The sequence below is a fragment of the Geodermatophilus sp. SYSU D00697 genome (assembly GCF_054050175.1).
Genome location: NZ_JBJGYV010000036.1, coordinates 1 through 49641 on the forward strand (window position 1 = coordinate 1; position 49641 = coordinate 49641).

The 49641-nt window shown below is 74.6% G+C and carries 47 protein-coding genes and 1 riboswitch; of the genes, 13 read left to right on the plus strand and 34 right to left on the minus strand.

Features of this window, described 5'->3' with window-relative positions; translation table 11 throughout:
• Nucleotides 1–131: 131 nt before the first annotated feature.
• The 15 genes from ACI79C_RS21970 to ACI79C_RS22040 form a co-directional block, all read right to left on the minus strand.
• Nucleotides 132–560, minus strand: coding sequence for a VOC family protein (locus ACI79C_RS21970; RefSeq protein WP_456947813.1), 429 nt, complete (start codon nucleotides 558–560; stop codon nucleotides 132–134).
• A 15-nt stretch (nucleotides 561–575) separates the two neighbouring features.
• Nucleotides 576–1268: a TcmI family type II polyketide cyclase gene (locus ACI79C_RS21975; protein WP_456947814.1), complete on the minus strand. Its 693-nt coding sequence runs from the start codon at nucleotides 1266–1268 to the stop codon at nucleotides 576–578.
• Nucleotides 1269–1369: 101 nt separating this feature from the next.
• Nucleotides 1370–1624, minus strand: a complete 255-nt coding sequence (locus ACI79C_RS21980; protein WP_456947815.1) for a hypothetical protein — start codon at nucleotides 1622–1624, stop codon at nucleotides 1370–1372.
• Nucleotides 1624–3906 carry an oxidoreductase gene (locus ACI79C_RS21985; RefSeq protein ID WP_456947816.1) on the minus strand — a complete coding sequence of 761 codons (2283 nt, stop codon included), beginning with the start codon at nucleotides 3904–3906 and terminating at the stop codon, nucleotides 1624–1626. Before ACI79C_RS21985 ends, ACI79C_RS21980 begins: the two co-directional genes overlap by 1 nt.
• Before the next feature lie 55 nt (nucleotides 3907–3961).
• Nucleotides 3962–6532 carry an FAD-dependent monooxygenase gene (locus ACI79C_RS21990; RefSeq protein WP_456947817.1) on the minus strand — a complete coding sequence of 857 codons (2571 nt, stop codon included), beginning with the start codon at nucleotides 6530–6532 and terminating at the stop codon, nucleotides 3962–3964.
• The gene (locus tag ACI79C_RS21995; RefSeq protein ID WP_456947818.1) at nucleotides 6529–7776 is read right to left on the minus strand and encodes a beta-ketoacyl synthase N-terminal-like domain-containing protein; all 1248 of its coding nucleotides are present in this window, start codon (nucleotides 7774–7776) and stop codon (nucleotides 6529–6531) included. The genes ACI79C_RS21990 and ACI79C_RS21995 overlap by 4 nt, the downstream gene beginning before the upstream one ends.
• A complete protein-coding gene (locus tag ACI79C_RS22000) occupies nucleotides 7773–9065 on the minus strand; it encodes a beta-ketoacyl-[acyl-carrier-protein] synthase family protein (RefSeq protein WP_456947819.1) in 1293 nt (430 codons plus the stop codon). Before ACI79C_RS22000 ends, ACI79C_RS21995 begins: the two co-directional genes overlap by 4 nt.
• A gap of 79 nt (nucleotides 9066–9144) precedes the next feature.
• On the minus strand, nucleotides 9145–9576 hold the full coding sequence (locus tag ACI79C_RS22005; protein WP_456947820.1) for a cupin domain-containing protein: 432 nt from the start codon (nucleotides 9574–9576) through the stop codon (nucleotides 9145–9147).
• On the minus strand, nucleotides 9573–10538 hold the full coding sequence (locus ACI79C_RS22010) for an ACP S-malonyltransferase (protein ID WP_456947821.1): 966 nt from the start codon (nucleotides 10536–10538) through the stop codon (nucleotides 9573–9575). Before ACI79C_RS22010 ends, ACI79C_RS22005 begins: the two co-directional genes overlap by 4 nt.
• Entirely contained in the window at nucleotides 10535–11056 is a 522-nt protein-coding gene (locus ACI79C_RS22015; RefSeq protein WP_456947822.1) for an SRPBCC family protein, read from the minus strand. Before ACI79C_RS22015 ends, ACI79C_RS22010 begins: the two co-directional genes overlap by 4 nt.
• Nucleotides 11057–11107: 51 nt before the next feature.
• On the minus strand, nucleotides 11108–11371 hold the full coding sequence (locus tag ACI79C_RS22020) for an acyl carrier protein (RefSeq protein ID WP_456947823.1): 264 nt from the start codon (nucleotides 11369–11371) through the stop codon (nucleotides 11108–11110).
• Nucleotides 11372–11384: 13 nt separating this feature from the next.
• A complete protein-coding gene (locus ACI79C_RS22025; RefSeq protein ID WP_456947824.1) occupies nucleotides 11385–12857 on the minus strand; it encodes an acetyl-CoA carboxylase biotin carboxylase subunit in 1473 nt (490 codons plus the stop codon).
• A gap of 31 nt (nucleotides 12858–12888) precedes the next feature.
• On the minus strand, nucleotides 12889–13422 hold the full coding sequence (gene accB, locus ACI79C_RS22030; RefSeq protein WP_456947825.1) for an acetyl-CoA carboxylase biotin carboxyl carrier protein: 534 nt from the start codon (nucleotides 13420–13422) through the stop codon (nucleotides 12889–12891).
• The gene (locus tag ACI79C_RS22035) at nucleotides 13419–15152 is read right to left on the minus strand and encodes an acetyl-CoA carboxylase carboxyltransferase subunit alpha (protein ID WP_456947826.1); all 1734 of its coding nucleotides are present in this window, start codon (nucleotides 15150–15152) and stop codon (nucleotides 13419–13421) included. Before ACI79C_RS22035 ends, accB begins: the two co-directional genes overlap by 4 nt.
• Before the next feature lie 28 nt (nucleotides 15153–15180).
• Nucleotides 15181–15528: a TcmI family type II polyketide cyclase gene (locus ACI79C_RS22040; protein WP_456947827.1), complete on the minus strand. Its 348-nt coding sequence runs from the start codon at nucleotides 15526–15528 to the stop codon at nucleotides 15181–15183.
• 374 nt (nucleotides 15529–15902) lie between these two features.
• On the opposite strand from ACI79C_RS22040, the gene ACI79C_RS22045 reads away from it, so the two are divergent.
• Together ACI79C_RS22045 and ACI79C_RS22050 are read left to right on the plus strand one after the other, a co-directional pair.
• Nucleotides 15903–16622 (plus strand): LuxR C-terminal-related transcriptional regulator, encoded by a 720-nt coding sequence (locus tag ACI79C_RS22045; protein ID WP_456947828.1) that lies wholly within the window; start codon nucleotides 15903–15905, stop codon nucleotides 16620–16622.
• Nucleotides 16623–16966: 344 nt separating this feature from the next.
• Complete coding sequence (locus ACI79C_RS22050) at nucleotides 16967–17623, plus strand: LuxR C-terminal-related transcriptional regulator (protein WP_456947829.1); 657 nt, start codon at nucleotides 16967–16969, stop codon at nucleotides 17621–17623.
• A gap of 63 nt (nucleotides 17624–17686) precedes the next feature.
• On the opposite strand, the gene ACI79C_RS22055 is transcribed toward ACI79C_RS22050, so the two are convergent.
• On the minus strand, nucleotides 17687–18127 hold the full coding sequence (locus ACI79C_RS22055) for an aggregation-promoting factor C-terminal-like domain-containing protein (RefSeq protein WP_456947830.1): 441 nt from the start codon (nucleotides 18125–18127) through the stop codon (nucleotides 17687–17689).
• A 261-nt stretch (nucleotides 18128–18388) separates the two neighbouring features.
• A riboswitch (cyclic di-AMP (ydaO/yuaA leader) is annotated at nucleotides 18389–18523 on the minus strand.
• Between the two features lie 200 nt (nucleotides 18524–18723).
• Between ACI79C_RS22055 and ACI79C_RS22060 the strand changes: the two genes are divergently transcribed.
• Entirely contained in the window at nucleotides 18724–19800 is a 1077-nt protein-coding gene (locus tag ACI79C_RS22060; RefSeq protein WP_456947831.1) for an alkene reductase, read from the plus strand.
• A gap of 89 nt (nucleotides 19801–19889) precedes the next feature.
• Nucleotides 19890–20444 (plus strand): hypothetical protein, encoded by a 555-nt coding sequence (locus tag ACI79C_RS22065; protein WP_456947832.1) that lies wholly within the window; start codon nucleotides 19890–19892, stop codon nucleotides 20442–20444.
• Between the two features lie 20 nt (nucleotides 20445–20464).
• Here the strand turns inward: ACI79C_RS22065 and ACI79C_RS22070 are convergent, their stop codons facing one another.
• The 5 genes from ACI79C_RS22070 to ACI79C_RS22090 form a co-directional block, all read right to left on the minus strand.
• The gene (locus ACI79C_RS22070; protein WP_456947833.1) at nucleotides 20465–21124 is read right to left on the minus strand and encodes an SRPBCC family protein; all 660 of its coding nucleotides are present in this window, start codon (nucleotides 21122–21124) and stop codon (nucleotides 20465–20467) included.
• Nucleotides 21121–23544, minus strand: a complete 2424-nt coding sequence (gene cutA / locus ACI79C_RS22075; protein WP_456947834.1) for an aerobic carbon-monoxide dehydrogenase large subunit — start codon at nucleotides 23542–23544, stop codon at nucleotides 21121–21123. The genes ACI79C_RS22070 and cutA overlap by 4 nt, the downstream gene beginning before the upstream one ends.
• On the minus strand, nucleotides 23541–24059 hold the full coding sequence (locus tag ACI79C_RS22080) for a (2Fe-2S)-binding protein (RefSeq protein WP_456947835.1): 519 nt from the start codon (nucleotides 24057–24059) through the stop codon (nucleotides 23541–23543). Before ACI79C_RS22080 ends, cutA begins: the two co-directional genes overlap by 4 nt.
• 76 nt (nucleotides 24060–24135) lie before the next feature.
• Nucleotides 24136–25014: an FAD binding domain-containing protein gene (locus tag ACI79C_RS22085; protein ID WP_456947836.1), complete on the minus strand. Its 879-nt coding sequence runs from the start codon at nucleotides 25012–25014 to the stop codon at nucleotides 24136–24138.
• 364 nt (nucleotides 25015–25378) lie between these two features.
• Nucleotides 25379–26857 (minus strand): uracil-xanthine permease family protein, encoded by a 1479-nt coding sequence (locus ACI79C_RS22090; RefSeq protein WP_456947837.1) that lies wholly within the window; start codon nucleotides 26855–26857, stop codon nucleotides 25379–25381.
• A gap of 163 nt (nucleotides 26858–27020) precedes the next feature.
• On the opposite strand from ACI79C_RS22090, the gene ACI79C_RS22095 reads away from it, so the two are divergent.
• The gene (locus ACI79C_RS22095) at nucleotides 27021–28535 is read left to right on the plus strand and encodes an FdrA family protein (RefSeq protein ID WP_456947838.1); all 1515 of its coding nucleotides are present in this window, start codon (nucleotides 27021–27023) and stop codon (nucleotides 28533–28535) included.
• Nucleotides 28532–29941, plus strand: a complete 1410-nt coding sequence (locus ACI79C_RS22100) for a DUF1116 domain-containing protein (protein WP_456947839.1) — start codon at nucleotides 28532–28534, stop codon at nucleotides 29939–29941. The genes ACI79C_RS22095 and ACI79C_RS22100 overlap by 4 nt, the downstream gene beginning before the upstream one ends.
• Nucleotides 29942–30191: 250 nt before the next feature.
• Here ACI79C_RS22100 and ACI79C_RS22105 read toward each other — a convergent pair whose 3' ends face one another.
• Nucleotides 30192–30839, minus strand: coding sequence for a DUF998 domain-containing protein (locus ACI79C_RS22105; RefSeq protein ID WP_456947840.1), 648 nt, complete (start codon nucleotides 30837–30839; stop codon nucleotides 30192–30194).
• 149 nt (nucleotides 30840–30988) lie between these two features.
• On the opposite strand from ACI79C_RS22105, the gene ACI79C_RS22110 reads away from it, so the two are divergent.
• Complete coding sequence (locus tag ACI79C_RS22110) at nucleotides 30989–31675, plus strand: TetR/AcrR family transcriptional regulator (protein WP_456947841.1); 687 nt, start codon at nucleotides 30989–30991, stop codon at nucleotides 31673–31675.
• Between the two features lie 131 nt (nucleotides 31676–31806).
• Here the strand turns inward: ACI79C_RS22110 and ACI79C_RS22115 are convergent, their stop codons facing one another.
• Nucleotides 31807–32571: a DUF2470 domain-containing protein gene (locus ACI79C_RS22115; protein WP_456947842.1), complete on the minus strand. Its 765-nt coding sequence runs from the start codon at nucleotides 32569–32571 to the stop codon at nucleotides 31807–31809.
• Nucleotides 32572–32641: 70 nt separating this feature from the next.
• Between ACI79C_RS22115 and rpsD the strand changes: the two genes are divergently transcribed.
• Nucleotides 32642–33244: a 30S ribosomal protein S4 gene (rpsD, locus tag ACI79C_RS22120; protein ID WP_456947843.1), complete on the plus strand. Its 603-nt coding sequence runs from the start codon at nucleotides 32642–32644 to the stop codon at nucleotides 33242–33244.
• A gap of 107 nt (nucleotides 33245–33351) precedes the next feature.
• Here rpsD and pcaD read toward each other — a convergent pair whose 3' ends face one another.
• The 7 genes from pcaD to ACI79C_RS22155 form a co-directional block, all read right to left on the minus strand.
• Nucleotides 33352–34110, minus strand: a complete 759-nt coding sequence (gene pcaD, locus ACI79C_RS22125; protein ID WP_456947844.1) for a 3-oxoadipate enol-lactonase — start codon at nucleotides 34108–34110, stop codon at nucleotides 33352–33354.
• On the minus strand, nucleotides 34111–34599 hold the full coding sequence (locus tag ACI79C_RS22130; RefSeq protein WP_456947845.1) for a nuclear transport factor 2 family protein: 489 nt from the start codon (nucleotides 34597–34599) through the stop codon (nucleotides 34111–34113). It lies immediately after the preceding gene.
• Nucleotides 34596–34883 (minus strand): muconolactone Delta-isomerase, encoded by a 288-nt coding sequence (gene catC, locus ACI79C_RS22135; protein WP_456947846.1) that lies wholly within the window; start codon nucleotides 34881–34883, stop codon nucleotides 34596–34598. Before catC ends, ACI79C_RS22130 begins: the two co-directional genes overlap by 4 nt.
• 2 nt (nucleotides 34884–34885) lie before the next feature.
• A complete protein-coding gene (locus ACI79C_RS22140; protein ID WP_456947847.1) occupies nucleotides 34886–36007 on the minus strand; it encodes a muconate/chloromuconate family cycloisomerase in 1122 nt (373 codons plus the stop codon).
• 72 nt (nucleotides 36008–36079) lie between these two features.
• Nucleotides 36080–36937: a catechol 1,2-dioxygenase gene (gene catA / locus ACI79C_RS22145; protein ID WP_456947848.1), complete on the minus strand. Its 858-nt coding sequence runs from the start codon at nucleotides 36935–36937 to the stop codon at nucleotides 36080–36082.
• A 66-nt stretch (nucleotides 36938–37003) separates the two neighbouring features.
• The gene (locus ACI79C_RS22150; protein WP_456947849.1) at nucleotides 37004–38596 is read right to left on the minus strand and encodes a 4-hydroxyphenylacetate 3-hydroxylase N-terminal domain-containing protein; all 1593 of its coding nucleotides are present in this window, start codon (nucleotides 38594–38596) and stop codon (nucleotides 37004–37006) included.
• A gap of 95 nt (nucleotides 38597–38691) precedes the next feature.
• Nucleotides 38692–39264, minus strand: coding sequence for a flavin reductase family protein (locus ACI79C_RS22155; RefSeq protein WP_456947850.1), 573 nt, complete (start codon nucleotides 39262–39264; stop codon nucleotides 38692–38694).
• A gap of 117 nt (nucleotides 39265–39381) precedes the next feature.
• Here ACI79C_RS22155 and ACI79C_RS22160 point away from each other — a divergent pair, with 117 nt between their 5' ends.
• Both ACI79C_RS22160 and ACI79C_RS22165 read left to right on the plus strand, forming a co-directional pair.
• The gene (locus tag ACI79C_RS22160) at nucleotides 39382–40173 is read left to right on the plus strand and encodes an IclR family transcriptional regulator domain-containing protein (protein ID WP_456947859.1); all 792 of its coding nucleotides are present in this window, start codon (nucleotides 39382–39384) and stop codon (nucleotides 40171–40173) included.
• Nucleotides 40174–40177: 4 nt separating this feature from the next.
• Nucleotides 40178–40714 (plus strand): RNA 2'-phosphotransferase, encoded by a 537-nt coding sequence (locus tag ACI79C_RS22165; protein WP_456947851.1) that lies wholly within the window; start codon nucleotides 40178–40180, stop codon nucleotides 40712–40714.
• Here ACI79C_RS22165 and ACI79C_RS22170 read toward each other — a convergent pair.
• Nucleotides 40690–41790, minus strand: coding sequence for a PP2C family protein-serine/threonine phosphatase (locus ACI79C_RS22170; RefSeq protein ID WP_456947852.1), 1101 nt, complete (start codon nucleotides 41788–41790; stop codon nucleotides 40690–40692). The genes ACI79C_RS22165 and ACI79C_RS22170 overlap by 25 nt on opposite strands.
• A gap of 138 nt (nucleotides 41791–41928) precedes the next feature.
• On the opposite strand from ACI79C_RS22170, the gene ACI79C_RS22175 reads away from it, so the two are divergent.
• A complete protein-coding gene (locus tag ACI79C_RS22175; RefSeq protein ID WP_456947853.1) occupies nucleotides 41929–42720 on the plus strand; it encodes an SDR family NAD(P)-dependent oxidoreductase in 792 nt (263 codons plus the stop codon).
• A gap of 287 nt (nucleotides 42721–43007) precedes the next feature.
• On the opposite strand, the gene bar is transcribed toward ACI79C_RS22175, so the two are convergent.
• From bar to ACI79C_RS22190, 3 genes are read right to left on the minus strand one after another with little or no spacing between them, the layout of a single operon-like run.
• Nucleotides 43008–44111 carry a barbiturase gene (gene bar, locus ACI79C_RS22180; RefSeq protein ID WP_456947854.1) on the minus strand — a complete coding sequence of 368 codons (1104 nt, stop codon included), beginning with the start codon at nucleotides 44109–44111 and terminating at the stop codon, nucleotides 43008–43010.
• 4 nt (nucleotides 44112–44115) lie between these two features.
• Nucleotides 44116–45087: a carbamate kinase gene (locus ACI79C_RS22185; protein WP_456947855.1), complete on the minus strand. Its 972-nt coding sequence runs from the start codon at nucleotides 45085–45087 to the stop codon at nucleotides 44116–44118.
• Between the two features lie 59 nt (nucleotides 45088–45146).
• Nucleotides 45147–45986: a PHP domain-containing protein gene (locus tag ACI79C_RS22190; protein WP_456947856.1), complete on the minus strand. Its 840-nt coding sequence runs from the start codon at nucleotides 45984–45986 to the stop codon at nucleotides 45147–45149.
• A 60-nt stretch (nucleotides 45987–46046) separates the two neighbouring features.
• Between ACI79C_RS22190 and ACI79C_RS22195 the strand changes: the two genes are divergently transcribed.
• Together ACI79C_RS22195 and ACI79C_RS22200 are read left to right on the plus strand one after the other, a co-directional pair.
• The gene (locus ACI79C_RS22195; RefSeq protein ID WP_456947857.1) at nucleotides 46047–48266 is read left to right on the plus strand and encodes a DEAD/DEAH box helicase; all 2220 of its coding nucleotides are present in this window, start codon (nucleotides 46047–46049) and stop codon (nucleotides 48264–48266) included.
• Between the two features lie 73 nt (nucleotides 48267–48339).
• Nucleotides 48340–48963, plus strand: a complete 624-nt coding sequence (locus ACI79C_RS22200) for an alpha-ketoglutarate-dependent dioxygenase AlkB (protein WP_456947858.1) — start codon at nucleotides 48340–48342, stop codon at nucleotides 48961–48963.
• Nucleotides 48964–49641: the final 678 nt, after the last annotated feature.

The following is a 49641-nucleotide window of genomic DNA, read 5'->3' on the forward strand; positions in this document are numbered from 1 at the left end:
CCTGTTCCCGGGCACGGAGGGCGGGGTGCGGTGGGTCGTGATCTCCGCCGTGGCGATGCTGACCGACCGCGCCTGACCCGCCCGGGCCCGGGGCCCCCCCCCCGCGGGGCGGACCCCGGGGACCCCGCCGGTCAGGTCGCCAGGGCGCAGGCGAGGTCCTCGGCGGGGTCCGGGGCGTCCACGACGCCCTGGAGCCCGACCAGGTTGCCGAAGGGGTCGGCCACGACGGCGGTGACGAACGGTCCGTGCACCGTGGCCGGGTGGTGCACCGTCGCGTCCATCGACCGCAGCCGCGCCAGCGTGGCCGCCAGGTCGTCGACCCGCCAGTGCATGACCCCGCCTCCCGGCCCCGCCGCCGTGCCGGGCGGGTCCTCGGTGCGGTCGGTGATCGTCAGCTCGTCGTAGTGCTCACCGACGCCGAACACGGCGTGGACGAGGCGCCCGTCGGGCCCGGCCCGGGTGTGGAAGGGCCCCACCCCGAGCAGCCGGGTGTACCAGGCCACGGCCGCGGCCACGTCGTCGGCGCGGTAGATGAGCGTGGAGAAGCCCTGCAGGCTCACGCCGGCCTCCCGTCGTCAGTCCTCGGGCCGCCAGTCGTCGGCCTGCCAGCGGTAGAAGACGTGCGCCACCGAGTCCCGCGGGCTCTGCCAGGTGTCCGGGCGGTAGGGGCTCACGTACGGGCTGAGCTCGTGCATGATCCGGGCGAACGCCGGCCGGTGCGACTCGTGGTTGGCCCGCACCGCCGCCGCCTTCTCGACGTCCTGCTCCAGCAGGTGCACGAAGACGTCCTCCATCGAGAACAGCCAGCGGCCGGTCACACCGGTCACGGTCGGCAGGTCGCCGGCGTCGGAGTCGCCGAAGACGCGGGCGATGTCGGGCTCGGCGCCGGGCTTCATCCGCTGGACGATCACGGTCAGCTCCCGGTCCGCCGGCACGTCACCCTCCGGCACCCAGGCGTAGAACGGCTTGGCCACGGAGTGCGACGGGTTCTCCCAGTAGCTCGGGTACGGCGTCACGTAGGGCGCGATCTTCTCCGCGATCGCCTGGAAGGCGGGCAGGCCGCGGCGCTGCCCCGAGACGGCCGGGTCCTCCTTGCGCTCGATGACGTGGATGTAGAGGTCGTCGTGCGAGAGCAGGTACCGCCCGATGACGCCGAGGTCCTGCGGCCGGGTGGTCCGGTCGTAGTAGGCGAAGACGGGGCCGACCTCCTTCTCGCTCCCCGGCACCATGCGGCAGACGATCACGTTGCGGAACGGTCGGAAGGTCACGGGTTCCTCCTGGGTGGGTCGGGTCGGTGCGGGGTGTGCCGGCCGGGGCCTGTCCTCCCGGCCGGGTCCAGGGGTCGGGTCGTGGAGCGAGGGCGCCGCCCTCACCACGCGGCGAGGTCGTCGGGGAGGTCCGGGGCGGGCCGGGCGGTGGGGTCCCACAAGCCGTCCCACCCGCCTGCCCAGCACTCGTCCCACGGGACGGGGCCGCGCCACCAGCCGGGGACGGCCGACGAGCCGGCGAGCACCAGCCCGGCCATCAGCCGGTGGCCGACGGTCGCGCCGACGGCGGCCCAGCGCCGGCGCGGCAGGGGCGGCAGCGCGGACCGCTGGTCGCCGAACGGGTCGAGCACGTCCATCACGGGCCTCCTGCCTTCCCGGTCCAGGCCGGCGGCGGGCCGTGCGGGGCGGCGGCGGGCGGCGGGGCCATGCCCGCGATGCGGTCGAGCTCCGCGGTGTCCAGCGGGTCGAGCGCCAGCGCGGCCGCCGCGACGTTCTCCTCCAGCTGGGCCACCGTCGTCGCCCCCGGGATGACCAGCAGGTTGGGTGAGCGCGCCAGCAGCCACGCCAGGGCCACCTGCGTCCGGGTGCCGCCCACGCGCCGCGCCACCGTGTCGAGGACCGCGGCCTGCTCGGGTGCGAGGTCGCGGACCGGGAAGAACGACGTGTACGAGAGGCCCTCCATCGACAGGAAGGCGGTGCCCTCGGCGGCGAGGGCGTCGACGAGGTCGTCGTCGGCCCGGTGGACGAGGTTGTAGTGGTCCTGCACGCAGGCCAGCGGCGCGATCGCGCGGGCCTCGGCCACCTGCTCGGCGGTCACGTGGCTCACCCCGATGGAGCGGACCAGGCCCTCCTGCTGCAGCTGCGCCAGGGCCTCGAACGGCTCGACGATCGCGCTGGCGACCGGCTCGCCCACCCCCGGCATCCGCAGCAGGGCCACGTCGAGCACGTCCTGGCCGAGCGTGTCGAGGTCCTCCTGCACGGCCAGGCGGAGCTCGTCGGCCTGCAGGGCGGGGATCCACCCGCCGTCCGGCGTCCGGCGGGCACCGACCTTGGTGACGACGACGAGCTGCTCCGGGTACGGGTGCAGCGCCTCGCGGACCAGCTCGTTGACGATGCGGGGGCCGTAGTGGTCGCTGGTCTCGAGGTGCTCGACGCCCAGCTCGACGGCGCGGCGCAGCACGGCGAGTGCGGCCGCACGGTCGGCCGGCGGTCCCATCAGCCGCTGCCCGGTGAACTTCATGCACCCCAGGCCCAGGCGCGCCACCGGCCGGTCGCCGAGGAGGAACCGTCCCGACCGTTCGGCGCGAACCGGCCCCGCGGGGGTCGGGGCCCCGGGGACCGGGCTCGCCGTGGCCGGGGCCGGCCGCGCGCCGCGCGCCGGGGTGGGCGTGAAGCGCAGCGGGAGTTCCAGCAGCCCCCGGAACGCCGACGCGGCCGGCAGCCACTGCAGCTCCTCGACGGGGACGTCGAGCCGCAGGTCGGGCAGCCGGACGAGGATCCGCCGCAGCGCCGTCGTCGCCTCCAGCCGGGCGAGGGCGGTGCCCAGGCAGTAGTGGACGCCGTGGCCGAACGACATGTGCTGGGTGGGGCCCCGGCGCAGGTCGAGCGCGTCGGGGTCGGGGACCAGGTCCGGGTCGTGGTTGGCCGCGCTGAGGACGATCGTGACGATCGAGCCCGCCGGGATCGGCACGCCGCCGATCTCGAGGTCCTCGGTGGCGAACCGGAAGCTCGACACCGGGACCGAGCCGTCGAAGCGCAGCAGTTCCTCCACCGCGGCCGGGACGAGGTCCGGGTCCTCGAGCAGCCGCGCCATCTCCTCGGGGTGGGTCAGCAGCGCCACGACGGCGTTGCCGAGGAAGTCCGAGGTGGTCTGGTAGCCGGCGAACAGCAGCAGGAAGGCCGTGGACACCAGCTCGGCCTCCGACAGCCGGCCGTCCCCGTCGCGGGCGGCGATCAGCGCGCTCACCAGGTCGTCGCCGGGCTCGCGGCGCTTGGCGGCGACCAGGCCGGTGAAGTACGCGTGCAGCCGCTCCTGGGCCTGCCCGATCGCCGCCCGGTCCTCCTGCGGGCTGCGCCCGCCGGTGCCCACCGTCCGGATGACCTGGGTCCCGGCCAGGATCTCCTCGTGGTCCTCGGCGGGGATCCCGAGCAGGTCGCCGATCACCGCCAGCGGCAGCCGGAGGGCGAACTCGTCGACGAAGTCGGTCCGGCCGCGCGGCGCCATCCGGTCGAGCAGGCCCTCGACGATCTCCTCGACCCGGGGACGCATGGCCTCGATGCGCCGGGGGGTGAACGCCTGCGTCACCAGGCGGCGCAGCCGGCTGTGCTCCGGTGGGTCGGAGTTGAGCATGTTGGTGTTGATCTGGCGCGCCTTCTCGCCGAACACCGCCAGGTAGGTGTCCCCCGCGCGGTACAGGTCCTTGGACAGCCGCGGGTCCGACAGCGCCTGCCGGGCGTCCTCGTAGCGGGTGACCAGGAACGAGTCGAAGCGTGGCGTGCGCACCTTGACCACCGGCCGCTCGGCGCGCAGCCGGGCGTAGACGGGATAGGGGTCGGCGCGGAACTCGGGCGTGTAGATCTCCGCGCCGGGCACGACGTCGTCGGTCGCCTCTGGTGCCGGCCGCACGGTCTGGGTCATGTCGTCTCCTCGTGGTCGGCGTCGTCTCGGTGGCGGTGCGGTTGCGGTGGCGGGGTCACTGCGCGAAGACCCCGGCCAGGTGGTCGCCGATGGCGGCCTCGTCCACCGGGCGGGTCCGGAAGCCGACGTGACCGTCGGGCCGGACGAGGTAGGCCGCCGTCCCCGCGCCCTCCACGCCGTAGGCGGCCGCGAAGGCCCGGTCGGCGTCGCGCACCACCGGGAGGTCGACCAGCAGCGGCACGGAGGCGTCCGGAGCGGCCACCAGGTAGGCGTCGACCTGGCCGTGGCCCTGCTGCCGCACGGCGCCGGCCAGCTTCTCCAGGCCCAGCAGCTGCTCCTCCGACGCACCGGCGCCGGCGTGGAGCAGCAGCGTCGACCGCGTGCCCCGGGTCAGGTCGAACAGGCGCAGCGGGTGGGCCACGCCGAAGCGCCGGAGGCCCTGCACGTCCGGCGCCCGGTGCCCGGGCTCGGGACCGGCCGGGAAGCCCTCCCCACCGGGGAACTCGCCGACCAGCGGGCTGCCGGCGTAGTTCATCGTCATCTGCATCTCGAGCAGGAACTGGGCCTTCTCGTCGGCCATGTCCATCTCGTCGGTGAACGCGATCGCCACGGCGCGGTCGACGATGGCCTTGCCGGCCGGCCGGCGCTCGGCCTCGTAGCTGTCCAGCAGCCCCGGCGCGGCCTGCCCGCGGACGGCGAGGGCGAGCTTCCAGCCGAGGTTCCAGGCGTCCTGGATGCCGGTGTTCATGCCCTGCCCGCCCGCCGGGGGGTGCAGGTGCGCCGCGTCGCCGGCGACGAACACCCGGCCGCGCCGGTAGGCGTCGACGATCCCGTGCTTGATCCGGAAGATCGACGACCAGCGCAGGTTGCTCGCCGTCGTGCCCGCGGGGCCCAGGTCGTCGATGGCGGCCTGGATGTCGGCCAGCGTCGGCGGGGTGTACTCCTGCCAGAAGCCCGGCGGCACGACGCCGGAGCCCACCGTCTTCTGCAGCTCCTGCGGGGCGAGGGTGGCGATCCGGTAGCGGCTGCGGCCCTTGAGCGGGACGCAGACCAGCATCCCGGTGAAGTCGCCGTCGTCCTCGATGCGCACGAACCGCACCAGGTGGCCGGCGGGCAGGTCCCAGTCGACGTCGACGTCGCCGAGCATGAACAGCTGCGGGAACATCGACAGGCCGCCCTCGAAGACCAGCCCCAGCTGGGACCGGACGGCGCTGTGGGCGCCGTCGCAGCCGACCAGGTACTGCGCGCGGGCGGTCTCGACCTCGCCCGAGGCGTGCCGCAGCGTGGCGGTGACGCCCTCGTCGTCCTGGGTGAGGGCGACCAGCTCCACCCCCCGCTCCACCGTCACGCCCAGCGAGGTCAGCCGGTCGGCCAGCAGCCGCTCGGTCTCGTACTGCGGCAGCCCGAGGTGGGCGTAGGGCAGCTCGTCGAGGCCGGCCCAGTCGACCTGGTGGGTCTGCTCCCCGTTGACGAAGACCGTCTGGCCGTACAGCCAGATCCCGGCGTCCATCGCCTCGGTGACGATGCCCTGGTCCTCCCAGATCTCCATGGTCCGGCAGTGGATGCCGATGGCCTTGTCGGCCTGGGTCGCCGCCTGCGCCCGCTTGTCCACGACGCGGACGGCGATGCCGCGCCGCGCGAGCTCGATGGCGTGCGTCATGCCGGCGGGCCCGGCGCCGACCACGAGCACCTCGGTCGCCCGGCCGGCAGCGGGCGCGCTCACCGGCGCCGGGGGCACCCCGGCGGCGACGTGCGCGTCGTCCGGTCGCTCGACGAACTCCTGCACGCTCGCGCTGGGCACCGGGAGGGGCTCGGCCCGGGGAACCGACGGCGGGACCTCGGGCACGGCCGCGGGTTCCGGCGCCGCGGGTTCCGGCGCCGCGGCCACCGGTGCCCGGAACGCCGGGTCGGGCTGCGCGGTCGAGGTGACCCCGTGCGTCGTCGCCTCCGGCCGGCCGCTCGCCGACGGTGCGCTCCAGCCACCGCCCCCGGGCTCCTCCGGCCGGAACCGGATCTCGTAGAGCCGCCGGTCGAAGTCGACCGACAGCCACCGGATCAGCGGGCCGGTCTGGTCGGCGTGCGAGGGGTCGTCGACCCAGTTGGTGAAGTCCTGCTCGGACTCCCACTCGGCGAAGATGTGGTAGGTCCGCGAGCCCGGCTCCCGGAGCAGCTCCTCCCGGACCAGGCCGGGGGTGCCGCGCAGCCGCTCGGTGACCTTCGCGTAGCCACGCTCGAAGGCCTCCTCCTCACCCGGGCCCACCGTCGTGGTGATGTCGACCCGCACGTGCAGGCCCTTGTCGCCGGGAACGGTGGCCAGCACCTCGTAGGTGGCGCGCGCGGCGTCCTCGCGGAGGTCCCGCAGCGCCGCGGTGAGCGTCTCCCGGGCGCTGCTGCGGCCGAAGGCGTCGACCGCGGCGCGGTCGGTCCAGTCGCTGGTGATCAGGAACGTGCGCGGGTCGTCGGCGTCGCGGACCAGCTCCTGCCGCAGGTTCCCGGGTACCCGGGCGATCTCGGCCGCCGCCCGGCGCCAGGCCGCCTCGAAGGCGGTCTCGCAGCCCTCCCGGGCCCGCATCCGGAGCATCGTCCGGACGCCGGGGAGGTCGCCGTCCGCCGGGCCCGCCGTCATGCCCCGTCCTCCGCGGACCCCCGGTGCCGGCGCAGCACCAGGCTGCTGTTGAACCCGCCGGAGCCGCGGGCCAGGACGACCACGGTCGACAGCTCCCGCACCCGGCTGCCCTGCACCAGGTCGACGCCGGGTGCGTCGACCGGCTGGGCGAGGAAGGCGGTCCCCGGCACGATCCCGTCCCGCATCGCCAGCAGGGCGGTGGCGACGGCGAGCGCCGAGCCGCCGGCCATCAGCCGCCCGGTCCACGACGACGGCGCGGTCACCGGCACCGGCGTCGACCGCTCCCCGAAGACGGTGGCGAGGGCGGCGAGCTCCAGCGCGTCCAGCTCCGGCGTCCCGGCGCCGTCGGCGACCACGAGGTCCACCTCGTCGGGTGTCACGCCGGCGTCGGCCAGGGAGAGCCGGATCGCCCGCGCGTACTGGGTGGCGTCGGGGGCGGGGGACTCGTGGTGGTGGGCGTCGTGCGTGGCGCCGTAGCCGGCGACCTCGCCCCACACCCGGGTCGCTCCCCGGGCCCGCGCGGCCGCGGGCTCCTCGACCAGCAGGATCGCGCCGCCCTCGCCGACGACGTGGCCGTTGGCCCGCCGGTCGAAGGGCAGGTAGGCCTCCTCGGGGCGGGTGGCCGTCGACAGCCGGCCGCTGGTCGCCTGGCAGAGCAGGGCGTACGGGCACATCCCGGCCTCGGTGCCGCCCACCAGCACCGCGGGGGTGCCCCGGCGGGTGACGCGGCGCGCCCACCCGATGCTGTCCAAGCCGCCGGCGCCCTCGCTGACGACGACGCCGGAGGGACCCTTGTAGCCGTCGCGGATGGAGATCTGGCCGGTGCTGGCGGCGTAGAACCAGGCGATCGACTGGTAGGCGCCAACTGACTTGGGCCCCTTGGCCCACAGGCCCTGGATCTCGTGCTGGCTGAACTCGTTGCCGCCCGACCCGGAGGCGAGGAACACCGAGGTCGCGTAGACGTCCTCGGGCGCCTCGTACCCGGCGTCCTGGGCCGCCATGGTGGCCGCGGCCAGCGACATCCACGTCCACCGGTCGGTCTGCACCTTCAGCTGCGGGGCGACGTGGTCCTCGGGCACGAAGTCCCGCACCTGGCCGGCCAGCGAGATGCCGTACCGCGTGGGGTCGAAGCCCTCGATCGGCCGGATCGCCGGCTCGCCACGGACCAGCGAGGCCCAGTGCTCCTCGGCGCCCACCCCGGTCGGGGCCACGACCCCGATGCCGGTGACCAGCAGGTTGCTCATGCCGTCCTCCGCGTGGGGCTGGCCAGCACGATGGCCGACTGGAAGCCGCCGAACCCGCTGCCGACCGACACCGCGACGTCGACCTTCTGCTCGCGGGCGACGTTGGGGACGTAGTCGAGGTCGCACTCGGGGTCGGGCACCTCGTAGTTGGCCGTGGGGGGCAGGATGCCGCGGTGGACGGCGAGGGCGGTCGCGGCGATCTCGATCGACCCGATGGCGCCGAGCGAGTGCCCGACCATCGACTTGATCGAGCTCATCGCCACCCGCTCGGCGGCCGGGCCGAGGCTCCGGTGCACCGCCGCGGTCTCGTGCCGGTCGTTCTGCTTGGTCCCGGAGCCGTGCGCGTTGACGTAGCCGACCTCGTCGGGGTCGATGCGGCCCTGGTCGAGCGCCTGACGGATCGCCTCGGCCATCTCGGTGCCGTCGGGCTTGAGCCCGGTCATGTGGAAGGCGTTGCAGCGGTTGGCGTAGCCGCTGACCTCGCAGTACACCGTCGCGTCCCGCCGCCGGGCGTGCTCGAGCTCCTCGAGGACCAGCACCGCGGCGCCCTCACCCATGACGAAGCCGTCCCGGCGGGCGTCGAAGGGCCGGGCGGCGTGCTCGGGGTCGGCGTTGTTGCCGGTCGTCGCCCGGATGGTGTCGAAGCAGGCCATCGAGATCGGGGAGATCGGGGCGTCGCTGGCACCCGCGAGGACGACGTCGGCGTCGCCGTCCTCGATGAGCTGGCTGCCGTAGCCGACGGCGTCGATCCCCGAGGTGCAGCCGGTCGAGACCACCGTGGCCGGCCCGTGGGCACCGAAGCGCACCGCCAGCTCGGTCGCGCCGCAGCTCGGGACCAGCGCGTGGGAGAGGAAGTGCGAGGCGTAGCGGGGGTCGACCAGCCAGTGGGTGCCGGCGTCGCTGACCGCCACGTACTCCTGCTCCAGCCGCATGGTCGCGCCCACGGCGCTGCCCAGTGTGATCCCGACCCGCTCGGGGTCGGGGGCGTCGTCGGCGCCGCCGCTGCCGAAGGTCAGCCCGCTGTCGGCGACCGCCTCGTCCGCGGCCACGAGGGCCATCTGCACGAACCGGTCGTTGCGGTGCACCTCGTGTGCGGTCAGCCCGAGCTGCCGCCCGTCGAAGTCGACCTCCGCGGCCACCTGCGACCGGAACCGGCTGGGGTCGAAGAAGGTGATCCGCCGGGTCGCCGTCCGCCCGGCGGTGATCATGTCCCAGAAGCCCTCCCGGCCCATCGACCCGGGAGCGACCACGCCGATCCCGGTGACGACGACCCGGCGCCGCTGGCTCACTGCTCGACTCCGCGGTCGTTCCGCTCCTCGGTCGCCGCCGCTCCCTGCGATGCTCGCTCCCGCGTCGTCATCGCGGCGCTCACCGGAGGCCGGCCGAGCCGGGCGAGGGCTCGCTGTCGACGTGGCCGAGCTCCGGACGCGGGGCCAGCGGGCCGCAGAGGAACACGAAGGACGCGGTCGCCGACGAGTCGTTGACGATGCGGTGCCGCACGCCGATCGGGATGTGGACGGCGGACTCGGCGGTCAGCCGCCGCTCCTCGCCGTCGAGGGTGACCAGCACGTCCCCGCTCTGGCAGTAGAGGAACTCCTCCGAGTAGGGGTGCCAGTGCTCGGTCACGACCTCCCCGGGCTCCAGGGTCAAGGTGCCCATGAACCCGGCGGTGGAGCCCACGCTCGCCGGCGAGAGCAGGACACGGATGTCGCCGCCCCGCCGACGGTTGGGGGGCGTGTCCGACCGGTGCACCGTCGGGCCGCAGCGCACGGCCGTCGGCGCGTGCTGGATGGTGGTCATGTCTCTCCTCCGGTCGGGGCCAGGCCCGCGAGCGCGGGCTCGGGCTGGTCGGTCGGGAACGGCGTCCCCGGTGCCGAGGCGAGGTGCACCGGGAGGTCGGGGTGGACCTGGCGGACCAGCGGGCCCAGCAGGGGGGTGGCGCCGACCTCGACGACCGAGGTGGCGCCGGCGTCGACCAGCGCGGCGGACGTCGCCTCCCACAGCACCGGCGAGGTCAGATGGGCCCGCAGGCAGGCGGCGAGGCGCTCGGGGTCCCGGGTGGGCCGGCCGTCGGCGTTGGGGACCACGGGGATCCCGGGCTCCGACCAGTCCAGGTCGGCCAGGGCCGGGGCGAGGTGCGCGGCCACCGGCGCCATCAGCGGGCCGTGACACGGCGCGCGGCCGGGCAGCCGCACCAGGTCGAGGCCGGCCGCGTGCACGACCGCGCCCGCCGCGGCCAGGTCCGCGCAGCTGCCGGAGAGCACCACCTGGCCGGGGGCGTCGCAGGAGGCGACGGCCAGCGTGCCCCCGACCCGCTCGACCGCGGTCCGGGCCACCCCACCCGCGCCCGGCCCGACCAGCGCGGCCATGCCGGCGCAGGAGGGGCGCGGTGCCAATGCCAGCAGCTCCGCGCGCCAGTGCACGAGCTCCACCACCTGCGCGAGCCCGAGCGCACCGGCGGCCACGAGGGCGGCGTACTCACCCACCCCGTGCCCGGCGACGACCACGGGGGTCACGCCTGCCGCGGCCAGGCTCCGGCAGCCGGCGACCCCGGTGACGACGACCTCGAGGTGCGTCGCGACCGCGTCGGGGGCGTTGGCCGGCTCCCGCCACCACTCGGCGACGTCGCGGCCCACCACGTCGCTGACCTCGGCGACCACGTCCCGGGCCGGCGCGTCGGCCAGCCAGGCGTCGACCATGCCCGGCCGGGCGCCGCTCTCGCCCGGGAGGACGACGGCGACCCCCCGGGACGTGCCGATCATGCCGTGGGCTCCGGCGTCCCGGCGGCGCCCTCCACCTCGTCCCGGGCGGCGGTTGCCTCCACCTTGTCCCGGATCACGGCCATCTGGGTCTTGGTGTTGGTGTCGATCCGCCGGGTCATGCCCTCGGTGTCGATCGGGGCCTCGGGGCGCATCCGGAAGTCCTGCACCCAGCGCATCCGGGTGCCCCTGCCCTCGGGGGCGTAGGTCCAGCGGATGTCCATGAACTCGAAGGGCCCCGGCTCGACCCGCCGGGCCCGCACCTCGTGGGCCGCCGGGTCCAGCGTGCGCTCGGACACCCAGCTCCACACCCGCCCGGACTCGTCCGGGTGCATCTTGAGCCGGAAGCGGACGTAGGTCTCGCTCTGCTCGAGGATCTCCACCGAGGCGTACTCGGTGAACAGGTCGGGCCAGGTCTGCACGTCGTTGGTCGCGCGCCAGACGTGGTCGATGTCCGCGTCGATGTAGATCGAGTTGTCCGTGTGCCCGGCGGTGCGGGTCTGCGGCTCCAGGATGCTCACGGGGGTCCCTCCTCGGGATGTCGGCAGGTGGTGGGGCAGGGAGGTCCTTCGTCAGGCCATGCCGGCCGACCGCTGGAGCGCGCCGTTGACCGTCTCGACGATCTCGCCGAGCGTGTAGCGGCCGGGGCTGTCGTCGGGCATCTCGGTGCCGTAGCGGTCCTGCAGCTCGGTCTGCATGGACAGGAAGGCCAGCGAGTCCAGGCCCAGGTCCTCGAAGTGCGCATCCGGGTCGGTCGTGTGCGACGTGGCGGGGAGGCCCGCCTTCTCCGTGAGCAGGGCCATGAGGTCGTCGAGGGTGAAGGTCGTTCCGGGCATGGCGTCGGTCCTCTCAGTGGGGGGTGGGGGCCGGCCGGGCGTCGCCGGCCGGGGTCTGGACGAGCTGCAGGGACGGGCGGGTGGGGGACGGGATGCCGAGGGCGGGGTCCTCGGCGAGGGACGCCGCGCGGGCGACGAGCTCGGGCAGCTGCCGGTCGACGAACTGGACGTCGTGCCGGTCGGCGCAGACCTCGGGGTCGCGCAGCAGCGCCCGGTGGAGGGCGATCGTCGTGCGCACGCCGGGTCCCTCGACCCGCGTCTCGGCCAGCGCCCGGTCCATCCGGCGGATCGCCTGCTCCCGGTCGGGCGCCCAGACGACGAGCTTGCCCAGCAGGGAGTCGTAGTCGGGGCTGACCACGTCGCCCTGCCGGTAGCCGGTGTCGAACCGGGTCCACGGCCCGTCCGGGACCCGCAGCACGTCGAGCCGGCCGGGCGCGGGGGCGAAGCCCCGGGTGGGGTCCTCCGCGTTGATCCGGCACTCGATCGCGGTGCCGCGCGGGACGACGTCCTCCTGCCGGAGCTGCAGCCGGCGCCCGGAGGCGACGAGGATCTGCTCGCGGACGAGGTCCACCCCGGTGAGCAGTTCGGTGACCGGGTGCTCGACCTGGATCCGGGCGTTCATCTCCATGAAGTACGCGGCCCCGGAGCCGTCGACCAGGAACTCCATCGTGCCCGCGCCGGTGTAGCCGACCGAGAGGGCGCCGTGCACCGCCAGCCGACCGATCTCGGCGCGCTGCGCGGGGCTCAGGTGCGCGGCCGGGCCCTCCTCCAGCAGCTTCTGGTGCCGCCGCTGCAGCGAGCAGTCCCGCTCGCCGAGGTGCACCCCGTTGCCGTGCGCGTCGCAGAGGACCTGCACCTCGACGTGCCGGGCGCGGGGGAGGTAGCGCTCGACGTAGACCGTCGGGTCGCCGAACACCGCACGGGCGGTCGCGCGGGTGGCGGTGAAGGCGGCGGCGAAGTCGGCGGGGTCGTGCACGACGGTCATGCCGCGCCCGCCGCCGCCCGCCGCGGCCTTGATGATCACCGGGTAGCCGATCCCCGCGGCGATCTCCCGGCCCTCGTCCACGGTCCGGACCGGCTCCACGACGCCGGGCAGCAGCGGCAGGCCGGCGTCGGCCATGAGCCGGCGCGCCGTCGCCTTGTTGCCCATCTGCTGCATGACCTCGGGCGGGGGGCCGACGAAGGTCAGCCCCTCGGCGGCGCAGATCTCGGCGAAGTCCGGGTCCTCGGAGAGGAACCCGTAGCCGGGGTGGACGGCGTCCGCGCCGGTGCGCAGCGCCGCCTCCACGATGTTGGGGACGTACAGGTAGCTGCGCCGGGGGGCCGGCGGCCCGATGTGCACGGCCTCGTCGGCGAGGTCGACGACGGCGGAGTCCCGGTCGGCGGTCGAGTACACGGCCACGACCTCGATGCCCAGCTCCCGGCACGCCCGGGCGACCCGGACGGCGATCTCGCCGCGGTTGGCGATGAGCAGGCGGCTGATCACGACGCGCTCCCGGAGCGCGCGCCCGGCCCGGTCACCGGGTCCGTCCCGCGGGCCGCAGGACCATGAGGACCTGGTCGTACTCGACCGACTCGGCGTCGCTGACGAGGACCTCGGCCACCACCCCCGGCTCGTCGACGACGATCGGGTTCATCAGCTTCATCGCCTCGACGATCCCGACGGTCTGCCCCGGCTCGACCTCGTCACCGACCCGGACGAAGGGGTCGGCGTCCGGGGACGGCGCCGCGTAGAAGGTGCCGACGAGGGGCGCCCGGACGGCGGTGCTCCCCTCCGGGACCTCCGCCGCGTCGGGAGGCGCGGCCGGGGCCGGCGGGCCGGCGACGACCGCGGGTGCGCCGGGGACGGGGACGGCCGGGGCCGTGCCCGGGGCCGTCTCGGAGGCCCACTCGACCTCGATGACGCGGTCGCCGCTGCGCACGGTCAGCCGGCGCAGCTCGCCGGGGAGGGCCGCGGCCAGGGCCACGACCTCCTCGCGCAGGTCCCGGGTCCCGTCGTCGGGCACCGGCACCGGGCCGGACGGCCTCGGGGTGCGCTCGCTGGTGGTCATGGTCGGTCCCCCGCCGGGAGGACGGGTTGCAGCGCGCGGCCGTCGTCGCCGCCGATGCGCGAGAGCCGCCGGGACCGGGCGTCCAGCAGGGCGGCGGGGTCCAGCCGGGACACGTCGGCGAGCTCGCGGAGCAGGGCCTGCCGCAGGAGCTGGGCGGCCGCCAGCGGGTCGGTGTGGGCGCCGCCCGGCGGCTCCGGGACGACGGAGGTGGCGATGCCGGACCTCAGCAGGTGTGCCGCGCCCAGCCGCATCGCGCGGGCGGCGGTGGGCGCGGCCACCGCGGTCCGCCACAGGATCGCGGCGCAGCCCTCGGGGCTGATGACCGACAGGTAGGCGTTCTCCAGGACGAGCAGCCGGTCGGAGGTGCACAGCGCGAGGGCGCCGCCGCTGCCGCCCTCCCCGGTGACCACGGCGACGACCGGGACCCGCAGCCGGCTGCTGCGCATGATCGTCTCGGCGATCGCGTGGGACTGGCCGCGCTCCTCGGCCTCGGGCCCGGGGTGGGCGCCCGGCGTGTCGACGAGCGTGACGACCGGGAGGCCGAAGGTCTCGGCGTGGTCGAGCAGCCGCAGCGCCTTGCGGTAGCCCTCCGGGTGCGGCATCCCGAAGTTGCGGGCCACCCGCTCCCGGACCGTGTGGCCCTTCTCCTGGCCGATGACGACGACCGTCCGGCCCCCGATCGAGGCGACCCCGCCCACCACGGCGGGGTCGTCGGCGAAGGCGCGGTCGCCGTGCAGCTCGACGAAGTCGTCGAACGCCGTGTGCAGGTAGTCCAGGGTCGTGGGCCGCTCGACCACCCGTGCCCGCTGGACGACGTCCCACGGGTCGGCGTCGCCGGCGTCCCCGGCGTCGTCGGGCACCGGGACGTCGGGGGCCGCTGCGTCCGGGGGCGCCTGCTCCCCGGCACGGGTGTGCAGGGCCAGGAGGCGGGTCAGCAGCGGCCGCAGCTCCGCGCGGCCCTCGACCCGGTCGACCAGGCCGTGGCTGAGGAGGAACTCGGCCGTCTGGAAGTCGCTGGGCAGCTCGGCGCGGATGGTCTCCTGGACCACGCGGGGCCCGGCGAACCCGACGTGGGCGCCCCGCTCCCCGACGAGGACCGAGGCCAGGGTGGCGAAGGAGGCCGACACGCCGCCGTAGGTGGGGTCGGTGAGGACGCACACCGAGAGCAGCCCGGCCTCCCGGTGCCGGCCGAAGGCCTGGCTGACGCGGGCCATCTGGAACAGCGAGAACACGCCCTCCTGCATGCGGGCCCCGCCGCTGGCACAGACGGTCACCAGGGGCAGGCCCCGCTCGAGGGCGAGTCCGGCCGCCCGGCTCACCCGGCGCCCGACCTCGACCCCCATGCTCCCGCCGAGGAAGGCGAAGTCCATGACGGCGACGACGACCTCGGCGCCACCGATCCGCGCCTCCCCGACGACGACCGCCTCGGACTCGCCGGACCGGCGCTCGGCCTCCACCAGCCGGTCGGGGTACCCCCGCAGGTCGGTGAACTCCAGCGGGTCCGGCGTGGCGCGCGGGAAGCCGGTGGCGGTGAAGCTCCCGGGGTCGACGAGCAGGTCGATGCGGGCCCGTGCGCCCAGCCGGAGGTGGTGGTCGCACTCCGGGCAGACGTGCAGGTTGCGGTCGAGCCGCTTCCGGTAGAGCAGCCACCCGCAGTCGGGGCAGCAGATCCACCCCGCCTGGCCGGGGAACGGCGCGGCAGGAGCCGGAGTGGGTGCCGAGCGTGTCATGACTGCCTCTCAGCCGCGGGGTCCGGGCTCACTCGGGCGACGACGTCCAGTGGTAGAAGCGGCGGGCCATCGCGTCCTGCGGTGAGCGCCAGTTCGGGTCGTAGGCCTCGATGTAGGGCTTGAGGTCCTCGCTGACCGCGCGGAAGTCCGGCAGCGACTGGGCGATCCGCATCGCCTCCGGCGCCGGCCGGTCGAAGTCGATGAGGTGCACGTAGAGGCCGTGGAACTGGTACAGCGACCGGCGCCGCACGCCGATCTCGTGCGGCATGGCGGTCGCGTCGTAGCGGCCGAAGACGGCGGCGACGTCGTCCGCGTCGGTCGGCGCCATCTTCGCGATGATCATCGTCTGGTGCACAGGGACCTCCAGCGTCGCCACGGCCCCGGAGAGGGGACGGGAGGGATGCGGCGACGCTAGGGGCGAAGGGCCCTGCGCCGACATCGGCCGGACGTCGAGTTCTGGACCACACCCGCGGGGGGACGGCGGACCCCCCGGCTCCCGGCCCCGGGGATGGGACGGAGTCGTCCTCGTGGCCCGGTGCTGCCCTCTTGGGGGAGGTCGCATCTCCCATCAGGGAGGGGGCAAGCCCCCCCTTCGGGATGACGCGACCGCCCTACCCGGGTCTGAACACGCCGACGGATCGGCGCTGTCCGTGCCGGGGCAGTGGCGGCTCGCCCGGCGTACGTCCTACGTTCCGGTACTCACCTGGCGGCGTCGCCCTCGGGCGCCGGACCGGAGCGGAGCTGACGCGTATGGGCGGTGGCGTCCTCGGGCCAGCGGCGAGCAGCCGCGGCGGGCCGCTCTCGGTGCTGATCTGCGACGACCACGAGGTGCTGCGCCACGGCCTGCGCGCCGTGTTCCGCCAGGCTCCCGACGTCACCGTCGTGGCCGAGGCCGCCGACGCCGACGAGGCGCTGTCGATGGCCGCCACCGTGCGTCCGGACGTGACCCTCGTCGGGCTCGGGGCGCAGGGGGTGGTGGTCCAGGAGCTCGTGCGTGCGCTGACCGGGATGGGGATCGCCGTCGTCCTGCTCGGCGAGACCGGAGCCGGCAGCGACCTCGTCGAGGCGCTCCAGGCGGGGACGCGCGGGTACGTGCACACCACCGTGAGCCCGGAGCGGCTGGTCGAGGGGGTGCGGGCGGTGGCCCGCGGGGAGACCGTCCTCGACGCCTCCGTCACCGGCGAGCTCCTGCAGTGTCTGGACGGCGCCCGTCAGGCGGCCGACGGCTCCGACCGCTCGGCCTCGGGCCAGCTGACCGCGCGGCAGTGGGTCGTCGCGGAACTGGTCTCCGAGGGACTGACCAACGCGGAGATCGCCGCCCGGCTGCGGGTGAGCCGCGCCACCGTGAAGGGGCACATCACGGTGGCGTTGCGCCGCCTGGGCCTGCGGGACCGCACCCAGCTGGCCATCCACGTCCACCGGGCCGGCCGGCCCGACGACCGGGGGGAGGCGCGGCGCGCGGGCGGGTGACCCCGCTCTGCCGGCGCATCTCCGGGGGAGCGTCGTGGCGCTGACCCTGTGAGAACGCTGGGGATCCGGTGGACACTGTCTGAGCGGAACCTGTGAGCACTGCATCCATGGAGTCACTCCAGTCGGAAGACAGACCGGGACACGTCTCGCCGGTGGGCCCGTCCTCGGGCCGGACACAGGGGGAAGGCATGACGCAGGCCGAGGTCGGTGCCAGGCCCGGACCGACGACCACCCGTCCACGCTCCCCGGCGCAGCCGGCCGGCGGCACGCCGGCGGCGGAGGCGGAGGAGCCGCCGGGACCCCGACCGGCGGCGCTGACCCGGCCGTGTGCCGTCCGGACGCCCGTGGCCCTGGTGCGGGTCCTGCTGTGCGAGGACCAGGAGGTCTTCCGGCTGGGCCTGCGGGTCGTCCTCGAGGCGCAGCCGGACATGGCCGTCGTCGCGGAGACCAGTCACCTGCCCGAGGCGCTCGCGGTGGCCGAGGGCGTGGCGACGCAGGTCGTCGTCGTCCGGCAGGGTCTGGTCGCCGGCGCCACCCTGCCCGTGCTGCGCACCCTCTGCGAGCGGGACACGGCGGTGCTGGTGCTCGCCGAGCCGGACGCGGACGTCGACGGTCGGCTGGTGGAGATCCTGCAGGCCGGGGTCCGCGGCTACCTGCCCCGCCGCGCGGCCGCGCAACGGCTCGTCGACGGCGTCCGGGCACTCGCCCGGCACGAGGCGGCACTCGATCCCACCGCCACGCGGCACCTGGTGCGGTACCTGAGCGACCCCGGTGCCCTGCTCGGCTCGGAGGAGCGCCCCCTCGACCGGCTCACCGAGCGGCAGCGCGACGTCGCCGAGCTGGTGGCCCAGGGGCTGAGCAACGAGGAGATCGCCTGCCGGCTGTTCGTGAGCCTGTCGACCGTGAAGAGCCACCTCACGGCCTCGATGCGCCGCCTCGACGTCCGGACCCGCACGCAGCTGGCGATCCTGGTCAACCGGGACCGCTCGCCGGCGGCCTGAGGACCCGCCCCCGCGGACCGGGGGCCCTCCCCGTCGCGGAGAGGGCCCCCGGCGTCGAACCGGTCAGTACCAGCCGGTGGACCGGGAGTGGTCCCAGGCCCCGCAGGGGCTGCCGTACCGGTCCCCGATGTAGATCAGGCCGGCCTTGATCTGGCGGTACGGGTCCGACGTCTTGCGGATGCCGGTGCTGGCCCAGGTCGAGTCGAGGAACTGGGGGATGCCGTACGCGGTGCTCGTCGGGTTCTGGGCATGCGGGTTCCAGCCGCTCTCCCGTTCCCACAGCCGGTCGAGGCAGCCGAACTGGGTCCGGTTGCCACCGACCTGGCCGAGGGCGTGGTCCTTGTAGGCCTGCTTCTCGCCCGCCGCGACCGCGGCCGGGCCGCCCTGGACCTCCGCCCGGGCGAGCGACCCCCCGGCGGGGGCGAGAGCGAGGGTGAGGCCCAGGGCGCCGACGACGGCGAGCCGGTGCAGGGCGCGGGGTGAGTGGGTGTGCTCGTTGTGCATGGTGGTCCTCGTGCTGTGCGGACGCCCGGCGCCGTCGGCGCCGGGGACGTACGGGACCGGCCGCGGCGGTCGGCGTGTCGTCAGCTGGGCGCGCGGCACCGGCCGGACACGGGTGCCCGGCTGGGCGCCGTCGGCCGACAGTGCGTGCCGGGCGGCTGGTCGCTGGAACGTGGACAGGCGGGAACGCGACGGTCCCGGACCCTGCGGGCGCGCGGGAGCTCGAGGCTCCCGGGCGCGGTGGTTCTCCTTGTCTCCCCGGGCCGCCTACCGGGTCAGCTGACGGGTTCGGGCTGGGAGTGCCCTACCCGCTCCCGGATGGTTCCCGGGAGCGGGACTCACCCCGGGTGGTGCGGGTGGGTCCCCGGCTCGCACCCACCTGGTGGGTGCGACTCGGCGGCGTCCGGCGCGGGCTCCGTTGGCTCGGAGGCGACATCGGCCGGACGCAGCCACCGTAAGAACGCGATGTGCACCGCGCCACTCGACGGCCGACGATCCTCTGTGACGCCATGGTGAGAGCGGCGGGACCCGCGTCACTGTGAGCGTCGTGACGGTCGCGTCCCGGAATGGCGGCCCCGTGGTCGAGCGTCGAACTCCCCGTGGACCTGTTCTCCCCCGTGACCCTGGGCGACATCGAGCTCGCCAACCGCGTCGTGATGGCCCCGCTGACCCGCATGCGCTCCGGTGCCTCCGGCGTCCCCGGTGACCTCGTCGTCGAGCACTACCGCCAGCGCGCCGGCGTCGGCCTGATCATCACCGAGGGCACCTACCCCAACCACGAGTCGCAGGCGTTCGTCGGCCAGCCGGGCATCGTCACCGACGAGCAGGTCGAGGGCTGGCGCCGCGTCGCCGAGGCGGTGCACGCCCGCGGCGGCAAGGTCGTGATGCAGGTGATGCACGGCGGCCGGGTCACCCACCCCGACGTCAACGGCGGCCGCCGCGTCGTCGCCCCCAGCGCCATCGCGATCGACGGCGAGGGGCACACCGAGAAGGGCAAGCAGCCCTACCCGGTCCCGCACGCGCTGACCGTGGCCGAGGCCCGCGACGTCGTCTCGGACTTCGTCTCCGCCGCTCGCCGCGCCGTCGAGGCCGGCCTGGACGGCGTGGAGGTCCACGGCGCCAACGGCTACCTGCTGCACGAGTTCCTCTCCCCGGCGTCCAACCAGCGCACCGACGAGTACGGCGGGTCGCCGGCCAACCGGGCGCGCTTCGTCGTCCAGGTGGTGACGGCGGTGGCCGCGGCGATCGGCGCGGGCAGGGTCGGCCTGCGGATCTCCCCCGAGCACGGCATCCAGGACGCCCTCGAGCCCGATCGGGACGACGTCCTCGCCACCTACGGCACCCTCGTCGACCAGCTGGCCCCGCTGGGCCTGGCCTACCTGTCGGTGCTGCACCGCGAGCCCGCCGGCGACCTGGTGCAGGAGCTGCGCCGGCGCTTCGGCGGTCCGCTGATCGCCAACAGCGGCTTCGGCACGGTGACCACCCGCGACGAGGCCGTGGCGCTCATCGAGGCCGCGCACGCCGACGCCGTCGCCGTGGGCCGCGCCGTCCTCGCCAACCCCGACCTGGTGGAGCGGTGGGCCGGCGAGCACCCGGAGAACGAGCCCAAGGCTCACCTGTTCTACGCGACCGGCCCCGAGGGTTACACCGACTACCCGACGCTGCGCGCGAGCTGACGCCGCGCTCGGTGCACCCAGCGCGGTCCGGCGCCGTCCGGGATCGCGCTGGGTGCACACGGCGCTCGCCGGCCGGGTACGGGGCCGGCGTGGACCTCGACGACGTCGTGCCGGGAGCCGACCACGTCACCCGCCAGGCGCGGTGGGTCGACGCCCCGCCGGCCGTGGTCTGGGACGAGCTGCACCGCGTGCGACTGTCCCGGCTGCCGGTGACGGTCGCGCTCGGCGCCGCGCGGTTCCTCCCGGTCGTCCTCACCGGGCGGGGGAGGGGACACCTCCGCGACCGGCCGTTCCTCGACGCGCTCCCGGTGCCGCTGCTGTCCTCGGTCCCGCCGGTCTCCGCGGTGTTCGGCGGCGTGCTGCAGGCGTGGCGGCTGGACGGCGGGGAGCGACCGCCGCCGCTCGACGCCGACGGCCTGCGGGCCTGGTCGGAGCCCGGCTGGGTCAAGGCGGCCCTGGACTTCCGGCTGACGCCGTCCCGCGGTGGCACGGAGTTGTGCTCGGAGACCCGCATGGTGGCGACCGACCCGGCCACGCGGCGGTGCTTCGCCCGCTACTGGCTCGTGGTCCGGCCGGGCAGCTCCGCGATCCGGTGGGAGCTGCTGGCCGCGGTCGCGCTGCGCGCGGAGGCCCGCGCCGCCTGAGCCCCTCGTCCGGGGGCGGGTCAGCCCCTGCGGCGGCCGAGCAGCCAGCCGACGACGACGCCGAGCAGGGTCAGCCCGGCACCGCCGAGCGCGCCGGTGACCAGCGTCCGGACGTCGGACGGCGCGGCGGGCGCGGCGGCAGCCCGGCCGGCGAACACCGTGGGGGCAGCGGCAGCCGGGGCCGCCTCGCCCGCAGCGGCGGGAGCCTCAGCGGCCGGAGCCTCGACCGCAGGAGCGGCCACCCCGGTCAGCTCATCGTCGATCGCCGTGAAGAACTGCCCGGCCATCCGCTTGGCGACGCCGGTGATCATCCGCTGACCCACACCCGCGACCGGACCGCCGATGACCGCGTCGGCCGAGTAGGTCAGCGTCGTCGCGCCGCCGTCGGACGGCTCCAGGTTGATCGTCACCTGCGCCCGCGCGTTGCCGGGAGCGCCGGCACCGGACGCGTGCATCACGTAGGACTTCGGCCGGTTCTGGTCGGTCAGCCGGACCTCGCCGGCGTAGGTGCCCTTGATCGCCCCGACCCCGACCGAGACCCTCATCTCGTACTCGTCGTCCCCGACCTTCCGGAGCGACTCGCACCCGGGGATCGTGCGGGCCAGCACCGCCGGGTCGGTGATCACCGACCACACCCGCTCCGGGTCGGCGTGCAGCACCGCAGAGCCGTCGAGGTTCACGCGTTCACTCCTGTCCCCGCCCGGCGCGTGGCCGCGGCGGTCTGTTCCGAATCGGGGGACCGCATCAGGTCGTAGAGCTGGGTCGGGGAGAGCGGCATCGCCGCGATCCGCCGTCCGGTCGCGTCCTCGACGGCCGAGGCGATCGCCGCCGTCCCGGGGATGACCCCGGCCTCGCCGGCGCCCTTGATGCCCAGCGGGTTGAGCGGCGACGGGGTCTCCTGGTGGTCGATCACCACGTCGGGGATCTCGGACGCGTACGGCATGAGGAAGTCCATGAACGAGGCGTTCTGCAGCTGGCCGTCGGCGTCGTAGGCCATCCGCTCGTACAGCGCGCCGCCGATGCCCTGGGCGACGCCGCCGTGCACCTGGCCCTCGACGATCATCGGGTTCACGACGTTGCCGCAGTCGTGCACGACCGCGTACTTCACGACGTCGATCTCCCACGTCGCCGGGTCGATCTCGACCACCGCCGCGTGCGCGCCGGAGGCGAACGTCGACCGGATCGGCGAGTAGTAGTCCCGGTGCTCCAGGCCCGGCGCGTCGCCCTCGGCCACCGGCGGCTTCGTGTCGTCGGCCGGCGCGGCGAACTGGGTCGCCTGCTTGGCCGCCTCGTCGAAGGCGTAGCGCAGCGGGTTGGACAGGACGGCGACCGTCCGCAGCGGGATCGAGGCGCCGGGCGTCCCCTTCACCTGCACGACGCCGTCGTCGATCTCCAGGTCGCCGGCGTCGACCTCCAGGACGTCGGCGGCGATCCGCAGCGCCTTCTCGCGCACCCCACGCGCGGCCAGCGCGATCGCGTTGCCGCTCATCACCGCCGCGCGGGAGGCGAACGTCCCGACCGCGTACCCGAACCGGCGGGTGTCGCCGGTGGTGACCTCGATGTCCTCGATCGGCACCCCGAGCTCGGAGGCGACGATCTGCGCGAACGCCGTCTCGTGCCCCTGGCCCTGCGACGTCAGCCCGGTCGACACCAGCACCTTGCCGCTGCCGAGCACCTGCACGTGCCCGCCCTCGTACGGGCCGGGGCCGGTGCCCTCGACGTACATCGCCATGCCGACGCCGAGCAGCCTGCCCCGCGCCTCGGCGTCCGCCCGGAGCTGCTCGGCCTGCTCCCAGCCGATGAGGTCGCGCAGCTTGTCGAGCAGCCCCGCGTAGTCGCCCGAGTCGTAGATGACCGGCCGGCCGTCCTGGAACGTCAGCCGGTGGTCGTAGGGGAACTGGTCGCGCTGGATCAGGTTGCGCTCTCGCACGACGGCCCGGTCCAGCCCGAGGTCGTCGGCGATGCGGTCCATCGTCCGCTCCATCGCGTAGCAGCCCTGCGGCCGCCCGGCGCCGCGGTAGGGCGTCACGATGACGGTGTTGGTGAAGACGCTCTCCACGACCACCCGGTACACCGGGATGACGTAGGGCCCGACCAGCTGGGTCGCGGTCACGATCGGCACGATGATCCCGTAGGGCGTGTACGCGCCGTTGTCGTGCCAGATGTGGACGTCGAGCGCGGTGATCTTCCCGTCGTCGTCGTACCCGACGGTGATCTCCTGCCGCTGCTGGCGCTCGTGGGCGCTGGAGATGAAGTGCTCGCGGCGGTCCTCGGTCCACTTCACCTCGGCCTGCAGCGCGATCGCCGCCATCGGCACCAGCAGCTCCTCCGGCCACGGGTGCACGATCTTCACGCCGAAGCCGCCGCCGACGTCGGGCGCGATCACCTCGACCTCGTCGAGCGACAGCTCCAGCTTCGCCGCGATCGCCGCGCGCACCGACGTCGAGGCCTGGGTGCTGGTGTAGACCCGCAGGCTGTGGTCCGCGGCGTCCCACCGCGCGTGCACGCCCTTGCCCTCCATGGGCATGCAGGCGCTGCGCTCGATGTACTGGGTGAACGACAGCGTGCGCGGGCTGGTCGCGAGCGCGGGCTCGACGTCCCCGGTCTCCTGGTGGTGCCGCGCGGCGACGTTGTCCGGGATCTCCTCGTGCACGGCGTGCCGGGCCTCTCGCGCGGCGTCCACCCCGACGACGGGCGGCAGCTCCTCGTAGGTGACGACGATCCGCTCGGCGGCGTCCTCGGCGAGGTACCGGTCGGTGGCCACCACCATGACGATCGGCTCGCCGACGTGGTTGACCTCGCCGTTGGCCAGCGGGTGGCCGGTGCGCGGCGCGTGTAGCTGCGGGTGCGGGATGAGCACCGGCAGCGGCTCGGCGAGCGGGCCGGTGAGGTCCTCGTAGGTGTAGATCGCGACCAGGCCCTCGACGTCGAGCGCGCCCTCGACGTCGATGTCGACGATGCGGGCGTGCGCGTGCGGGCTGCGCACGAAGGCCGCGGCCAGCGCGGTGGAGCCGATGTCGTCGAGGTAGCGGCCCTTGCCGGTGATGAGGCGGGCGTCCTCGCGCCGGCGGACCGGCTCCCCGAACAGCTTGGTGGTCACTGCGCGTCCCGCATCGCCGCGGCCGCGTGGTGCACGGCCTTCTTGATGTTCGCGTAGCCGGTGCACCGGCAGAGGTTGCCGCCGACGAGGTCGTCGACCTCCTCCTCGGTGAGCTCGGCGGACGCGTCGCGGTCCTCCAGCCCCGCCTTGATCGTCATGAGGAAGCCCGGCGTGCAGAACCCGCACTGCAGGGCGTGGCACTCGCGGAAGGCCTCCTGGACCGGGTGCAGCACCTGGCCGCCCCGGCCGTCGTCCCTGGCCAGGCCCTCGACGGTCTGCACCGACGCCCCGTCCACCTGGACGGCGAGCACCAGGCAGGAACGCACCGGGGCGCCGTCCACGATCACGGTGCAGGCGCCGCAGACGCCGTGCTCGCAGCCGACGTGGGTGCCGGTGAGGCCGAGGTCGTGGCGCAGCGCGTCCGACAGCAGCCGGCGCACCGGCACGGTGGCTTCCCGTGGCACACCGTTCACGGTGACGGTGATGGTCCGCTCGGTGTCGACGGACGCGGTCATGCGGCGGTCCTCTCGGTGCTCATGGCTCGGTTCCGGACTCGCTCCGCTCCTCGGTCGCTGGCGCTCCCTGCGATGCTCACTCGCCCGTCACCTCCGCGATCGCCTCGGCGGCGGCGTCGGCCAGCGTTCGTTCGGTCAGGACGCCGACCAGCAGGCGGCGGTAGTCCGCGCTGGCGTGCAGGTCGCCGTCCGGGTCGACCAGGGTCCGGGCCAGGGCGCCGGCGGCCGCCCAGTCGGCCTTCTCGACCGGCTGCCCGGCGACGGCGTCGGTCAGGTCGTGCACCTCGGGCACCAGGCCGACGGAGATGTAGGCGGCGCGTGCGGCGGCCACGCGACGGGACTCGTCGAGCGTGACGACGACACCGGCGCCGCAGACCGCGTAGTCGCCCTTGCGGCGGGCGACCTCGGCGAAGGCGGTGCCCGAGCGGTCGGGCAGGGCGCCGAAGGACGCGGAGGTGACGATCGCCGGGCCGGACAGCGAGGTCTCCAGCGGGCCGACGAACAGGTCGCGCCAGGCCACGTCCCGGGTGCCCGACGGCGTGGCGACGGTGACCGAGCCGTCGGTCAGCGCGAGGACCGAGGTCATCTCGCCGGAGGGGTCGGCGTGCGCGATGGAGCCGACCGTGGTCCCGCGGTTGCGGATCGCGGGGTGGGCGACGTTCGCCGTCGCCCGGGCGAGCAGCGGCTGCACGCGCGCGGCGGAGGCGTCGCCGAGCAGCGCCGCGTGCCGGACCAGCGCGCCCACCCGCACGCCGTCCGCGGTCGCCTCCACGGCGTCGAGACCGGGGACCCGGTTGATGTCCACCAGCGTGGCCGGCGCCGCGAGCCGCATGGACAGCAGCGGGAGCAGCGACTGGCCGCCGGCGAGCACCTTGGCGCCCTCCTCGTCGGCGAGGACCGCGAGGGCCTCCTCGAGGGACCGCGGGTCGGCGTAGCGGAAGGGTGCCGGCTTCACCGCGCGCCGGCTCCCCGGCTGGTGCGCCCAGCCCTCGACCGGCGAGGGACCGGCGCGGTGTCCCCGCTCCGGTCCTCCGTCTGGCGCAACGCCACGAATGCCTCCCTGTCGCACGGGTCCGACTCGAGGGTGCCGCTCGACGGGCGACACCCGGGCCGGCACGCCGAATGTTCCACGCGGCCTGCCGGGACGGAAGTACCTCAGCGCTAAATGTTCGAACCGGGTCGAACGGTCGCCCGGCCGCCCGGCCGCACGGCCGGCGGGACCGGCCTCCAACGGGGAGGGGACCCCGCCACGAGCCGGCGGGGTCCCCTCCGAGGAGTGCTGCGCCGGGCCCTTCGAGGAGGACGCCGGCGCAGCTCCGTCACTTGCTGAGCGTGTCCCCGCCCGGTGCGCGGGTGCCGGGGATCCCGGGACGGCCGACCTGGTCGACCGACGAGGGGTCGGCGCTGACCTCGTGCCGACCCGTGTGGCCCAGCGCGGGCCCGGTGCCCTCACCGAAGCCGCCCTCGCGCAGCAGCGCCTCCTTCATCTCGGCCGGCGCCACCGCGCGCGCGAGGTGCCAGCCCAGGACGGCGACGATCGAGCCCAGCGCGATGCCGCCGAGGGAGAAGTTGTCGGAGAAGACCAGCTGCACGTCGCCGACCGCGATGATGATGCCCGCGGCCAGCGGGACCAGGTTGATCGGGTTGGCGAAGTCGACCCGGTTCTCCTTCCAGATCTTCGCCCCGAGCAGGCCGATCATCCCGTAGAGGACGACGGTGATCCCGCCGAGGACCCCGCCCGGGACGATGTTGATCAGCGCGCCGAACTTCGGGCAGAGGCCGAGCAGGATCGCCACGACCGCGGCCACGTAGTAGGCCGCCGTCGAGTAGACGCGGGTGGCCGCCATGACGCCGATGTTCTCGGCGTAGGTGGTCGTGGGGGAGCCACCGACCGAGGTCGCCACGACGGTCGCGACACCGTCGGCCGCGATCGCCCGGCCCATGTAGGGGTCCAGGTCGCGCTTGGTCATCTCGGCGACCGCCTTGACGTGCCCGGTGTTCTCCGCGATCAGCGCGATGACCGCCGGCAGCACCAGCAGGGAGAAGTTCACCGAGAAGCTCGGGGCGATGAAGTCGGGCAGCCCGAACCAGTCGGCCTGGGTCACCGAGTCGAAGTTGATGCGGTCGCGGGTGGTGACCGTGCCGGTGCCGTCGGGCGAGGTGATCTGGCCGGCGGTGGCGTCGAGCAGCACCGACAGCAGGTAGCCGAAGACCAGGCCGAGCAGGATCGAGATGCGCGCCCAGAAGCCGCGCAGCAGCAGCGAGGCGACGATGACGAACGTCATCGTGGCCAGCGCGACCCACTGGTCCTGCGGCCAGTAGATGCCGGCGACGACCGGGGCCAGGTTGAACCCGATCAGCAGCACCACCGCGCCGGTGACCGCCGGCGGCAGGATCGCGTGCAGGAAGCGGACGCCGGCGACGTGGATGAGCAGACCCACGAGGGCCAGCACCACGCCGGAGACGAGGATCGCCCCGACGACGTCCGAGGAGTCACCGCCCGCCCCCCGGACGGCGACCACCCCGCCGACGAACGAGGCGCTGGTCCCCAGGTAGCTGGGCACCTTCCCGTTCACGATGAGCAGGAAGATGATCGTCGCGATGCCGCTCATCATGATCGCGAGGTTGGGGTCGAGCCCCATGACGATCGGGAAGACGAACGTCGCCCCGAACATGGCGACCACGTGCTGGGCGCCGATGCCGATCGTGCGCGGCCACGACAAGCGCTCATCGGGCGCGACGGCCTCGCCCAACGGCGGGGTCTTGCCGTCCCCGTAGAGCTTCCAACCGAACGCCATGAGTGCCTCCTCGACGTGCACTACGACCTGGCCCGGCCCGGCCGACGGGTGTCGCCCGGCACCAGGGACGCGTCAATGTGGCACGGGCCGGGAGGCGCGCGGAAGTACCTCAGTGCTAAATCGTTATTGCCAAGATGTCTCAGCGCTGAGATAAATTGTCGGGGTGAGCGCCCCTCCCTCCGTCACCGGAGCCCGGCACGTCTCCCTGCGCAGCGGCGTCTACGCCGACTCCGTGAAGTTGATGCAGGTCAGCCGCGACATCGGCGCCCGTGAGGGGGTCGCCGCGGTCCTGGTCGCGATGGCCACGCCGCTGAACCTGGAACTGGCTGCGGGCATGGGCCTGGCGCCCGACTCCGACGCCTCGCCCGACCAGCTGCTCATCGCCATCAGGGCGTCGGACGACGACGTCCTGGCCGCCGCGGTCGCCGCCGTCGACGCCGCGCTGGCCGCCCGCGAGCGCTCCGGTGGCACCGCCGAGGCCATCCCGCCCCGGACCATCGGCGCGGGCCTCGACGCCCTGCCCACCGACGGCTCCGCACTGGCCATCGTCAGCGTGCCCGGGCAGTACGCGGTCGCCGAGGCCGCCGACGCGATCGCCGCCGGCCGCAGCGTGCTGGTCTTCTCCGACGGGGTGCCCGTCGAGGACGAGGTCGCCCTCAAGCGCGCCGCGCACGACGCCGGCGTGTTGGTCATGGGGCCGGACTGCGGGACGGCGATCGTCTCCGGTGTGGCCCTCGGGTTCGCCAACGTGGTGCGCAGCGGCCCGGTCGGCCTGGTCGCCGCCTCCGGCACCGGCGCGCAGCAGGTCTCCTGCCTGCTCGACATGGCCGGCGTCGGCGTCAGCCACGTCCTCGGCGTCGGCGGCCGGGACCTCTCCGAGGCCGTCGGCGGGCTGGCCACCCTGGACGCGCTCGCCGCCCTGGACGCCGACCCCGCCACCGAGCGGGTGCTGCTGGTCTCCAAGCCGCCGGCGCCGTCGGTCGCGGCCGCGGTGGAGGAGGCCGCCGGGCGGCTGTCGGTCCCGGTGCGGTCGGCCGCCCTGTCGCCCGACACCCCCGACCTCACCGCCGCGGTCGAGGCGCTGCTCACCGACATGGGTGCCGAGGTGCCGCAGTGGCCGTCGCGGCCGGGCGACGGCACGCCCGCCGCACCGGGCGCCGTCCTCAAGGGCCTGTACTCCGGCGGCACGCTGGCCGACGAGGCGATGCTGCTGGCCGCCCCGGTGCTCGGCGACATCCGGTCCAACACCCCGCTGCGTCCCGAGCTCGGCTTCGTCGTCGACCCATCCGCTCCAGACCTGTCCGCCCGCGGGCACGTGGTCGTCGACTTCGGCGACGACGCGCTCACCGTCGGCCGGGCGCACCCGATGATCGACCCGACGCTGCGGCTCGAGGCCATCAGCAACCTGGCCGCCCGCGGGGAGCCCGCGGTGCTGCTCCTCGACGTCGTCCTCGGCCACGGCGCCGACCCCGACCCCGCGCGCTCGCTCGTGCCGGCCCTGACCGCCGCCCGCCGCCACGTGTCCCTGCCGGTCGTCGTCGCCCTCGTCGGCACCGAGGCGGACCCGCAGGGCTGGAGCCGCCAGGCCGACGCCCTCGCCGCCGCCGGCGCCGCCGTCTTCGCCTCCAACGCCGCGGCCACGCGGTACGCCCTCGACCTGCTGGGAGCAGCGCGATGACCCTGGGGAACCTCCTCTCCGCCCCGCCGGCGATCGTCGCCGCCGGTGTGGACGTCTTCTCCGACGCGCTGCGCGCCCAGGGCGCCGAGGTGCACGACGTCGACTGGCGCCCGCCGGGCTTCGGCGACCCGGCCGACCTGGCCGCGCTGGCGCTCGACCCCCGGCGCGCGGCGGCCAACCGCACCGCCGTGGAGCGGGTGATGGCCGCCGGGTCGCAGCTGGTCGACGTCCGGCCGGCCCGCGAGGTGCTCGACCTGCCCGACCGCACGCTGCTGCACGCCGGCCCGCCGATCGCGTGGGCCGACGCCAGCGGTCCGCTGCGCGGCGCCCTCATCGGCGCCTGTCTGTTCGAGGGTTGGGCGGACTCGGTGGAGGACGCCGAGCGGGTGCTCGCCGCCGGCGAGATCACCCTCGACCCCTGTCACCACCACCGGGCGGTCGGCCCGATGGCCGGCGTCACCAGCCCCTCCATGTGGATGTGGTGCCTCTCGGACCCGGTGCACGGCGGGCAGGCCTTCTGCAACCTCAACGAGGGCCTGGGCAAGGTGCTGCGGATGGGCGCCTACAACGACGAGGTGCTCACCCGGCTGCGCTGGATGCGCGACGTGCTCGGCCCGGTGCTGCAGGCGGCGGTCCGCTCGATGGCCGAGCCGCTGGACGTCAAGGCCGTGCTCGCGCAGATGCTGCAGATGGGCGACGAGGGGCACAACCGCAACCGCGCCGGCTCGCTGATGACCCTGCGCGAGCTCTCGCCGGCGATCGTGGCGGTCGACGCCCCGGCGTCGGACATCGCCGCGGTGCTGCGCTTCATCGGCGGCAACGAGCACTTCTACCTCAACCTCGGCATGCCGACGGCGAAGCTCGCGATGGACGCCGCCCGTGGCATCCCCGGCTCGACGATGGTCACGGTGATGTCGCGCAACGGCACCGAGTTCGGCATCCAGACCGCCGGCACCGGCGACCGCTGGTTCACCGGCCCGGCGAACACCCCGGTCGGCCTCTTCCTCGGCGACTACGGGCCCGAGGACGCCAACCCCGACATCGGCGACTCCGCAATCATGGAGACCTACGGCGTCGGCGGGTTCACCATGGCGGCGGCCCCGGCGATCGTCCGGTTCGTCGGCGGCACCGTGCCCGACGCGCTGGCCACCACCGAGCGGATGTACCAGCTCACCCTGGCGGAGAACCCGGCCATGCAGGTGCCGATCCTCGGCTTCCGCGGCTCGCCGACGGGGATCGACGTCCTCAAGGTGGCGCGGACCGGCTGGCTGCCGCAGATCAACACCGGCATGGCCGGGCGGGTGGCCGGCACCGGCCAGGTCGGCGCGGGGCTGGTCCAGCCGCCGCAGCAGTGCTTCGAGCAGGCGCTGGCCGCCCTCGCAGGGGAGCTGCGCGCCGCGGCCTGAGCGAGCGCTCCCACGGGGACCCCGTCGGGGTGGCCCTGCGCGGACCCTGCAGCACCCGCCGTCGAGTCCTGCGAACTCGTGGCCATCAACGCCCGGTGGCCACGAGTTCGCAGGACTCGCGGGGCGCGCCGCAGCCCACCTCCGGCCGCGCTGCTGCCTCGGGTCCCGTGCGCCGTCCAGTGTCGGCGGCCGGTGGACGCGGCAAGGGTCCCGGCTGGGGCCGCTCTGCTGCCGTCCGACACGGACCGGGTCAGCCGCGGGGGCGGGTGGGGTGCGGCGTCCGCCGGTAGAGGTGCACCGACACGGCCGCGATCCAGCCCCAGCCGACGACGACGCCGACCCACAGGCCGAGCACCGCCCAGGACGACGTCGATCCACTGGCGACCCCCAGGAAGCCGGCCAGCACGACGGCGGCGGTGACCACGGACGCGCGGGCCCAGCCGCGCCGTCCCTCGGTGGCGAACCGTCGTGCCATCACGGCGGCCGCGGCCACCAGGCAGCCGGACCCGATGCCGCCGGCGGCCAGGTGCAGCACCCCGGAGAGGCTGACCTCGACCGGGGCCCCGGCGGGGGTCCCGACGGGGAACCCGTCCATCGGGTCGGCGACGAACGCCCCGGCGGCCACCAGGGACAGGCCGTAGCCGGTGAGCAGGCCGGCGACCCCGGAGCCGAGCCGCCCGCCGGACAGTGCGCGGCGCACCCCCGCGGCGGCGGCGACGGTCATCAGCCCCGTGACGATGAGCGTGGCGACGTGGATCCAGCCCAGGGGGCCGTTGGCCAGGAGGCTCAGGGAGTGGCGGGTGAGGTCGAAGCCGTCCCGGGTCAGGGCCTGCACCAGGCCGGAGGTCAGGTAGACGGCGCCGGCCAGGGGCCCGTAGCCGAGGAGGGAGCGGGTCACTGCCGAGGCCCGGTCGCATCGCGGGGCGGGGGCGGGGGCGGCGGAGAGCGGGGCTGCGCTGGCGGTCATCGGTCTGCCTCTCGGGAGTTCTTACACTGGTCAGTGCAAGAGACGGTGCGGGCGGGTGGAACTCATCGGAGGTCCCGGCGATGGACGGACCAGGCGCGGCGGATGCCCCGGCGACCGCACCCCGCGAGCCCGGTGGAGGTCAGCGGCCCGCGCTCGACCCGCGCGTGGTGCGCAGCCGGTCCGCCGTCCTGGCGGCGGCCACCGCGCTGTTCCTCGAGCGGGGCTACGTCGAGACGAGCATCGACGACGTCGCCGTCCGCGCGGGGGTGGCGAAGAAGACCGTCTACAACCACTTCGTCGACAAGGAGCGGCTCTTCACCGAGGTCGTCCTGGGCACCACCGCCACGGCCGAGGCGTTCGCCGACGAGCTCGTACGGGCGCTCGACGACGTCGCGGACGTGGAGGGAGCGCTGCACGAGCTGGCCCGCCGGCACCTCGCGTCGGTGGCCCGTCCGCAGGTCGTCCGGCTGCGCCGGCTGGCCAGCGCGGAGTCGCGGCGCTTCCCCGAGCTGGCGCGCGAGTACCACCGGCGTGCGCCCGACCGGGTGATCAGCGCGCTGGCCGCGGCGTTCGCCGACCTGGGCCGTCGAGGTCGGCTGCGCGTCGCCGATCCCCGGCTCGCGGCCGAGCACTTCGCCTTCCTCGTGGTGGGGCCGACCCTCGATCGCGTCATGTTCGAGGGGGAGGGCGCCGTGCCGGACGGGGCCGAGCTGGACCGTCGGGCCCGTGCCGGCGTCGAGGTCTTCCTCGCCGCCCACGGTGCCTGACCCGGGGGCGGAGAACGCCCAGACCGGCGGCACCCGCGTCGGGTCCTGCGAACTCGTGGCCATCGGCGCCCGATGGCCACGAGTTCGCATGAGTCGTCGACGGCGCAGGGCCCGGATCGCGGCCCCGGCGGTCAGTCGCGGGCGCAGGCCAGCAGGGTGGCGACGGCCCCCGCGAACTCCCCGGGACCGCTCAGCGGCGCGCTGAACGGCGTCCGCAGGTCGTAGCACCCGCGGCGGTGCTCCACGCGGAAGAGGATGCCGAAGCGGTCGACGCCGAGCAGGTGGACGTCGTCGTCGCCGGTCCACGCGCGGACCCGGGCGCACAGCTCGGCGAGCGGGCCCGCGGAGTCGGCGAGCAGGTCGTCCTCGGCGGCGCCCAGCGGATCGGGCCGGGCGGCCGCGTACTCCTCGGGCGTGATCTCGGTGCACCCGCCCCCCTCGTGCAGCAGGACCTCTGCGAGGTCGAGCCGCAGCAGCACGGCCGACAGCCCCACGTCGAGCAGCACGTCGGCCGGGGTGACCTCGGCGAAGGCGAGCACCAGGTCGGGCTCCTCGCGAGCCGGGACCGGGGTGAGCCACCCGGCCAGCTCCAGCCGAGCCCGGAGCGGGTTGCGCAGCGGCAGGGCCGAGCGGGCGGTCACCGTCACGCGGGCGGGCAGGTCGCCCTCGGGAGCGCGGTGCACCGCCTCGGCCAGGCCGCCGGCGCCGGGCACCACCACGAGCACCTCGCCGTCGGCGGTGGTGGTCGCGGCCAGCAGTCGGCTGGTGCCCAGCCCGAGGGCGGTGATCGAGGCGGCGGGCCGGGTGGCGACCGTGCGGGCCCGCTCGGCGGCGGTGGCCGTGCCGGCGGCGGAGGCGCGGGCGGCGGAGGGCGGGGTCGGGTGGCCGGAGGTCATGGCATCCCTCGGGGTCGACGACGGGGTGCTCTAGGGTAGTAAGGTGAGCCTAACCAAACTAGGAGGTCCCGTGAACACCCCGCGCCCCAAGGTCCGGCTCAGCCGCGCGCTGGGCATCCCGCTGACACCGAAGTCGGTCGCCTACTTCGAGCGCCGTCCCTACCCGCCGGGTGAGCACGGCCGCAAGCGGAAGAGCACCAGCGACTACAAGACCCGGTTGCTCGAGAAGCAGCGGCTGCGCGCCCAGTACGACATCAGCGAGACCCAGCTGCGGGCGGCGTTCGACCGGGCCAAGCGCGCCGGCGGCAAGACCGGCGAGGCGCTGATCCAGGACCTCGAGTCGCGCCTGGACGCCACCGTCCTCCGCGCCGGCTTCGCGCGGACCATCTACCAGGCCCGCCAGTTCGTCACCCACCAGCACGTGCTGGTCAACGGCAAGCGCGTCGACCGCCCCTCGTACCGGCTCGAGCCCGGCGACTTCATCGAGGTCGCCGAGAAGTCGAAGGAGAAGGAGCCCTTCCTCGTCGCCGCCTCAGGCGCCCATGCCGAGGCGCCGGAGTACCTCGAGGTCCGGCTGGCCGACCTGGTCGCCCGGGTGGAGCGGACGCCGGCCCGCGACGAGGTCCCGGTGCTCTGCGAGGAGCAGCTCGTCGTGGAGTACTACTCCCGCTGACCGACGCGCGAGATCTGCACAGCGCGAGACCTGCACAGTGCGAGATCTGGACAGTGGCGCTCATCGGCCGCCCGATGGCGACCACTGTGCAGATCTCGCCGGCGGCCTCAGCCCAGGTGACGGGCCAGCGCGGCGTTCACCGTCTCCGGGTCGGTGACGTTGGGCAGGTGCGCCGCCCCGGGGACGACGACGAACTCCGCGCCGATGCCGTCGGCGATGACCTGCACCATCTCCGGCGGCGTGGCCGGGTCCTCGGCGCCGGCCAGCACGATCGTCGGCGTCGTGATCTCGCCCAGCCGGTCGCGGACGTCGAACGTGCCGATCGCCTCGCAGCAGGCGGCGTAGCCCTCGCGCGGGGTGTCGCGCAGCATCTTCAGCAACCGCAGGGCCTCGTCGGGGTGCTGCTCGGCCCAGGCCGCCGTGAACCACGTGCCGGTCCGGGACCCGACCAGCACCTCCGTCCCCTGCTCGCGCACCTGCTGCGCGCGGGCGGTCCACGAGGGCGGGTCGGCGAACTGTGCGGCCGAGGCGATGACCGCCAGCTTCTCCAGCCGCTCGGGCACGGTGAGGGCCAGCTGCTGGCCGATCGCCCCGCCGATCGAGACCCCGGCGTAGGAGAAGCGCTCGATCCCGAGCCGGTCGAGCAGGGCGAGCACGTCGGCGGCGAGGTCGGCCATCGTGCACGGCCCGGGGACCACCTCCGAGCCGCCGTGCCCGCGCAGGTCGTAGCGGACGACGCGGAACTCCCCGTCGAACGCCTCGGCCTGGGCGTCGAACAACCCGGTGTCGGTCCCGAGGGAGGGGCCCAGCACGAGGACCGGCGCCCCCTCCTGGCCTTCGTCGATGCAGTGCAGGCGTGCGGTCATCTACAGAGCTCTCCCGGGGACGGCGGCGTTGCGGGCCGCCTCGAGGGTGAAACGGTGCTGGTCCCATCCAACCGCCAGCGGCGCCCAGTAGGAGAACCGGACCTGCTTGACCCGGTAGCGCCACCCCTCCTCGGTGCGGACCAGCTCGTCGGCGTACCGCCCGGCCGCCACGTGCGGCACGCCGTCGACGACGCAGGGCTGCCACAGCAGCGAGCGCACCGTGGCGGTGTCGCCGTCCACCGCGACCTCGAGGTTGGACACGTGGTGCCAGAAGGCGGTCAGCCCGCCGTCGGCGAGGCCGGAGAAGAAGGCGAGCAGGTCGTCCCGGCCCTGCACCCGGGACAACCCGTCGAACACGCCGTCCGGGGTGAACAGCCCGACCAGCGCCGGCCAGTCGCCGTCGTCGAGCAGCCGGCAGTAGACGGCGTCGAGGCCCCGGATCGACTCGGCGTCCTCGAGTCGCCGCAGCCGCTCCTCGACCGACGTCACGGGTTGGCCGACAGCGCCGACGGGTGCTCGGTCAGCGGCGTCACCGCGATGGTCATGAACGGGAACAGCGGCAGGTTCCAGAGGATCTCGTGCAGCTCGTCGGAGCTGTCGACGTCGAAGACGCTGATGTTGCTGTACTGGCCGACCACCCGCCACAGGTGCACCCAGGTGCCCTTCCGCTGCAGCTCCAGGGCGCGGGCCTTCTCCCGGGTCAGCAGGTCGGTGCGCTCGGCGGGGTCGAGGTCGCGGGGGACGGCGACGTCCATGCGGACGTGGAACAGCATGCTCAGCTCCTCCTGAAGCGGGCGACGGCGGCCGGGTCGAGCTCCACGCCCAACCCCGGGCCCTCGGGCAGGTGCAGGTGACCGTCGGCGTAGCGCAGCGGCTCGGTCACGAGCTCCTCGCGCATGAGCAGCGGGCCGAACAGCTCGCTGCCGTAGGTGACGCCGGGCGTCGCGCAGGCCAGGTGCAGCGACGCCGCCGTGCCGATCGGGCCCTCGATCGACGTCCCGCCGTGGCAGGGGACGCCGGCGGCGGCCGCGACGTCGGCGATCTGGCGGGTGTACCGCAGCCCGCCGGACTTGGTGGTCTTGAGGGAGAACACGTCGGCGGCCCGCAGCTTCACCAGCCGCAGCGCGTCCGACGGCGTCCGCAGGCTCTCGTCGGCCATCACCGGGATCGGCAGCGCCGCGTTGATCTCGGCCAGCCACTCCACCTCGGCGCCGGGCACCGGCTGCTCGACCAGGTCGACGCCGGCCTCGGCCAGCCGCGGCAGCCAGCGCAGCGAGGTCATCAGGTCCCACCGGGCGTTGATGTCGACCCGCACGCTGGCCTCGCCGGCCAGCTTCGAGGCGACCTCGACGACCCGGGCGACGTCGTCCTCGGGCTCGTGGGCGCCCATCTTGAGCTTGAAGCTGGTGTGCAGCCCGGCGGCGAGCTTGGCCTGGGCCTCCTCGACCACCTCGGCGGCGGACTCGGTGCCCAGCGCCCAGGTGACCGGGATCGACGTCCGGGCCAGGCCGCCGAGCAGGGTGTGCACGGGGACGCCGAGGCTGCGGGCCCACGCGTCGTGCAGCGCGACCTCCACGGCGGCCTTGGCGTAGAGGTTGGCGTTGACGACGTCGTTGACCGCCTGCTGGATGCCGGCGACGTCGTCGACCCGGCGGCCGAGCAGCAGCGGGGTCACGTACCGATCGATGACCAGCTGCATGGTCTCCACCGACTCGCCGCCCCACCACGGCCCGCCGGGGACGACGCCCTCGCCCACGCCGCGCACGCCGCCGCGGGTGGTCACGGTGACCAGCAGGATCGGCTGCGCGTCCATGCCGGTCCGCGCGAAGCGGTGGGCGCGGCGCAGGGGGACGTCGAGGACCGCCGTCTCGACGCGCTCGATGGTCAGGTCGCTCATGGTGTTTCCCTCCGCTCAGCGGCCGTCCTCCCCGCCCAGGGCGTGCCGGGGCGGGGAGGACGGGATCGGATCTCAGGCCGGCTCGAGGACGAAGTCGTAGGTGACCGCCCGGGTGCCGTCGCCCTGGTCCTGCGGGTCGAGCATCAGCTCGGGCTTGGTGGCCTCGGCCACGTCGCTGTCGACCCACTCGCCGCCGGCGAAGTACAGCTGCGTGGTGATCGTGCGGTGCCCGGGCGCCCGCACCAGCAGGTGCAGGTGGGCCGGGCGCCACGGGTGCCAGCCGGCTGCGGTGATCAGCTTGCCGGTGGGCCCGTCGGTGGGGATCTGGTACGGCGCGGGCTGGACGGTCCGGATCTCGAAGCGCCCCTCGTCGTCGGTGACGACGACCCCGCGCAGGTTGCCCTCGGGGATGTGCGGGGCGAAGCCGGAGTAGTAGCCCTGGTCGTCGGCCTGCCAGATGTCGACCTCGGCGCCGGCCAGTGGGGTGCCGTCGACGTCGCGGACCTGCCCGCTGAACACCAGCGGCGTGCCGGCCTCGTCGTCCCGCATGGGCAGGGTGGCCTGCGCCGGGAGACGCTTCTGGCCGGGCAGGTAGTAGGGGCCGAGGATGCTGCCCTTGGTGCCGGTCTGCGTGCGGGCGGCGACCTCCTCGACGACGTGCTCGACGAACACGTCGAGGAACAGCGGCCACTCGCCGCCCTCGCCGACCTCGATCATCCAGGCCTTGGCGGCCTGGAACTCCGGATAGGTCACGTCGTGCTCGCGGATGGCCTGGTGCACGCCCTGCAGGACGGCCTTCACGACGGTGCTGACCCGCTCGGGCGAGACCGCGGCCTCGCCCACGTGGTACTGCTCGGTGGTCCGGAAGGACGCCGTGGCGTTGGCGCCGGAGCCGGCCGCGGTCGGGCTGCTCTGCTCGACGGTGGTCATGGGATCTCCTGTCGGGTGGTGTGGTGGAGCGGATCCGCCCGCGGAACGCGGACGGATCCACTCCGGCTAGCGGCGGTTGGCGAAGAAGGAGACGTCGTCGTTGCCGACGAGGTCGGGCACGGTCCAGCCGTCGAGGTCGTACTCGGCCAGGCAGGCCTCGGCGAGGCCCTTCATCGAGCCCGTGGTGCCCTGGGCCTCGGCGGCGAAGAGCAGCTCGGCCTTCACGTTCTCGTGGTTGCCGGAGTAGTTGCGCTCGTAGAGCTCGTGGCGGCCGCCGAACTCGGTGCCCACGGCGTCCCAGAGGGCCTTCATGACCTTGACCCGGTCGACGGCCTCGATGCCGTTGGACCCGCGCACGTACTTGTCCAGGTAGGGGCGGACCTCGGGGGTCTGGAAGTCGATCGCGTGCGAGTTGAGGTAGATCAGCCCGCTGGCGACGTCGGACTCGATGATCTCCTTGACCCGGGGATAGCCCTGGATCATGAACATCCGGTAGGTCAGCCCGTAGTCGAGCTTGGGCAGCGTGGTGCCGCCGACCCACTCGTCGGGGTTGGCGCACATCGCGTCGGTGAGCGCCCAGAAGACGTTGCGCCAGCCGATGACCTCACCGACGCGGGTCTGCACGCCCCGGAAGTCCTTGCTGCCGGTCGCCTCGAGCGCCTTGAGCAGCAGACCGGCGATGAAGTCGAGCTTGACCGCCAGGCGGGTGCAGCCGTGCAGGGTGAACCGGGGGATGAAGCCGGACACCGGGAAGAAGCCGTTGATCTTCTCGATGTCGCCGTAGAGGAAGACGTTCTCCCAAGGCACGAGCACCTCGTCGAACACGAAGATCGTGTCGTTCTCGTCCATCCGGCTCGACAGCGGGTAGTCGAACGGGCTGCCCATGACGGCGGCCTGCTGGGTGTAGGAGGTGCGGCAGATCAGCTTCACGCCCGGCGCGTCCATCGGCACGGTGCAGATGAGGGCGAACTCCTTCTTCTTGATCGGGAGTCCGTAGTGGGCGATGAAGTTGTAGTTGGTGATCGCCGAGCCGGTGGCCACGACCTTGGCGCCGGACACGACCAGCCCGGCGTCGGTCTCCTTCTCCACCTTCATGAAGACGTCGCCGACCTCGTCCGGCGGCAGGTTGCGGTCGACCGGCGGGTTGATGATCGCGTGGTTCCAGTACAGGACCTTCTCCTGCGACTCCCGGTACCAGCGCTTCGCGTTGTCCTCGAACGGCGCGTAGAACTCGCTGTTGGCGCCCAGGGTGCCGAGGAAGCTGGCCTTGTAGTCCGGTGAGCGGCCCATCCAGCCGTAGGACTTCCGGGCCCAGTGGGCGATCGCGTCGCGGTCGCGGACCATGTCCTCGCTCGAGTGCGGCGCACGGAAGAACGGGTGGGTGAAGCCGCCGCTGCCGGTGTCGGTCGGCACGGTCAGGACCTCCTGCTGGTCCGGGTCGTGCAGCGAGTCGTAGAGCCGGGCGGTCATCCGGACCGGGTTGCGGAAGGCCGGGTGCGTGGTGACGTCGGGTACCCGCTCGCCGTAGAGCCAGATCTCCCGTCCGTCGCGGATGCTCTCGATGTACTCGTCGCCGGTCATCGGCCGGGTGGCCGTTGCCTTGCCGGGCTCGGTGGGCGTGCGGGGGCTGACCGTCTCGCGTTCTTGCTCGAGCGTCACAGGGACCCTCCTTCGTCGGTGGAGTCGGGACTGCGGCCGTGCGGTGGAACGGGTGGTGCGGTTGGCCCCGTCCCGGGGAGGGACGGGGCCCTCCCTCAGGACGCGGCCCGGGAGGAGTGCGGGTGCAGCGCCGGGAAGGCCGTCGTCGCGTCGAACCAGCCCAGCTCGGGGCAGTCGAGGGACCCGCCCCAGTGGACGCCGGTGGCCGGCGCGGCCAGCTCGCGGAACCGGCCGCCGAAGAACAGCAGCGGGTCGGCGTCGGTGACGTCGAGGTCGACCACCTCACCGATCACGATGACGTGGTCGCCGCCGTCGTAGGTCCGCCACGGCCGGCAGGAGATGGTCGCGGCGTTGCCGACGAGCACCGGCGCGGTCGGGCCGTCGGCCCAGGCGGGCTCCGGGTCCTGCGGGCGGCCGGCGAAGTGCCACGCGGTGTCCAGCTGGTCGGCGGCGAGGACGTTGACCGCGAACGGCGCGCTCTCGAGGTACCCGCAGGCCTTCGACTGCCGGGTGAGCGTCACCTGGCACAGCGCCGGCTCCAGGGAGACCGCGGTGAACGCGTTGACCGTGGCGCCGTGCGGCACGCCGTCGTCCTTGGCGCAGGTGACGACGGTGACGCCGGTGGCGAACCGCCCGAAGGCGTTGCGGGTGCTGCGCGGGTCGGGCACGGTGCTCCTCCTCGCCGGTCGTACGCTATGCGTACTGGCTGACCGCATGGCGTGCAGGGAGTGTGCTGCGGGTCACGCGCGTCCGTCAACCCCCGCCGTGCAGGAAGATGGGTGGCGATGTCCGACGGCGAGCGCGAGAGCACGAACGGCGACCGCGACCACGTGCAGAGCCTCGAGCGCGGAATCGCGGTGCTGCTGGCCTTCGACGCGGAGCACCCGGAGCCGACGCTGGCCGAGTTGGCGCAGCTCACCGGCTTCTCACGGCCGGCGGTCCGGCGGTTCCTCCTCACCCTCGAGCGGATGGGCTACGTCCGGGGCCGCGGCGGGCGCTGGTCGCTGACCCCGCGGGTGCTCTCCATCGGGCAGCACTACACCGCCTCGCACGCGCTCATCGAGCTGGCCCAGCCGCACTTGCTCCGGCTGGCGGAGGAGACCCACGAGTCGGCCTCGCTGGCCACGCTGGACGGCGACGAGGTCGTCTACGTCGCCCGGGTGCCGGTGCGCCGGATCATGAGCATCAACGTCTCCGTCGGCACGCGGGTCCCCGCCTACGCCACCTCGATGGGCCGCGTGCTGCTGGCCTGGGCGCCGACCGAGGTCGTCGACGCCGCGCTCAACCGCAGGCCGCTGCCGGCCATCACCCCCAACACCGTCACCGACCCCTCGGCGCTGCGGGCGGAGCTCGCGCGGGTGCGCGACCAGGGCTGGTCCGTCGTGGCCGAGGAGCTGGAGGCCGGGCTGCTGTCGGCCTCGGCGCCGGTCCGCGACCGGTCGGGGCAGGTGGTGGCCGCGCTGGCGTCGTCCACCTCGGTGGGCCGGTCCAGCAAGGGCGAACTGCAGCGCACCGTCGTCCCCCTGCTGGTCGAGACCGCCGCCCGGATCACCGCCGACCTCGGCGGCCGGCCGTAGCGGCATGGCCCGTCGAGACGTCGTCCGGCTGGGCAAGCGGCTGTCCTACCTGCTGCGGCACGTGCCGCAGAGCGCCGGGCTGACCCTGGACGCGGCCGGCTGGGCCGACGTCGACCAGCTGCTCGCCGCGCTGGGCATCGACCGCGCGACACTGGAGCACGTCGTCGCGACCGACGACAAGCGCCGGTTCGCGTTCGACGGGACCGGCAGGCGGATCCGCGCCAGCCAGGGTCACAGCGTCACGGTCGACCTGGGCTACGCGCCGCAGACCCCGCCGCCGGTGCTGTTCCACGGGACCGTCGCCCGGTACCTCCCGGCGATCCTGGCCGAGGGGCTGCGGCCCGGACGGCGGCACGCGGTACACCTGAGCGCCGACGTCACCACCGCCCGCCGGGTGGGGAGCCGGCGTGGGACGCCGGTCGTCCTGCGGGTGGACGCGGCGGGGCTCGCGGCGGCGGGCGCGCGGTTCACCCGCTCGGCCAACGGCGTCTGGCTGGTCGACGCCGTCCCGCCCGCCTACCTGGCGGGCGAGGCCTGCTGACGGGGCAGCCGCACGGCCAGCAGGGCGACGTCGTCGTCCTCCCGGCCGCCGAGCTCGCCCAGCACGCCGTCGCAGAGCTGCTCCAGCGGCTCGCGACCGACCCGTTCCAGCGTCGCCACCAGCTCCGCCAGCCCGTCGTCCAGGGACGCCTGCCGGCGCTCCACGAGGCCGTCGGTGTAGAGGACGACGGTGTCCCCGGGACCCATCCGGACCTCGTGGTCGGCCCGCCGGGCCGTGTGGGTGACGCCGAGGAGCGGGTCGGCCGGGCGCTCGAGCAGCAGCACCCGGCCGTCCGCGCGGACGAGGACGGGCGACGGGTGCCCGGCGTTGGACCAGCGCAGCACCGACGTGCCGTCGGCGCACGGGTCCAGCGTCGCCACGGCCACGGTGACCAGCGTCCCGACGCGCACGTCCGCGAACACGCGGTCCAGGGCGGTGAGGACGGCGGCCGGCGAGCCGGGGACGGTCGGGCCGAGGGCGCGCAGCATCCCGCGGGTCTGCGCCATCGTCGCCGCGGCGGGTGCGTCGTGGCCCGCGACGTCGCCGATGACCAGCATGGTCCGCCCGTCGCCGAGCCGGAAGGCGTCGTACCAGTCGCCGCCGACCCGGGCGTGCCGGCTGGCCGCCAGGTAGCGCACGGCGGTCTGCACGGGTGCGACGTCGGGTGGGCCGCCGAGCAGGTGGCGCTGCAGGGTCTCCGCCGTCTCCACGACCGCCTGCGCCGCCGCGGCCTCGGCGCTGAGCCGCGCCAGCTCGGCCTCGCGCCGCAGGCGCAGCGTGCAGGCGCTGACCGCCAGCAGGCTGCCGAGGGCGATCAGCACCAGCCGCACCAGCTGGGTCGGCAGGGCCTCGGCCGTGTACTGCCGGTCGTAGGCGCCCAGCGCGGCGGCGACGCCGAGGGCCAGGACGCCGTAGGCCACGGTGGCCCGCCGGCCGAGCACCGTGGCCGCGACGAGAGGGGCCAGGCCCGCGAGCCCCAGGACGACCTGCCCGCGTCCGGCGGCGACGTCCAGCACGGCGACCAGGACCAGGAAGACCGCGGGCAGGGCGCGCTGCACGCGGGCGGACCCGTTCACCTGGCTGCGCTCCCGTCCGGCCCGGCCCCTCGGTCGACTGCCGGCGGCCACCGTAGACCAGGGCACCCACCGCCCCCCGGGTGCCGTGCCGCCCCGGCCCGGCGGAACAGCCGGCGGTCCCGGCGGCTTGCTCCTCGCGTGCAGATCGACCTCAGCGGCCGCACGGCCGTCGTCACCGGCTCCTCGCAGGGCATCGGCCTGGCCATCGCCACCGGACTGGCGCGGGCCGGCGCCGCCGTCGTCCTCACCGGGCGCGACGACGGGAAGCTCGCGCGCGCGGCCGACCGCCTCCGGTCCGAGGTCGAGGGGGCGGAGGTCGCCACCGTCGCCGGGGACGTCACGACCGACGAGGGCACGGCCGCGCTGCGGGCCGCGGTCCCGGACGCCGACGTCCTGGTCAACAACCTCGGCGTCTTCGGCGCGCAGCCGGTGCTGGAGATCCCCGACGACGAGTGGCGCCGCTACTTCGAGACCAACGTGCTCACCGCCGTCCGGCTGACCCGCGCGTACCTGCCGGGCATGCGGGAGCGGGGCTGGGGACGGGTGCAGTACATCGCCAGCGACTCGGCGGTGGTGGTCCCGGCGGAGATGGTGCACTACGGCGTCACCAAGACCGCCCTGCTCGCCGTGGCCCGCGGGTTCGCCAAGGAGGCCGCCGGGTCCGGCGTCACGGTCAACTCGGTGATCGCCGGACCGACCCACACCGGCGGCGTCGAGGACTTCGTGCGCACCCTCGTCGGCGACCTGCCCTGGGAGGAGGCGCAGCGGGAGTTCATGCGCCTGCACCGGCCCAACTCGCTGATCCACCGGCTGATCGAGCCCGAGGAGATCGCGCACATGTGCGTCTACCTGGCCTCGCCGCTGGCCTCGGCGACCACCGGCGGCGCCGTGCGGGTCGACGGCGGCTACGTGGACGCGATCCTGCCCTGACCGCGGGCCCGGTCGCCGCCGGGCCCGCGGCCCGCCTCAGCGGGTGAGCGTGCCCAGGTCGACCGGCAGCTGGATGCCGGTGACGTGCGGGCCTCGTCGGAGGCCAGCCACGCGACGGCGGCGGCGATGTCCTCGGGCTGGTCGCCCGGGGCTTCGCGGTGGTCAGGGTGGCACCGGGCCGGTGATGCGCCCGGCTCACCCCCGCGTGGTCATGGGGTCGTCGCCGGCCGACTCGCCGGTGGCGGCGCGTCCTCCCGCGACGACCCCATGACCAACCGCGATCTGCGTCAGGCCTTGACGATGGCGGCGACCGGGCCGCCACCCGACGGGCCCTGGTGCACCGCGGCGACGGAGACGAACACCGCCGGGTCGCCGGTGACCGAGGCGGTCACGCCACCCACGCACGCCTTGATCTGCCGGTGCCAGTGCACGTCGGAGTCGTCGAGCATGGCGTTGCGCCGCCCGCGGACCTTGCCGGTCGGGTCGGCCTCGCACTTGAGGAAGACGTTGACCAGCCGGTCGCCGAGGTCGGTGTGGTGCGGGCGCTCGGGCAGGTCCAGCCCGGCGTCGCGGATGGCGTTCCAGATGCCGTCCTGGTCGAGCGCGTCCGCCATGACCGAGTGGCCGATGCGGTAGTTGCCGCCGTGCCCGCGGGCGTTGCCGACGACGACGATCTGCGCCTGGTCCAGCTCCACGCCGGACGAGCAGGACGCCACCGACGAGTAGAGCGACAGGTCGCGCATGACCTGCTCCTGCGTCGGCATCTCGATCTCCCCGAGCGCGACGGCGATGCCCAGGGCCGTCGTGCCGTTGGAGAGGTCCATCGACCCGTGCGGCTCGTCGTAGTAGGTGGTCTGCCCGCGCTCGTGGGCGTCGCGGATCGTCTCGATGGTCAGCAGCGGCGTCTTGGTCTGCACGTAGTGGACGTCGGCCGGGTCCTCGATGCCGGCCTCCTTCATCGCCCGGCGCACGCCGTCGGCGACCTTCTCCACCATGGAGATGCGGCCGATGTCCTCGGGGAGCAGCTTCTCGCTCATCGCGAAGCCGACGGTCAGCCGCGGCTCGTCGGTCTTCTCCACGGCGTCCTCGGGCAGGGTCGCGAAGATCGTGGCGTGCGGGCTGATGACGCCGTCGGTGCCGCCGGACCACACGATCGGGATCTGCTTGACCACATCGGCCGAGCGGGTGCCCTTCTCCTGCAGCACCTCGCGGAACGCGCGGTCGGCGATGATGCGGGTGTAGTCGTTGACGCCGCCGTTGCCCTCGGTCTTGCCGATCACGGCGACGACCCGGTCGGCCTCGATGACGCCCTCGTCGATGAGCTTGGCCAGCTCGGAGGCGTCACTGACGTTGTGCAGCGGGACCTTGCGGACCTCGATCGGTGCGGGCACGGGATCACTTCTCCTTGGTCGGGGCGAGAGGGTCGTTCTGCAGGACGGTGCCGGCGTCGTCCCCGCGGACGGCGTCGGAGATGTGCTCGAGGCTGGTGATGACGGCGCGCCCGCCGGTCCCCTCGACGAACCGCAGCGCGGCGTCGACCTTGGGGCCCATGCTGCCGCGGGCGAACTGCCCGGCCGCGGCGTGCTCGCGCAGCTCGGCGGCGGTCACCCGGCCCAGCGGCCGGGCGTGCGGGGTGCCGAAGTCGACCATCACGGTCGGGACGTCGGTGGCGATGACCAGCGTGTCCGCGCCGAGCTCGGCGGCGAGCAGGGCGGCGGTGAGGTCCTTGTCGATGACCGCCTCGACCCCGCGGAGGGCGCCGCCGTCGTCGACCACCGGGATGCCGCCCCCGCCGGCGCAGGCGACGACGAAACCGGCCCCCGCCAGCGCGGAGATCGCGGGGACGTCGACGACCGACCGCGGCTCGGGGGAGGCGACCACCCGGCGCCAGCCGCGCTCGCCGCGGTCCTCCCAGATCTGCCCGTGCGCGATGAAGGTCTCGGCCTTCTCCCGGGGGAGGAACCGGCCCACCGGCTTGGACGGCTCGCGGAAGTGCGGGTCGTCCGGGTCGACCAGCGTGCGCGTGACCAGGCTCGCGGTCCGCTGGGCGAGGCCGCGAGCGGCGAGGGCGGCGTCGAGCTCGTCGGCCAGGGTGAAGCCGATGGTCGCCTGGGTCTGCGCCACGCACCAGTCCAGCGGCACCGGGGGGACCTCGTGCGCCGCGAGCTCGTTCTTGACCAGCAGGTTGCCCACCTGGGGGCCGTTGCCGTGGGTCAGCACGACCTCGACCCCCGTCGCCACGACCTCCGCGACGTGCACGGAGGCGGCCGCCAGCGCCGCCTGCTGGGCGCCGGGCGTGGCCGAGCCGTCCGGGCCGGTCATCGCGTTTCCGCCGAGGGCGATGACGACGCGGCGGGGAGACCTCACCCGGCCGACCCTAGCGGCAGATGCCTTAGCGGTGAAGTACTTGTCCGGACCGGATGGGGTCAGCGGCGCCAGAAGTCGAAGGCGTCCCGGCCGGGGCGGAAGCCGGCGGACTCGACGACGTCCACCGCCAGGTCGAAGTGCTGGCCGACGACGGCCGGCTGGTGGGCGTCGCTGCCGAAGCTGACCGCCTCGCCGCCCTCCTCGTGGAACCAGCGCACCTGGTCGACCGAGGCCAGCGGACTGGTGGTGTTGACCTCCAGTGCCCGGCCGGTCCGCGCCAGCGCGCGGAAGACCGCCCGGTACTCCTCCTCGTAGTCCTTCTCCGAGTACCGGTCGCTGCCGCCCGGCCAGTACCGGCGGGGGAAGTCGACGTGCGCGAGCACCTGGAAGACGTCGCTGTTCTCCACCATGTCGACGACCTCGGCCAGGTAGCGGCGCATCGTGGTGTCGGGGTCGGGGTAGAGCAGCCGGCCCACGCCGTAGAGCCGGCCGTCCTGGCTGAGCGAGTGCAGCGACCCCAGCACGCGGTCGACCGGGGCGTCGCGCAGGTGGCCGGCGACGCTCGCGGCGAACAGGTGCGGCTCACCGGTCTCCACCCCGGACCAGATGCGCAGCTCGGGGAAGCGCTCCCGGCACTCCTCCAGCTCGGCGAAGTACCCCTCGACGTCGATCGGCAGGTGGCGTGAGGCGTGCCGGTCGACCAGGCCCTCGGCGGTGGCGCGGTCCTCGGGCGACCAGGTGGTGAAGTCCAGGTGCTCGGTGAAGGCGATGGCCGGCAGGCCGCGGGCCACCGCGCGCTCGCAGGCGCGCACCATCGTCGCCGAGTCGGGGGTGTCCCAGGACCAGTGGGTGTGCACGTGGTTGTCCGGCGGTCGCATCGCCTGTGCATCCTCCTCCATCGTCCCCAGGATCCGCGCGGCGGCCGGTCCTGTCGCTCCGGGTGCCTAGTGTCGGCGGGCATGAGCACCGCCGCGCCGACGTCCGACCTCGCCGTCGAGGCCCTCGAGGTCCTCCGCGAGCTGACCGGCCGCCCCGACGCCGCGTTCCGCGAGGGGCAGGACGCCGCCGTCGCCGCGCTGGTGGAGCGCTCGGAACGTGCCCTGGTCGTGCAGCGCACCGGCTGGGGCAAGTCGGCGGTCTACTTCGTCTCCACCGCGCTGCTGCGCCGCCGGGGAGCCGGCCCCACGCTGCTGGTCAGCCCGCTGCTGGCGCTCATGCGCGACCAGGTCGCGGCCGCCGCGCGGGCCGGCATCCGCGCGGTGGAGATCTCCAGCGCCAACGCCACGGAGTGGGACGACGTCGCCGCACGGCTGGCCGCCGACGACGTCGACGTCCTGCTCGTGTCCCCGGAGCGGCTGACCAACCCGCGGTTCCGGGAGGAGCAGTTGCCCGGCCTGGTGGCCCGCTGCGGGCTGCTGGTGGTCGACGAGGCGCACTGCGTGTCCGACTGGGGGCACGACTTCCGGCCGGACTACCGCCGCATCCGCGACCTGCTGGGCACCCTGCCGGCCGGGACGCCGGTGCTGGCCACGACCGCCACGGCCAACGAGCGGGTGGTGGCCGACGTCGCCGAGCAGCTCGGGGCCGGGGGCGTGGGCGTGACCACGGTGCGCGGCCCGCTGGCGCGGGACTCGCTGCGCCTGGGCGTGCTCCGGCTGCCCACCGACCGCGCGCGCCTGGCGTGGCTGGCCGCCCACCTCTCCGACCTGCCGGGCAGCGGGATCGTCTACACGCTCACCGTCGCCGCGGCGGAGGAGACCGCCGCCCTGCTCCGCGACGCCGGCCACGAGGTGCGCGCCTACACCGGGCGGCTGGACGACGCCGACCGGCGCGATGCCGAGGAGGCGCTGCGGTCGAACTCCGTCAAGGCGCTGGTCGCCACCTCCGCGCTGGGCATGGGCTTCGACAAGCCCGACCTCGGCTTCGTCGTCCACCTGGGCGCCCCGTCCTCCCCGGTCAGCTACTACCAGCAGGTCGGCCGCGCCGGGCGCGCGGTCGAGCACGCCGACGTCCTGCTGCTGCCCGGCCCGGAGGACCTCGCCATCTGGCAGTGGTTCGCCACCTCCTCCATGCCCCGGCAGGACCACGCGGCGGCGGTGCTGTCGGCCATGGCCGACGGGAAGGCCTGGTCGGTGGCCCGGCTGGAGACGGTGGCCGACGTCCGCCGCTCGCGGCTGGAGCTGCTGCTCAAGGTGCTCGCCGTCGACGGCGCCGTGGAGCGGGTGCAGGGCGGCTGGCGGGCCACCGGGCAGCCCTGGGTCTACGACGCCGACCGCTACGCGCGCGTCACCCGCACCCGGGAGGCCGAGCAGCGGGCGATGATCGCCTACGCCCGCCCGGTGGCCGAGGCCCGGTGCCGGATGGCCTTCCTCCAGGAGGCGCTGGACGACCCGACCGCCGCGCCGTGCGGGCGCTGCGACGTGTGCGCCGGGCCCTGGTACGCCACCGACGTGCCGGAGGCGGCGGCCGAGGCCGCCTCGGCGGCGCTCGACCGCCCCGGTGTCGAGCTCGCGCCCCGGGCGCAGTGGCCGACGGGCGCCGACCGGCTCGGCGTCCCCGTGAAGGGCAAGATCGCCCCGGCCGAGCAGGTCGACCCGGGCCGGGCCGTCGCCCGGCTCACCGACCTCGGCTGGGGGCAGCGGCTGCGCACCCTGCTGGGGGACGACGGCGTGGGTGGCGTCGTCGACCTCGAGGCGCCGGGGATCGAGGAGGACCCGGACGCCGCCTTCGACGTCCCGGTGCGGCACTCGGTCACCGACACCCTCCCGGACGACGAGCTGATCCGCGCCTGCGCCCGGGTGCTCGGCGCCTGGGACTGGGCGGAGCGCCCGGCCGCGGTCGTCGCCGTCCCGTCGCGCCGGCGCCCGCGCCTGGTGACCGGTCTCGCGCAGGGCCTGGCCGGGCTCGGGCGGTTGCCCTACCTCGGCGAGCTCTCCCTCGCGCACGGCGGCCCGACCGGACAGCCCGGCGGGAACAGCGCCTTCCGGCTGGCGGGGGTGTGGCAGCGGATCGTCGTCGGCCCGCAGCTGCGCGAGCAGCTCTCGGCGATGGGGCCGGTGCCGGTGCTGCTCGTGGACGACCTGGCCGACTCCCGCTGGACCATGACGGTCGCCGGACGGGAGCTGCGGCTGGCCGGCGCCTCGCGTGTGCTGCCCTTCGCGCTCGCCCTGACCGCCTGAGGGAGCCCCCACCTCCGGCCGAGCCGCTCGTCGAGAACTCGTACACACGTTCGATCCGGCGTAGCCTGCGCGCATGTCGCTCGCGCACCAGCCGTCGATGTGGGACCTCGCCGAGGAGCCGACGCTCGGGCCGCTCGCCGTGACCCGGCACCGGTTGAGCCGCGGCGCGTGGGTCGACCACCTGCCCGGGTGGGTGTCCGGCTCCGACGCGGTCCTCGAGGTGCTGCTCGGGGACATCGGCTGGCGCGCCGACCGTCGGCAGATGTACGAGCGGGAGGTCGCCGTCCCGCGGCTGCTCCGGTGGTACGGCGGCGAGGAGGTCCTGCCGCACCCGCTGCTGACCGCGGCCCGGAGCGCGCTCAACGCCCACTACGCCGGGGAACTCGGTGAGCCGTTCGTCACCGCCGGCATGTGCCTGTACCGCGACGGGCGGGACAGCGTGGCCTGGCACGGGGACCGCATCGGCCGCGGTCGTAGCACCGACACGATGGTGGCGATCGTCTCCTTCGGCTCCCCGCGGCCGCTGCTGCTGCGCCCGGTTGGTGGCGGCGAGAGCCTGCGCTTCCCGCTGGGGCATGGCGACCTCGTCGTCATGGGCGGGTCCTGCCAGCGGACCTGGGAGCACTGCATCCCGAAGACCGCCAAGGCCGTCGGCCCGCGGGTCAGCGTGCAGTTCCGGCCTCGCGGGGTCGCCTGACGCGGTCCCCCGCCGGCAAACGGCGGACGGGCGACGACCGATGACCGTGACCGAGACCGCGACCTCGGCCGGAAGGCGGCCCGCGGGCACGGCGTTGAGAGGGCACGTCGGGACACCGGGTCCTTCCTCGCGGCCGGCGACCCCACCCCTGTCTCCATGACGCGGAGCACGGTTGCGGTGGGTGGCCGGCGCGAGGGCCGGAGTCGTGCCCCGGCGCGGGACGGGAGGCGCGAGCCTCCGCTCCGGGACCGCCCGGGGGATCGGCGATCGGTCGCCGGCGTTCCACCTCCGCCCAGGACGGACGGCGACGAGCCGCCCGCCGTGGGCGCCGAGGACCCCGGACGACGGGGTCCCCGGACCCGGGAGAACGCTCGGGGGACCCCCCGTGCACGGCCCCTCAGGGCCGTGTATGGTTCTCTCTGCACCGAGCGAGAACGGACCGGGCCGCCAGCCTGGTAACCGCCAGACGAACCCCGCGGTTTGACTGATGCGGAGCACGGTGTAAAGTGGAGACACCGCCCCGAACGAAGGCCGAAAAGGCTGGGGTTCGAGCGCGTCCGCTCCTTGAGAACTCAACAGCGTGCCGAAAGTCAGTGCCAAGTAACAACCCCTTTGTGGGTTTCTTTGGGTTGATGGATGTCGAGAGTGTCAGCTCTCGGTTCTCGCCCGGATTCGAAT

What these genes read in the sequence shown, in the direction of transcription:
- ACI79C_RS22055 (WP_456947830.1), bottom strand. Translation starts at nt 18,127, where the DNA reads ATGCACAACGAGCACACCCACTCACCCCGCGCCCTGCACCGGCTCGCC.
- ACI79C_RS22110 (WP_456947841.1), top strand. Translation starts at nt 30,989, where the DNA reads ATGGACGGACCAGGCGCGGCGGATGCCCCGGCGACCGCACCCCGCGAG.
- ACI79C_RS22020 (WP_456947823.1), bottom strand. Translation starts at nt 11,371, where the DNA reads ATGCCCGGAACGACCTTCACCCTCGACGACCTCATGGCCCTGCTCACG.
- ACI79C_RS21985 (WP_456947816.1), bottom strand. Translation starts at nt 3,906, where the DNA reads ATGACCCAGACCGTGCGGCCGGCACCAGAGGCGACCGACGACGTCGTG.
- accB (WP_456947825.1), bottom strand. Translation starts at nt 13,422, where the DNA reads ATGACCACCAGCGAGCGCACCCCGAGGCCGTCCGGCCCGGTGCCGGTG.
- catA (WP_456947848.1), bottom strand. Translation starts at nt 36,937, where the DNA reads ATGACCACCGTCGAGCAGAGCAGCCCGACCGCGGCCGGCTCCGGCGCC.
- catC (WP_456947846.1), bottom strand. Translation starts at nt 34,883, where the DNA reads ATGCTGTTCCACGTCCGCATGGACGTCGCCGTCCCCCGCGACCTCGAC.
- ACI79C_RS22140 (WP_456947847.1), bottom strand. Translation starts at nt 36,007, where the DNA reads ATGAGCGACCTGACCATCGAGCGCGTCGAGACGGCGGTCCTCGACGTC.
- ACI79C_RS21995 (WP_456947818.1), bottom strand. Translation starts at nt 7,776, where the DNA reads ATGAGCAACCTGCTGGTCACCGGCATCGGGGTCGTGGCCCCGACCGGG.
- ACI79C_RS22010 (WP_456947821.1), bottom strand. Translation starts at nt 10,538, where the DNA reads ATGATCGGCACGTCCCGGGGGGTCGCCGTCGTCCTCCCGGGCGAGAGC.
- ACI79C_RS22200 (WP_456947858.1), top strand. Translation starts at nt 48,340, where the DNA reads ATGTCGCTCGCGCACCAGCCGTCGATGTGGGACCTCGCCGAGGAGCCG.
- ACI79C_RS22165 (WP_456947851.1), top strand. Translation starts at nt 40,178, where the DNA reads ATGGCCCGTCGAGACGTCGTCCGGCTGGGCAAGCGGCTGTCCTACCTG.
- ACI79C_RS22115 (WP_456947842.1), bottom strand. Translation starts at nt 32,571, where the DNA reads ATGACCTCCGGCCACCCGACCCCGCCCTCCGCCGCCCGCGCCTCCGCC.
- ACI79C_RS22045 (WP_456947828.1), top strand. Translation starts at nt 15,903, where the DNA reads ATGGGCGGTGGCGTCCTCGGGCCAGCGGCGAGCAGCCGCGGCGGGCCG.
- ACI79C_RS21990 (WP_456947817.1), bottom strand. Translation starts at nt 6,532, where the DNA reads ATGACGGCGGGCCCGGCGGACGGCGACCTCCCCGGCGTCCGGACGATG.
- ACI79C_RS22100 (WP_456947839.1), top strand. Translation starts at nt 28,532, where the DNA reads ATGACCCTGGGGAACCTCCTCTCCGCCCCGCCGGCGATCGTCGCCGCC.
- ACI79C_RS22005 (WP_456947820.1), bottom strand. Translation starts at nt 9,576, where the DNA reads ATGACCACCATCCAGCACGCGCCGACGGCCGTGCGCTGCGGCCCGACG.
- pcaD (WP_456947844.1), bottom strand. Translation starts at nt 34,110, where the DNA reads ATGACCGCACGCCTGCACTGCATCGACGAAGGCCAGGAGGGGGCGCCG.
- ACI79C_RS21980 (WP_456947815.1), bottom strand. Translation starts at nt 1,624, where the DNA reads ATGGACGTGCTCGACCCGTTCGGCGACCAGCGGTCCGCGCTGCCGCCC.
- ACI79C_RS22035 (WP_456947826.1), bottom strand. Translation starts at nt 15,152, where the DNA reads ATGACACGCTCGGCACCCACTCCGGCTCCTGCCGCGCCGTTCCCCGGC.
- ACI79C_RS22160 (WP_456947859.1), top strand. Translation starts at nt 39,382, where the DNA reads ATGTCCGACGGCGAGCGCGAGAGCACGAACGGCGACCGCGACCACGTG.
- ACI79C_RS22190 (WP_456947856.1), bottom strand. Translation starts at nt 45,986, where the DNA reads ATGGAGGAGGATGCACAGGCGATGCGACCGCCGGACAACCACGTGCAC.
- ACI79C_RS22090 (WP_456947837.1), bottom strand. Translation starts at nt 26,857, where the DNA reads ATGGCGTTCGGTTGGAAGCTCTACGGGGACGGCAAGACCCCGCCGTTG.
- ACI79C_RS22080 (WP_456947835.1), bottom strand. Translation starts at nt 24,059, where the DNA reads ATGACCGCGTCCGTCGACACCGAGCGGACCATCACCGTCACCGTGAAC.
- ACI79C_RS22195 (WP_456947857.1), top strand. Translation starts at nt 46,047, where the DNA reads ATGAGCACCGCCGCGCCGACGTCCGACCTCGCCGTCGAGGCCCTCGAG.